The sequence below is a fragment of the Rhizobium sp. FG96 genome, from assembly GCF_057808655.1.
Genome location: NZ_JBMDIL010000018.1, coordinates 55,082 through 109,550, shown reverse-complemented (window position 1 = coordinate 109,550; position 54,469 = coordinate 55,082). Strand labels below are relative to the sequence as shown.

At 61.8% G+C, this 54,469-nt stretch carries 60 protein-coding genes, 1 tRNA gene, 1 pseudogene and 1 riboswitch (1 of these 63 only partly in view); of the genes and pseudogenes, 36 read left to right on the top strand and 26 right to left on the bottom strand.

Annotated features, from left to right (window positions below; genetic code table 11):
- Both parE and ACODR6_RS28655 read left to right on the top strand, forming a co-directional pair.
- On the top strand, nt 1–1,167 hold the 3' portion of the coding sequence (parE, locus tag ACODR6_RS28660; protein WP_199629622.1) for a DNA topoisomerase IV subunit B. It extends 891 nt beyond the left edge of the window; 1,167 of the gene's 2,058 nt are visible here — the last part of the coding sequence; its start codon lies off the left edge, out of view; the stop codon is at nt 1,165–1,167.
- A 293-nt stretch (nt 1,168–1,460) separates the two neighbouring features.
- Entirely contained in the window at nt 1,461–2,654 is a 1,194-nt protein-coding gene (locus ACODR6_RS28655) for an AI-2E family transporter (RefSeq protein ID WP_489025788.1), read from the top strand.
- On the opposite strand, the gene ACODR6_RS28650 is transcribed toward ACODR6_RS28655, so the two are convergent.
- Nucleotides 2,655–3,113 (bottom strand): GNAT family N-acetyltransferase, encoded by a 459-nt coding sequence (locus ACODR6_RS28650; RefSeq protein WP_489025786.1) that lies wholly within the window; start codon nt 3,111–3,113, stop codon nt 2,655–2,657.
- A 114-nt stretch (nt 3,114–3,227) separates the two neighbouring features.
- On the opposite strand from ACODR6_RS28650, the gene ACODR6_RS28645 reads away from it, so the two are divergent.
- Complete coding sequence (locus ACODR6_RS28645; RefSeq protein WP_489025784.1) at nt 3,228–3,641, top strand: hypothetical protein; 414 nt, start codon at nt 3,228–3,230, stop codon at nt 3,639–3,641.
- Here ACODR6_RS28645 and ACODR6_RS28640 read toward each other — a convergent pair.
- From ACODR6_RS28640 to ACODR6_RS28630, 3 genes are all read right to left on the bottom strand, one after another.
- Nucleotides 3,638–4,777 carry a DUF2336 domain-containing protein gene (locus ACODR6_RS28640; protein WP_489025782.1) on the bottom strand — a complete coding sequence of 380 codons (1,140 nt, stop codon included), beginning with the start codon at nt 4,775–4,777 and terminating at the stop codon, nt 3,638–3,640. The two genes, ACODR6_RS28645 and ACODR6_RS28640, sit on opposite strands and share 4 nt — an antisense overlap.
- Before the next feature lie 113 nt (nt 4,778–4,890).
- Nucleotides 4,891–5,496 carry a flavin reductase family protein gene (locus ACODR6_RS28635; protein WP_489025780.1) on the bottom strand — a complete coding sequence of 202 codons (606 nt, stop codon included), beginning with the start codon at nt 5,494–5,496 and terminating at the stop codon, nt 4,891–4,893.
- Nucleotides 5,496–6,080 carry a nitroreductase family protein gene (locus ACODR6_RS28630; protein ID WP_199629617.1) on the bottom strand — a complete coding sequence of 195 codons (585 nt, stop codon included), beginning with the start codon at nt 6,078–6,080 and terminating at the stop codon, nt 5,496–5,498. Before ACODR6_RS28630 ends, ACODR6_RS28635 begins: the two co-directional genes overlap by 1 nt.
- A gap of 113 nt (nt 6,081–6,193) precedes the next feature.
- Here ACODR6_RS28630 and ACODR6_RS28625 point away from each other — a divergent pair, with 113 nt between their 5' ends.
- Together ACODR6_RS28625 and ACODR6_RS28620 are read left to right on the top strand one after the other, a co-directional pair.
- Entirely contained in the window at nt 6,194–7,294 is a 1,101-nt protein-coding gene (locus tag ACODR6_RS28625; protein WP_489025778.1) for a hypothetical protein, read from the top strand.
- A 181-nt stretch (nt 7,295–7,475) separates the two neighbouring features.
- Nucleotides 7,476–7,688, top strand: coding sequence for a hypothetical protein (locus ACODR6_RS28620; RefSeq protein WP_130278289.1), 213 nt, complete (start codon nt 7,476–7,478; stop codon nt 7,686–7,688).
- Between the two features lie 67 nt (nt 7,689–7,755).
- Here ACODR6_RS28620 and thrS read toward each other — a convergent pair whose 3' ends face one another.
- From thrS to ACODR6_RS28600, 4 genes are all read right to left on the bottom strand, one after another.
- Nucleotides 7,756–9,762 carry a threonine--tRNA ligase gene (gene thrS / locus ACODR6_RS28615; protein WP_489025776.1) on the bottom strand — a complete coding sequence of 669 codons (2,007 nt, stop codon included), beginning with the start codon at nt 9,760–9,762 and terminating at the stop codon, nt 7,756–7,758.
- Between the two features lie 127 nt (nt 9,763–9,889).
- Nucleotides 9,890–10,414, bottom strand: coding sequence for a DUF1697 domain-containing protein (locus ACODR6_RS28610; RefSeq protein WP_489025774.1), 525 nt, complete (start codon nt 10,412–10,414; stop codon nt 9,890–9,892).
- Entirely contained in the window at nt 10,411–10,806 is a 396-nt protein-coding gene (gene yidD / locus ACODR6_RS28605; protein WP_489025772.1) for a membrane protein insertion efficiency factor YidD, read from the bottom strand. The genes ACODR6_RS28610 and yidD overlap by 4 nt, the downstream gene beginning before the upstream one ends.
- Nucleotides 10,807–10,810: 4 nt before the next feature.
- Nucleotides 10,811–11,257 carry an iron-sulfur cluster assembly scaffold protein gene (locus ACODR6_RS28600; RefSeq protein WP_489025770.1) on the bottom strand — a complete coding sequence of 149 codons (447 nt, stop codon included), beginning with the start codon at nt 11,255–11,257 and terminating at the stop codon, nt 10,811–10,813.
- Between the two features lie 301 nt (nt 11,258–11,558).
- Here ACODR6_RS28600 and folE point away from each other — a divergent pair, with 301 nt between their 5' ends.
- The 3 genes from folE (at nt 11,559) to ACODR6_RS28585 (ending at nt 13,744) form a co-directional block, all read left to right on the top strand.
- Nucleotides 11,559–12,173, top strand: a complete 615-nt coding sequence (folE, locus tag ACODR6_RS28595; RefSeq protein WP_489025768.1) for a GTP cyclohydrolase I FolE — start codon at nt 11,559–11,561, stop codon at nt 12,171–12,173.
- A gap of 26 nt (nt 12,174–12,199) precedes the next feature.
- Nucleotides 12,200–12,652, top strand: coding sequence for a phosphoribosyl-AMP cyclohydrolase (gene hisI / locus ACODR6_RS28590; RefSeq protein WP_130278283.1), 453 nt, complete (start codon nt 12,200–12,202; stop codon nt 12,650–12,652).
- Between the two features lie 117 nt (nt 12,653–12,769).
- Entirely contained in the window at nt 12,770–13,744 is a 975-nt protein-coding gene (locus ACODR6_RS28585; RefSeq protein WP_112716305.1) for a patatin-like phospholipase family protein, read from the top strand.
- Nucleotides 13,745–13,762: 18 nt separating this feature from the next.
- Here the strand turns inward: ACODR6_RS28585 and ACODR6_RS28580 are convergent, their stop codons facing one another.
- Entirely contained in the window at nt 13,763–14,197 is a 435-nt protein-coding gene (locus tag ACODR6_RS28580; RefSeq protein ID WP_112716307.1) for a CBS domain-containing protein, read from the bottom strand.
- 103 nt (nt 14,198–14,300) lie between these two features.
- Nucleotides 14,301–15,068: a rhomboid family intramembrane serine protease gene (locus ACODR6_RS28575; RefSeq protein WP_489025766.1), complete on the bottom strand. Its 768-nt coding sequence runs from the start codon at nt 15,066–15,068 to the stop codon at nt 14,301–14,303.
- 297 nt (nt 15,069–15,365) lie between these two features.
- Between ACODR6_RS28575 and ACODR6_RS28570 the strand changes: the two genes are divergently transcribed.
- From ACODR6_RS28570 to ACODR6_RS28540, 7 genes and pseudogenes are all read left to right on the top strand, one after another.
- A complete protein-coding gene (locus ACODR6_RS28570; protein ID WP_246777483.1) occupies nt 15,366–15,974 on the top strand; it encodes a PAS domain-containing protein in 609 nt (202 codons plus the stop codon).
- 123 nt (nt 15,975–16,097) lie between these two features.
- The gene (locus ACODR6_RS28565; protein ID WP_112716313.1) at nt 16,098–16,706 is read left to right on the top strand and encodes a PilZ domain-containing protein; all 609 of its coding nucleotides are present in this window, start codon (nt 16,098–16,100) and stop codon (nt 16,704–16,706) included.
- Nucleotides 16,707–16,769: 63 nt separating this feature from the next.
- On the top strand, nt 16,770–17,729 hold the full coding sequence (pip, locus tag ACODR6_RS28560; protein ID WP_489025764.1) for a prolyl aminopeptidase: 960 nt from the start codon (nt 16,770–16,772) through the stop codon (nt 17,727–17,729).
- A gap of 381 nt (nt 17,730–18,110) precedes the next feature.
- Nucleotides 18,111–18,710, top strand: a complete 600-nt coding sequence (locus ACODR6_RS28555) for a transglutaminase-like cysteine peptidase (protein WP_489025762.1) — start codon at nt 18,111–18,113, stop codon at nt 18,708–18,710.
- Between the two features lie 222 nt (nt 18,711–18,932).
- Nucleotides 18,933–19,711, top strand: a pseudogene (locus tag ACODR6_RS28550) (hypothetical protein).
- A 121-nt stretch (nt 19,712–19,832) separates the two neighbouring features.
- A complete protein-coding gene (locus tag ACODR6_RS28545; protein ID WP_112716321.1) occupies nt 19,833–21,344 on the top strand; it encodes a D-alanyl-D-alanine carboxypeptidase in 1,512 nt (503 codons plus the stop codon).
- A 112-nt stretch (nt 21,345–21,456) separates the two neighbouring features.
- Nucleotides 21,457–21,735 carry a hypothetical protein gene (locus tag ACODR6_RS28540; RefSeq protein ID WP_112716323.1) on the top strand — a complete coding sequence of 93 codons (279 nt, stop codon included), beginning with the start codon at nt 21,457–21,459 and terminating at the stop codon, nt 21,733–21,735.
- 4 nt (nt 21,736–21,739) lie between these two features.
- On the opposite strand, the gene ACODR6_RS28535 is transcribed toward ACODR6_RS28540, so the two are convergent.
- A complete protein-coding gene (locus ACODR6_RS28535) occupies nt 21,740–22,177 on the bottom strand; it encodes a DUF1489 family protein (RefSeq protein ID WP_489025759.1) in 438 nt (145 codons plus the stop codon).
- 61 nt (nt 22,178–22,238) lie between these two features.
- A complete protein-coding gene (locus ACODR6_RS28530) occupies nt 22,239–23,645 on the bottom strand; it encodes an L-serine ammonia-lyase (protein WP_130278277.1) in 1,407 nt (468 codons plus the stop codon).
- 234 nt (nt 23,646–23,879) lie between these two features.
- Here ACODR6_RS28530 and ACODR6_RS28525 point away from each other — a divergent pair, with 234 nt between their 5' ends.
- Together ACODR6_RS28525 and ACODR6_RS28520 are read left to right on the top strand one after the other, a co-directional pair.
- Complete coding sequence (locus ACODR6_RS28525; RefSeq protein ID WP_112716327.1) at nt 23,880–24,647, top strand: DUF599 domain-containing protein; 768 nt, start codon at nt 23,880–23,882, stop codon at nt 24,645–24,647.
- Nucleotides 24,648–25,649 carry a heparan-alpha-glucosaminide N-acetyltransferase gene (locus tag ACODR6_RS28520; RefSeq protein ID WP_489025757.1) on the top strand — a complete coding sequence of 334 codons (1,002 nt, stop codon included), beginning with the start codon at nt 24,648–24,650 and terminating at the stop codon, nt 25,647–25,649.
- Nucleotides 25,650–25,653: 4 nt separating this feature from the next.
- Here ACODR6_RS28520 and ACODR6_RS28515 read toward each other — a convergent pair whose 3' ends face one another.
- Entirely contained in the window at nt 25,654–26,046 is a 393-nt protein-coding gene (locus ACODR6_RS28515; protein ID WP_162708679.1) for a MerR family transcriptional regulator, read from the bottom strand.
- Nucleotides 26,047–26,116: 70 nt separating this feature from the next.
- A complete protein-coding gene (gene mgtE / locus ACODR6_RS28510; protein ID WP_199629604.1) occupies nt 26,117–27,532 on the bottom strand; it encodes a magnesium transporter in 1,416 nt (471 codons plus the stop codon).
- A gap of 242 nt (nt 27,533–27,774) precedes the next feature.
- Here mgtE and ACODR6_RS28505 point away from each other — a divergent pair, with 242 nt between their 5' ends.
- From ACODR6_RS28505 to ACODR6_RS28495, 3 genes are all read left to right on the top strand, one after another.
- Nucleotides 27,775–28,269, top strand: a complete 495-nt coding sequence (locus tag ACODR6_RS28505; protein ID WP_489025755.1) for a peptide deformylase — start codon at nt 27,775–27,777, stop codon at nt 28,267–28,269.
- 71 nt (nt 28,270–28,340) lie between these two features.
- Nucleotides 28,341–28,838, top strand: a complete 498-nt coding sequence (locus ACODR6_RS28500; protein WP_203428844.1) for a BON domain-containing protein — start codon at nt 28,341–28,343, stop codon at nt 28,836–28,838.
- 276 nt (nt 28,839–29,114) lie between these two features.
- Nucleotides 29,115–29,480, top strand: a complete 366-nt coding sequence (locus ACODR6_RS28495; RefSeq protein WP_489025753.1) for a hypothetical protein — start codon at nt 29,115–29,117, stop codon at nt 29,478–29,480.
- Between the two features lie 44 nt (nt 29,481–29,524).
- On the opposite strand, the gene ACODR6_RS28490 is transcribed toward ACODR6_RS28495, so the two are convergent.
- Nucleotides 29,525–30,169 carry a metallophosphoesterase family protein gene (locus ACODR6_RS28490; protein WP_489025751.1) on the bottom strand — a complete coding sequence of 215 codons (645 nt, stop codon included), beginning with the start codon at nt 30,167–30,169 and terminating at the stop codon, nt 29,525–29,527.
- A gap of 146 nt (nt 30,170–30,315) precedes the next feature.
- Nucleotides 30,316–30,400: transfer RNA gene (locus ACODR6_RS28485), tRNA-Leu, on the bottom strand.
- A 170-nt stretch (nt 30,401–30,570) separates the two neighbouring features.
- Here ACODR6_RS28485 and lipB point away from each other — a divergent pair.
- From lipB to sugE, 10 genes are all read left to right on the top strand, one after another.
- Complete coding sequence (gene lipB / locus ACODR6_RS28480; RefSeq protein WP_489025749.1) at nt 30,571–31,284, top strand: lipoyl(octanoyl) transferase LipB; 714 nt, start codon at nt 30,571–30,573, stop codon at nt 31,282–31,284.
- Nucleotides 31,285–31,343: 59 nt separating this feature from the next.
- Complete coding sequence (locus ACODR6_RS28475; RefSeq protein ID WP_489025747.1) at nt 31,344–32,270, top strand: DMT family transporter; 927 nt, start codon at nt 31,344–31,346, stop codon at nt 32,268–32,270.
- 98 nt (nt 32,271–32,368) lie between these two features.
- A complete protein-coding gene (locus tag ACODR6_RS28470; RefSeq protein WP_199629599.1) occupies nt 32,369–33,061 on the top strand; it encodes a hypothetical protein in 693 nt (230 codons plus the stop codon).
- Nucleotides 33,062–33,163: 102 nt separating this feature from the next.
- The gene (locus ACODR6_RS28465; RefSeq protein WP_489025745.1) at nt 33,164–35,173 is read left to right on the top strand and encodes an acetyl-CoA carboxylase biotin carboxylase subunit; all 2,010 of its coding nucleotides are present in this window, start codon (nt 33,164–33,166) and stop codon (nt 35,171–35,173) included.
- A gap of 111 nt (nt 35,174–35,284) precedes the next feature.
- Nucleotides 35,285–36,547, top strand: a complete 1,263-nt coding sequence (locus ACODR6_RS28460; RefSeq protein ID WP_489025743.1) for a zinc metalloprotease — start codon at nt 35,285–35,287, stop codon at nt 36,545–36,547.
- Between the two features lie 122 nt (nt 36,548–36,669).
- On the top strand, nt 36,670–37,797 hold the full coding sequence (locus ACODR6_RS28455) for an S-(hydroxymethyl)glutathione dehydrogenase/class III alcohol dehydrogenase (RefSeq protein WP_112716349.1): 1,128 nt from the start codon (nt 36,670–36,672) through the stop codon (nt 37,795–37,797).
- A 102-nt stretch (nt 37,798–37,899) separates the two neighbouring features.
- Nucleotides 37,900–38,478 carry an S-(hydroxymethyl)glutathione synthase gene (gene gfa / locus ACODR6_RS28450; RefSeq protein ID WP_489025741.1) on the top strand — a complete coding sequence of 193 codons (579 nt, stop codon included), beginning with the start codon at nt 37,900–37,902 and terminating at the stop codon, nt 38,476–38,478.
- Nucleotides 38,479–38,574: 96 nt separating this feature from the next.
- A complete protein-coding gene (locus tag ACODR6_RS28445; RefSeq protein WP_489025838.1) occupies nt 38,575–39,036 on the top strand; it encodes a YaiI/YqxD family protein in 462 nt (153 codons plus the stop codon).
- A gap of 1 nt (nt 39,037) precedes the next feature.
- Nucleotides 39,038–39,871 carry an S-formylglutathione hydrolase gene (fghA, locus tag ACODR6_RS28440; RefSeq protein WP_489025740.1) on the top strand — a complete coding sequence of 278 codons (834 nt, stop codon included), beginning with the start codon at nt 39,038–39,040 and terminating at the stop codon, nt 39,869–39,871.
- Nucleotides 39,872–40,026: 155 nt separating this feature from the next.
- Nucleotides 40,027–40,341, top strand: a complete 315-nt coding sequence (gene sugE / locus ACODR6_RS28435) for a quaternary ammonium compound efflux SMR transporter SugE (protein WP_112716355.1) — start codon at nt 40,027–40,029, stop codon at nt 40,339–40,341.
- Nucleotides 40,342–40,382: 41 nt separating this feature from the next.
- Here the strand turns inward: sugE and ACODR6_RS28430 are convergent, their stop codons facing one another.
- The 7 genes from ACODR6_RS28430 to crcB all read right to left on the bottom strand — a co-directional run bounded on the left by ACODR6_RS28430 (nt 40,383) and on the right by crcB (nt 45,903).
- Nucleotides 40,383–40,778: a DoxX family protein gene (locus tag ACODR6_RS28430; protein ID WP_112716357.1), complete on the bottom strand. Its 396-nt coding sequence runs from the start codon at nt 40,776–40,778 to the stop codon at nt 40,383–40,385.
- Nucleotides 40,779–40,905: 127 nt separating this feature from the next.
- Nucleotides 40,906–42,438 carry an acyl-CoA carboxylase subunit beta gene (locus ACODR6_RS28425; protein ID WP_130278263.1) on the bottom strand — a complete coding sequence of 511 codons (1,533 nt, stop codon included), beginning with the start codon at nt 42,436–42,438 and terminating at the stop codon, nt 40,906–40,908.
- Between the two features lie 33 nt (nt 42,439–42,471).
- Nucleotides 42,472–42,927 (bottom strand): hypothetical protein, encoded by a 456-nt coding sequence (locus ACODR6_RS28420; RefSeq protein WP_130278262.1) that lies wholly within the window; start codon nt 42,925–42,927, stop codon nt 42,472–42,474.
- Between the two features lie 70 nt (nt 42,928–42,997).
- Nucleotides 42,998–43,786 (bottom strand): ATP12 family chaperone protein, encoded by a 789-nt coding sequence (locus tag ACODR6_RS28415; RefSeq protein ID WP_489025737.1) that lies wholly within the window; start codon nt 43,784–43,786, stop codon nt 42,998–43,000.
- Between the two features lie 9 nt (nt 43,787–43,795).
- Complete coding sequence (locus tag ACODR6_RS28410; RefSeq protein ID WP_489025735.1) at nt 43,796–44,446, bottom strand: HAD-IA family hydrolase; 651 nt, start codon at nt 44,444–44,446, stop codon at nt 43,796–43,798.
- Nucleotides 44,443–45,435: an RluA family pseudouridine synthase gene (locus tag ACODR6_RS28405; RefSeq protein WP_112716367.1), complete on the bottom strand. Its 993-nt coding sequence runs from the start codon at nt 45,433–45,435 to the stop codon at nt 44,443–44,445. The genes ACODR6_RS28410 and ACODR6_RS28405 overlap by 4 nt, the downstream gene beginning before the upstream one ends.
- Before the next feature lie 90 nt (nt 45,436–45,525).
- Nucleotides 45,526–45,903, bottom strand: a complete 378-nt coding sequence (gene crcB / locus ACODR6_RS28400; protein ID WP_489025836.1) for a fluoride efflux transporter CrcB — start codon at nt 45,901–45,903, stop codon at nt 45,526–45,528.
- Between the two features lie 111 nt (nt 45,904–46,014).
- Here crcB and ACODR6_RS28395 point away from each other — a divergent pair, with 111 nt between their 5' ends.
- Nucleotides 46,015–46,284 carry a hypothetical protein gene (locus ACODR6_RS28395; RefSeq protein WP_112716371.1) on the top strand — a complete coding sequence of 90 codons (270 nt, stop codon included), beginning with the start codon at nt 46,015–46,017 and terminating at the stop codon, nt 46,282–46,284.
- 56 nt (nt 46,285–46,340) lie between these two features.
- Here the strand turns inward: ACODR6_RS28395 and ACODR6_RS28390 are convergent, their stop codons facing one another.
- Together ACODR6_RS28390 and ACODR6_RS28385 are read right to left on the bottom strand one after the other, a co-directional pair.
- Nucleotides 46,341–47,327 (bottom strand): copper chaperone PCu(A)C domain-containing protein, encoded by a 987-nt coding sequence (locus tag ACODR6_RS28390; protein ID WP_489025733.1) that lies wholly within the window; start codon nt 47,325–47,327, stop codon nt 46,341–46,343.
- Between the two features lie 76 nt (nt 47,328–47,403).
- Nucleotides 47,404–47,784, bottom strand: a complete 381-nt coding sequence (locus ACODR6_RS28385; RefSeq protein ID WP_489025732.1) for a hypothetical protein — start codon at nt 47,782–47,784, stop codon at nt 47,404–47,406.
- 158 nt (nt 47,785–47,942) lie between these two features.
- A riboswitch (glycine riboswitch) is annotated at nt 47,943–48,034 on the top strand.
- Nucleotides 48,035–48,184: 150 nt separating this feature from the next.
- On the opposite strand from ACODR6_RS28385, the gene gcvT reads away from it, so the two are divergent.
- The 5 genes from gcvT (at nt 48,185) to ACODR6_RS28360 (ending at nt 53,592) form a co-directional block, all read left to right on the top strand.
- A complete protein-coding gene (gene gcvT, locus ACODR6_RS28380; RefSeq protein WP_449097068.1) occupies nt 48,185–49,321 on the top strand; it encodes a glycine cleavage system aminomethyltransferase GcvT in 1,137 nt (378 codons plus the stop codon).
- 25 nt (nt 49,322–49,346) lie between these two features.
- Nucleotides 49,347–49,709 carry a glycine cleavage system protein GcvH gene (gene gcvH / locus ACODR6_RS28375; protein WP_112716379.1) on the top strand — a complete coding sequence of 121 codons (363 nt, stop codon included), beginning with the start codon at nt 49,347–49,349 and terminating at the stop codon, nt 49,707–49,709.
- Nucleotides 49,709–52,573, top strand: coding sequence for an aminomethyl-transferring glycine dehydrogenase (gcvP, locus tag ACODR6_RS28370; protein ID WP_489025730.1), 2,865 nt, complete (start codon nt 49,709–49,711; stop codon nt 52,571–52,573). Before gcvH ends, gcvP begins: the two co-directional genes overlap by 1 nt.
- Nucleotides 52,574–52,723: 150 nt before the next feature.
- On the top strand, nt 52,724–53,287 hold the full coding sequence (locus ACODR6_RS28365) for an alpha/beta hydrolase (RefSeq protein ID WP_489025728.1): 564 nt from the start codon (nt 52,724–52,726) through the stop codon (nt 53,285–53,287).
- Between the two features lie 35 nt (nt 53,288–53,322).
- Nucleotides 53,323–53,592, top strand: a complete 270-nt coding sequence (locus tag ACODR6_RS28360; RefSeq protein WP_112716383.1) for a DUF982 domain-containing protein — start codon at nt 53,323–53,325, stop codon at nt 53,590–53,592.
- A gap of 6 nt (nt 53,593–53,598) precedes the next feature.
- Here ACODR6_RS28360 and ACODR6_RS28355 read toward each other — a convergent pair whose 3' ends face one another.
- The gene (locus tag ACODR6_RS28355; RefSeq protein ID WP_489025726.1) at nt 53,599–54,399 is read right to left on the bottom strand and encodes a class I SAM-dependent methyltransferase; all 801 of its coding nucleotides are present in this window, start codon (nt 54,397–54,399) and stop codon (nt 53,599–53,601) included.
- Between the last annotated feature and the right edge of the window lie 70 nt (nt 54,400–54,469).

Here is a 54,469-nt window from a genome sequence, read left to right as displayed (position 1 = left end):
AAGGCAAGCGGCCATGGTTCGCTCGAATGGGCGATCACCTGGTACGGCGGCGACCCGCAGGTCCATTCCTACTGTAACACCATCCCGACGCCCGAAGGCGGCACGCATGAGGCGGGTCTCCGTATCGCGCTCACCAAGGGCCTCAAGGCCTATGCCGACCTGACGCAGAACAAGCGCGCCGCGCAGATCACCACCGATGACGTGATGATCTCGGCCGTCGGCATGCTCTCGGTCTTCATCCGCGAGCCGGAATTCGTCGGCCAGACGAAGGACAAGCTGGCGACCGTCGAGGCCCAGCGCATCGTCGAAAATGCGCTTCGCGACCCCTTCGACCACTATCTCGCCGATAACCCGAACGAGGCGGCCAAGCTGCTCGACTGGGTCATCGAGCGCGCCGAAGAGCGCCTTCGCCGCCGCAAGGAAAAGGAAGTCAACCGCAAGACCGCCGTGCGCAAGCTCCGCCTGCCCGGCAAGCTTGCCGATTGCTCGCAGAACACCGCCCAGGGCGCGGAACTCTTCATCGTCGAGGGTGACTCGGCAGGTGGCTCCGCCAAGCAGGCGCGCAACCGCGCCAATCAGGCGATCCTGCCGTTGCGAGGCAAGATCCTCAACGTCGCCAGCGCCGGCCGCGAAAAGCTCGGTGCCAACCAGCAGCTTTCGGACCTCGTCCAGGCGCTCGGCTGCGGCACGCGATCGAAGTATCGCGAAGAAGATCTCCGCTACGAGCGCGTCATCGTCATGACCGACGCCGACGTCGACGGCGCGCATATCGCTTCGCTGCTGATCACCTTTTTCTACCAGGAAATGCCGGAGCTCGTGCGCGGCGGTCACCTGTTCCTCGCCGTTCCGCCACTCTACAAGATCAGCCAGGGCGCCAAGTCGGCCTATGCTCGCGACGACGCCCATCGCGCCGAACTGATCGCCACAGAGTTCAAGGGCAAGAAGGTCGAGATCAGCCGCTTCAAAGGTCTCGGCGAAATGCTGCCGGCACAGCTCAAGGAAACGACGATGGATCCGAGCAAGCGCACGATGCTGCGCGTGCTGATCGACGAAGTCGATTTCGAGGGTACACGCACGGCCGTCGACGATCTCATGGGCACGAAGCCGGAAGCCCGCTTCCGCTTCATCCAGGATCGCGCCGCCTTCGCCGATAATCTCGATATCTGAGACACAGTCTTCAGGGCTCTCGAAACAGCGCGACGGTTCTGTCCGTCGCGCTGTTTTCGTTTGGCGTTTCCATGCCGTTGCGATTTCTCGTTGCATAGCCTGCATGATCTTTTGTCCGGCGATCAACACTCTGGCAGGAAATTGCCGTCACACTGCCTTCAGCACGAAGCGCTATGCCAACCGCGGCATGGTCCTTGGCGCGACCGGACCAACGGGTATTTCCTGGCCGAAATGCTTGCGTCCGGTGGCACGATGGCCCATATCCGTGGTTGAGAAGAAAAGCAGGGAACGACGTGAGCCTCTCGAATAAAAACAAACTGCCAGGCGAGCCGCGGTGGCTTGGTCCGTCCGCGCCTGCCCGCACGCCTCTCATTCCCTCGATTTCGGCTGCCCGCTGGCTTCTGATTCTGATCGTCGCGGCCGGCGTCTATTTCTTTTACGGCTTCGTCGTCCCGGTTCTCGCCGCGCTGGTCATCGGCTTTGCCAGCTGGCCGCTCTATCGCAAGCTGCTGGCCCGCGTCGGCGGCAATACCACCGTTGCGGCGACGGTGGCGATCATCCTGATCGTCACGTTCCTGGTCATCCCGATCGTCTTTGCCGTCACCTATACGACCGGAGAAGTCCGCGAATGGGTCGCCTGGGCGATCCGCGCCAACCGCATGGGCGCCCCGACCCCGCAATGGATCCTCGCCCTGCCCTTCGCCGGTCCCTACATCGACGAGCTCTGGACGAAATATATCGGCAGCCCGGGCTCGATGGGTGAAGTCATCCAGGCCGTCAGCGGCGCCAATATCGGCAATATCTACCGCGCGGTCCTTGCCGCCGGCGGCGCCTCGTTCCACTTGCTGCTGACGCTGCTCTTCATGCTGATCGCGCTGTTCTTCGTCTATCGCGATGGCGCGTCCTTCTCGAAACAGATCGACATGCTCGGCGAGCGCATTCTGCCGAACCGCTGGGAGCGCATTTCCCGCGTCGTGCCGGCGACGATCAGCTCGACCGTCATGGGCATGACGCTGATCGCCATCGGCGAAGGCATCGTGCTTGGCATCGCCTATTGGATCGCCGGCGTCCCCTCGCCCGTCACGCTCGGCGTTCTCACCGGCATCATGGCGCTGATCCCGGGCGGCGCGCCGCTCTCCTTCACGCTGGTCTCGGTCTATCTCGTCGCCAGCGGCTCGCATTTTGCCGGCGCCGGCCTCTTCATCTGGGGCAGCGTCGAGCTCTTCATCGTCGACAAGACGCTCCGCCCCAAGCTCGTCGGCGGCCCGATCAAGCTGCCGTTCCTGCCGACCTTCTTCGGTCTCGTCGGTGGCGTGAAAACTATGGGCTTCCTCGGGCTCTTCATCGGCCCGGTGCTGATGGCGCTGCTCGTCGCGATCTGGCGTGAATGGATGCACGAGGTCCGCACCTCGGATCAGAGCGGCAGCGGCCCCGAAATCATCATCGACGAACAGGCGCCGCCTTCGCAGCGCGCGGCCGACGGCTGATCAGTCGAGCCGCTTTTCCATGAACAGGCTGAGTGGGTCCGGCTGGTAGGACCCGAACGGTTCAATCTCGACATAGCCATACTTGCGATAAAGACCGATCGCCTCGGGCTGGCGGATCCCGGTCTCGAGCCGGATTGCGCCGAGACCGCGCCTGCTCGCCTGTGTCTCGAGTTCATCCATCAGCCGGCTCGCCACTCGCAGCCCGCGCGCTTGCGGATCGACGAACATTCGCTTGATCTCGGCGGTGCCGTCACCCGCCTCGACGAGCGCCACGCAGCCGACGACAGCGCCGTCATGGCGCGCCACGAAGAAGCTCACCGAAGGATTCTCCAGCGTCGAGAGATCGACGAGATGGTTGCTCTCTGCCGGATAGAGCGAGGCCGCATAGGCATCTGACAGGTCGAGCAGGCGCACGACCTCAGGCTGGCGCGGCGATTCGAGGGCGATGGTAACGGTCATGCGGCTCCTGCTTTCGCGGCTGGCTTGCATGACGAAATGGTAATGCAGCCGCCTTTATTCCGTTGGAATTGGAACGTCTAAGATCATCAGTTTCAATAGCCAGGGATCCCGGATATGCAAGCCGTCCTCATCGCCATGACCATCTTCGGGTGCAACGATTCCGTCACCCAGTGCAATTACGTGGCGACGGTCGACAAGCATTGGCAGACGGTGGCGATGTGCGATGCCGAGTCGGAACGGCAGCTGAAGGGCTTCACCAACGCCAAGTATCCGACGGTTATCGCCGTCTGCGAGGAACCCAAGCCCGTAACCGCTCCCGAGACGGCAAAGCTTGAAGCGCAGGCAACGGCCGCGGCTCCAGCCGCCGAACAGCCGCAGCCAACCGGCCTTCGCGCCTACGCTATAAGGGTTGCCGAGCGCGTCCGCGCTGGCCTGCCGACAGGAGAAGGCATCAAGGCGACACTCGCCAAGCCCGTTCATTTCGTTTCGAATGGATATTCCTGGGTCGCCCAGCGGCTGACCGACTAGGCGGCGACAAGCGCTGCCTGAGAGGCATAGGCGCGCGCCGACTGACGCTGCTCGGCGATGTGCAGTTTCTCGACCATGTCGAGTAGCTCCTTGACGGCGTCATGGGCGCCGTGATGGCGGAAGCGTTCGAGCAGCCGTCCGCAGATCGTAGAGAGCATCGTGCCCGAAGCCTTGCGCGACGCCTCGCGCCAGAGCAGCGTCGCCTCGACGAAAATGGTGCTGATCTCGCGGGTTAGCCCCGCAGTCTCGTAAAGAGCCCGGACCGCATGCATACGGCCGGTCGCCAGGATCGAGCGGACCCGCTTTTCACTGCAGCCCGTCAGGTTGACGACGGCGCCCGCGAAGAAATCGACCTTCCCAGAGCATAGCGCATGCATCAGGAAGGACGGTGTCAGATGGCCGTGGGCGCGCAGATGCTCGACGAGATCGTCGATCTCACGCGGCTGGATCTCTCCGGCGATCGACACGACGGCAGACTGCGTCGCCTCGCGGCTGATACGCTGCAGGCGGTTGATGCCGATGGCGGCCTGCGCGAGCGGCAGCGCCACAAGCGCATCGCTGACATGCTGCGTCAGAAGCTGGCGGGCATCGGCCGGCAGGCTGTCGCGATCGAGAAGCAGGTTGCGGATATCGCAGCAGTCGCCGAGCCGTTCGGCAATACGCTTCAGGGAAAGCGGCGCGATCGCTGCGCCCTCGTTTTCCAGAAGGCACAGAACGTCCTCTTCCCCGCCGACTTCGGCAAGGGCGGCGCAGACGGCCCGCGACACCGCGCTGCGTGCAGCGATCAGCATGCGCGTCACGTCGCTGCCACGACCGGCCAGATCGACAAGATCGGAATCGGTCAGCAGCGGCGAGCAGGTAACGGCATGGCAGGCAATTTCAGGCTGGTCTTCGGCAAGCGCCAGGATCAGCGACCGCGGCGCCTCGCCGGACCAGGCGATGGCTTCGGCAAGGGCAAGGCGGACTTTCGGCGAGGGATCGTCGAGCAGGAAGGTCATCGCCATCTCGGCGGCCTTGCGCTCTTCAGGCTGCATCTCGGACTGGAGATAGGCCCGGCCAAGGGCGCTGGCCGCTCGTGCCCGGTCACCGGACTTGGCGGTTTCGACCCAGCGAAGGAATGCCTCTACAATCACCATTACGCCCCAGTCTGCGGAACGTGATTCCTTCACGTCCCTCTTGTTCTGAGAACGCTACCGGCAAATGGTTTATGATTGGTTCACCATATTCATTAACCCTTGCGCGGGCCGCGTCAGGGCGTCTTGGGGCGGATGAGTTCGAAGACGTCGCTGCCTTCTGCGTAGTCCATATAGCCCATGCGCGCCACCGGCCGGGCGATCGCCATGTCGAGACGGCCCTCGCGGATGATCGTCTCATCGATGTGGATGCCGACGACTTCGCCGATCACCATGACATTCTCGGAGGGCTCACCGGACAGGCCCCTCGGCTCGATGATCTCGGTCACCTTGCACTCCAGGACGGCAAATGCCTCGGCGACATAGGGCGCGTCGACGATCTCCCCCTGCTTGGCCGTCAGCCCGGAGAATTCGAACTCGTTGACACCATAAGGTACGGTCGCGGACGACTGGTTCATCTGGTCGACGAGATTGCGGCTGACGAAGCTGCAGGTGAAGACACCGGTCTCGCGGGCATTCTGCTGGCTGTGCTTGCGCCCGCTGGAGGAAAACATCACCAGCTTCGGGCGGTCTGAAATCGCGTTGAAGAAGGAATACGGGCCGAGGTTCAGCGAACCATCCGTGCCCTTTGTGCCGATCCAGCCGATCGGCCGCGGCGCGACGATCGCCTTGAAGGGATCGTGCGCCAGCCCATGCTTGTTGGTATCGGTCGGGTAGAACATCACGTGTCTCCGCCGACCCAGGTAACGGTCTCGGTCAGTTCCGGACGCGGCCGCTCGACCGGCGGAAACTCGGACGAGCCCATATGAATGAAGCCGGCGATCTTCTCGCCCGGCTGGACGCCGAGCAGCGGATAGGCGCGCTCGTCGAAGGCAAACCATTCCGTCAGCCAGTTCGCCACCCAGCCATGCGCATTGGCGGCGAAGATGACGTTGAGGCAAAGTGCGCCCGCCGACATCACCTGTTCCCATTCAGGGATCTTGAAATGCGGGCCTGCCTTGCTGACGATCGCGACGACAACAGGAGCGCGCGTGAAGCGCGTCCGCTCGACCTGGATCATTTCGTCGGAGAGATCAGGCTTGGCTTCGAGCGCGAGCTTCAGAAGCTCCTCGCCGATCCGCACGCGCTCTTCGCCGCGATAGACGATGAAGCGCCAGGGGGCGAGCTTGCCGTGATCGGGAACGCGCGACGACAGGCGGAGGATTTCCTCGATCTCGGCCTTCTCCGGACCCGGCTCGCACATCTGGAACGCAGGGATGGAGCGGCGCACGTTGAGGTAATCGATCAGCTTGATATCGGATTTCATGCGGGAGAAACTTTCAATTTCGGGACAGCGAGGGGGATGGGTCTTGAATTTGCCATCGGGTTGGTCTTGAAGTGGCCCCTGTGATTTCTAAAGTCAATCTGTCCAGGAAACACATGACCGGCATTTTGCCCTTCGCGCGGCTCGCCCTTGCGCTTGCACTGGTGATCGCCTTGCCGTTTTCGGCAGGCGCGCAGGAAGCGTTCAAGGACTTCAAGCAGCTCGACACGACGTCCAAGATGCCGAAGCTCAACGCCTTCATCGCGCCGGGCACAACGCCTCCGGGCGCCCTGCTGCATGAAGTGCCCATGGAAGCCAAACTGACCGCCGACGGCCAGCCGGTCGAGGACGGCCTTTCCTGGTATGTCTTCAGTCCGATTGCCGGTGCCGACGGCAAGCTGCCGCTGATCGCCAGCGCCAAGGGCGGTTCCGCCGCCTTCCAGCTCGCCCCCGGCGACTATTTCGTCAACGTCTCCTTCGGCCGCGCCGGCGTCACCAAGAAGGTCAACGTTCCCGATAGCGGCGCCGTCGACAAGCAGGTCATGGTGCTCGATGCCGGTGGTCTGCTGCTCAACGCCGTCTCCGGTTCCGATGTTCGCATCCGCCCGGAGCAATTGAGCTTCTCGATCTATTCCTCGGAAGTGCGCGACGACGGTGAGCGCGGCCTCGTCATGGCCGACGTTTCGCCGAACACCGTCGTGCGCCTCAATGCCGGCACCTATCACGTCGTCTCCGAATATGGCGACGTCAACGCCGTCATCCGCGCCGACATCCAGGTCGAAGCCGGCAAACTGACGGAAGCGACGATCCAGCACCGCGCGGCGCAGATCACCTTCAAGCTCGTCTCTGAAGCCGGTGGCGAAGCGATCGCCGATACGGCCTGGTCGATCCTGACGGCGGCCGGCGACAGCGTCGGCGAAAGCGTCAGCGCCTTCCCAACGATGGTTCTGGCCGAAGGCGAATATTCCGCCGTCGCCCGTAACAAGGACAAGATCTACCAGCGCGACTTCAAGGTCGCAGCCGGCAAGAATACCGATGTCGAAGTTCTCATGAAGGACGTTCAGCCGCAGGAGCCGGATAGCGCTGCGACCACCGTCCAGCCCGAGCCGCAGCCGGCGGCTGCGGGCGAGCCACCGCAGAACTCCGCCCAGGCACCGCTCCCGTCCTACGACCAGCTCGTTCCGAGCAGCGGATCGGACGGCGCAGACGCCGATTGACCGGCCGTTCGCTCGTCTGAACGGAGCATTCCCCTCGCCCATCCCGATGATCAGCGCATAGCCCGCGCCCCGCGTCGCCGCATCCGATTAGGCGAATGGAAGCCTGTATCCGGACATGCGATGGTTGCGCGTACGGAGGGGTTCCGTATCGAGAAGTCATGCCGAACGAAGGAGGTGTCCCATGCGGACCATCTGCGCGGCATTGACGATGTGTATCGCGCTCGCGCTCTGTGCGCCGAGTGTCAAGTACGTCAGTTTGCCCGGATATGCCTTCAAGACCGACCCGAAATGCATGCGGACGGTATCGAAGGCCAAGTTTGACCGCAAATGCGATTGGCCGAAGTTGGGGATCAAGGATTTCACGCCGCCAAGCGTCACCGTTCTCGGAATATGAAAATCAAAGGGGCGGCCCTCTCGCGAGTGCCGCCCCTTTTTCATCTGTTTGCTTCAACCGGAAGCGATCAGGCAGCCTTGGCCTTCTTCGCTTCGATCTTGCGGCGCACATCCGGCGGCGTCGCTTCCCAGGTCAGGCTTTCGATCGCCGCATCGAGCGTCATGGAGGTCTGTTCCTGGCTGCCGAGACGGCGGATGTTGACGGTGCGCTCTTCCGCTTCCTTCTTGCCGCAGACGATGATCACAGGAACTTTCGTTACAGAATGTTCGCGGACCTTGTAGTTGATCTTCTCGTTACGGAAGTCGGTCGTCACGTTCAGACCGGCGTCACGCAGCGCATCGGCAACTTCCTGGCCGTAGCCATCGGCTTCCGAGGTGATCGTCGCCACGACGATCTGCTGCGGCGCGATCCAGAGCGGCATGTGACCGGCGAAGTTCTCGATCAGAATGCCGAGGAAGCGCTCCATCGAGCCGCAGATGGCGCGATGGATCATCACCGGCTGGGTCTTCTCCGAATTGCTGTCGATGTAGAAGGCACCGAAGCGTTCCGGCAGGTTGAAGTCGACCTGCGTCGTGCCGCACTGCCATTCACGGCCGATGGCGTCCTTCAGGGTATATTCGAACTTCGGACCGTAGAAGGCGCCCTCGCCCGGCAGGATGCCGGTCTTGATGCGTCCCTCGGACTGCGCCTCGATCGTCTTCAGCACGTCCATCATCACGCTTTCGGCGCGATCCCAGAGGGCATCGGTGCCGACGCGCTTTTCCGGACGGGTGGAGAGCTTGACGACAATCTCCTTGAAGCCGAAGTCCTCGTAGACCGAGAGGATCAGGTCGTTGATGCGCAGGCATTCCGCCGCCATCTGCTCGTCGGTGCAGAACACATGCGCGTCGTCCTGCGTGAAGCCGCGCACGCGCATCAGGCCATGCAGAGCGCCCGAGGCCTCGTAACGGTGCACGTTGCCGAACTCGGCAAGGCGGATCGGCAGTTCGCGGTAGGACTTCAGGCCGTGCTTGAAGATCTGCACGTGACCCGGGCAGTTCATCGGCTTCAGCGCGAAGATGCGGTTATCCGCTTCCTTGTCCTCCGGATGCGTGAAGGCATAGGCCGACTTCACCGCAAACATGTTCTCCTGGTACCAACCCCAGTGACCGGAGGTCTCCCAGAGCGAGGCGTCGAGAACCTGCGGCGCGTTGACCTCTTCATAGGTGCCGGCCAGGCGGCGGCGCATATAGGCGGTCAGCGACTGGAACATCCGCCAGCCCTTGCCATGCCAGAAAACCACGCCTGGACCCTCTTCCTGGAAATGGAACAGGTCCATTTCGCGGCCGAGCTTGCGGTGGTCGCGCTTCTCGGCTTCGGCGAGGATATGCAGGTAGTTGTCGAGTTCCGACTGCTCGGCGAAAGCCGTGCCGTAGATGCGCGACAGCATGGCGTTGTTGCTGTCACCACGCCAGTATGCACCGGCAACCTTCATCAGCTTGAAGGCCGTGCCGATCTGACCGGTCGACGCCATATGCGGGCCGCGGCAGAGGTCGAACCAGTCGCCCTGATAGTAGATCTTCAGATCCTGTCCTTCGGGGATCGCATCGACGAGTTCGACCTTGTACTGCTCGCCCTTGGCGGCAAATACTTCCTTCGCCTTTTCACGCGACCAGACCTGCTTGGTGAAGGGCGCGTTCCGGGCGATGATCTCCTTCATCTTCTTTTCGATCTTCGGCAGATCGTCAGGCGTGAAGGGCTCGTTCTTGGCGAAGTCGTAATAGAAGCCGTTCTCGATCACCGGACCGATGGTGACCTGCGTGCCGGGCCAGAGTTCCTGCACGGCTTCGGCCATGACGTGGGCGGCATCGTGGCGGATCAGCTCCAGCGCGCGCTCATCGCTGCGCGTGATGATCTCGATCTTGCCGTCGACAACGGGATCGGACAGGTCGCGCACAACGCCGTCGATCGCGATCGCGACGGACTTCTTGGCCAGCGACTTGGAAATGGATTCGGCAACGTCCTTGCCGGTCGTACCGGCCGCGAACTCGCGCACATTGCCATCAGGGAAAGTCAGGGAAACGGATTGGGACATATCGATATTCTCCTTGTCCAGTCCCGCCAACGAATGCGGGTGGTTGCAAATGAAGCGAAAGCGTCCGTACGCAAGCGCTGCCGCGTGATAGTCGGATTTGGTCTTTTAGTAAAGGATGAGCGGGCTGCTAGATGAGATCGGCAATGCCCCGAACGGTGTTCCAGTTGCGCAGCGTGCCCGCTCCCATCCGCTTGGTCGTCAGCGCCGACAGGAGCTTCCATTCGCTCGGCTTTCCGGCAAAATCGATCCAGAGATCGCCATCGACAAGCGCCAGCCGCTGGCTCGGATCGGCATAGGGTTTCAGCTTTTCGAATGCCGGCCGCTCAAGCGCCGCGCGCATCACCCGGATGATCACCTGGCTGCCCTCGCCATCAGGAAACGGGTTCGATCGCGCCAGCCGCTGCCAGCTTGTACCGGTCCGTGCTATGATATCGACCGGTTTGCCGTACCTTTCGCGAAATGCGGCCTCGAGCTTGGTTTCAATTTCACCGATCGGTGACTCCGGCGTTTCGAAGATAATATTGCCGGTCGAAACCAGCGTGCGTGGATTGCGGTAGCCGAGCGAGGATGCCATGTCGCGCAAATCCGCCATCACCACCCGCTTGCCGGGCGCAATAACGATGCTGTGCAGCAGCGCAACATAAGTCGTCATGCCGCCTTCCGACCAAATGCCAGATAGCGCCACGGCGTCCACCAATGGAACCGCGTCTCAAGCGCCTCGGGCACCGGGTCCAGCCCGCTCGTGCCGCCTGGACCACAACGCCCGACACGAAACAGCGTCATCCAGCCCCCGGCCCACAGGCCATGCCGGGCGATCGCCTCGTAGCCGTACTCTGAGCAGGTCGGAATATGCCGGCAGGAATTGCCGATGAAGCCTGAAAGCGCCAGCTGGTAGAGGCGGATGAAGCCCATGCCGAACAGCCGGCCGGGCGTCTTCGAAAAGCGGCCCGAATAGTTTCGCGAAAAGCGCTTGGCCTTCGGCGGGGGAGCCGCGGCACCCCCTTCGTCTTCATCATCATGCTGAAGGGCGCAGAATTCGCACATCGGCTCAGGCGTCCGCCATCTCGGCACGCTTCGCCTCGATCTGGCCGATCGCATCGACGACGGCATCGAAGGTGAGCATGGTGGAGGCGTGGCGGGCCTTGTAATCCTTGACCGGACGCAGATAGCGCATCTCCTCGAAACGGCCCTCCGGCCCCTCGCCGTCAGCCTTCAACATGGCGAGCATGTCCTCGCGCGCCTTGCGCAACTCGACGGCAGTGGCGCCGACGACATGGCGCGCCATCACCGATGAGGATGCCTGGCCAAGGGCGCAGGCTTTGACGTCATGGGCGAAGTCGCTGACGGTATCGCCATCCATCTTCAGCCAGATCTTCACCTTGGAACCACAGAGCTTCGAATGCGCCTGAGCGCTGGCATCGGCATCATCGAGACTGCCGATGCGCGGAATATTGCCTGCGAATTCGAGGATTTTGCTGTTGTAGATCTCGTCCATGATCAATTCCGCTCCAGAGTTCCGCGGACCGGCTCGCTTAGTGGCCATTGTATCTTAAACAAAAAACACACCGTGTCGTGTTAGGATACTTACATGAAGACGCTGTCTTCCTATATGTATGTCGTTCGAGGGCCACGAAAATGCAATGGCCCCCGGTAAGTTTGATTGGGAAACCGTGCCGGAAGGGCCATCGCCCCGAAAGCCCCGGAGCCTGCCAAAGGTGCAAAAATTCCTGAAGGGAATACCAGTGGCGAGTCCGAAGACGGGTCCGCATGACAGCGGATCAGGAGACTTGAACAGTATGGACGCCATCGTAAAGAATTTTCCGAACAACAGCCGCGATTCCAACCGCCCCACCCAAAAGGAAGCCGAAGAGGCCGTCCGCACCCTGCTCCGCTGGGCGGGCGACGATCCGGCGCGCGAAGGCCTGCTCGACACCCCCTCGCGTGTTGCAAAGGCCTATGGTGAACTCTTCGCCGGCTACGACATGGACGCCGAAGACGTCCTCGGCCGCACCTTCGAGGAGGTTGCCGGCTATGACGACATGGTGCTGGTGAAGGACATTCCGTTCTTCTCGCATTGCGAACATCACATGGTGCCGATCATCGGCAAGGCGCATGTGGCCTATCTGCCCGACGGCAAGGTGCTCGGTCTCTCGAAGATCGCCCGCACCGTCGAGATCTTCGGCCGCCGCCTGCAGACACAGGAAACCATGACGGCGCAGATATCGAAAGCGATCGACGAAACGCTCCGTCCGCGCGGTGTCGCGGTCATGATCGAAGCCGAACATATGTGCATGGCGATGCGCGGTGTGCAGAAGCAGGGTTCGACCACATTGACGACAACCTTTACTGGGACCTTCAAGTCCGAGCCCGCCGAACAGGCGCGATTCATGTCCATGGTACGGGGCCGCTGATCCGGCTCCATAGAGAGAGCCGATCGATGACGCCCTTCGCCTTCAACGCGCCTTCAGACGACAAATCCGAACTTGAGGACGCGGGGGACTTCACCCCCCGCTTCGACGATCGCGGCCTGATCACCGCCATCGTCACGGATATCAACGACGGCGAGCTGCTGATGGTGGCGCATATGAACGCCCAGGCGCTGGCGCTCACCATCCAGACCGGCAAGGCCCACTATTTCAGCCGCTCGCGCGGCAAGCTCTGGCTGAAGGGTGAAACGTCGGGCAATGTCCAGACGGTCAGGGAGATCCGTACCGATTGCGATCAGGATGCCATCTGGCTGAAAGTAGAGGTCGCCGGTCACGACGCGACATGCCATACTGGCCGCCGTTCCTGTTTTTACCGCACCGTATCGCTGCAGGATGGAAAGCCGATGCTCGACATCGTCGATGACGAGCGCCATTTCGACCCGGCTGACGTCTACAAGAAATAGCGCAAAACTGGGGCATTTTGCCTCTTATTGGGTCAGTTTCGCCCGCTATATACGATTTGGAAAGGGAAGAGGGACACAGTTAGAAGACCACAGTGTTCTGCCGGGAGGAGGCACGCCATGCTGAACTGGAGTTTGCACCGTCAAGGCTCTGAGGCTGGCACATCCGATTCCGGTGCATCTTCCACATTGCCCGACATGACCGTTCCGCCTATCTCGCCCCTGCCCCAGAAGAAAGCCAAGATCGCTCTCGCGCTCGGCGGCGGTGCTGCGCGCGGCTGGGCCCATATCGGCGTGCTGCGCGCGCTCGATGAAGCCGGTATCGAGATCGGCATGATCGCGGGCACCTCGATCGGCGCCCTTGTCGGCGGCTGCTATCTCGCCGGAAAGCTCGACGAGCTCGAGGAGTTCGCCCGCTCGCTCACCATGCGCCGTATCGCCAGCCTGCTCGATCTGACGATCGGTGGCAGCGGTCTCTTCGGCGGCATGCGGCTGACGAAGCGCATGGCCGAGCATCTGGAGGGGCTGAATATCGAGGATCTCGACCGTCCCTTCGTCGCCGTCGCGGCAGAGGTCAATACCGGCCACGAGGTCTGGATTTCGAACGGTTCGCTGATCACGGCGCTGCGCGCTTCCTACGCCCTGCCTGGCATCTTCGAGCCGATCCGCAGCAACAACCGAACGCTGGTCGACGGCGCGCTCGTCAATCCTGTCCCGGTCTCCGTCTGCCGCAGCTATGAGCAGCCGTTGGTCTGCGCCGTCAACCTGAATTACGACCTCTTCGGCCGCTCGGCGGTCGTCAAGCACAATGCCGGGCTGACGGCACAGGAAGTGCAGAAGCGCGAGGAAACGCCCTATACGCGCCTCGGCATGACCGGCGTCATGGTCCAGGCATTCAACATCATCCAGGACAGGATTTCACGCGCCCGCCTCGCCGGCGATCCGCCGGACATTTCGCTCCATCCGCGGCTCAGCGATATCGGGCTGTCCGAGTTCCATCGCGCCGGCGAAGCAATCGAGCGCGGCTACGAGGAAGCCTCCATCAGGCTTCCAGAACTCAAGAGAATGCAGGAAGTGTTCGCCGGCCACGGCTGATGGCGGCCGGCAACCTCTTTACCCTGCAATATAGGCTTTGATCTCCTCGGCCTCGCGCTCGACTTCCGCAATGCGGGTCTTCACCACGTCACCGATCGAAATGATCCCGGCAAGCTTGCCGTTGGTTTCGACGGGAACATGGCGGAAGCGCTTGCTGGTCATCAGCTCCATCAGTTCGTTGACCGTCGATTCTTCATGGCAGCGGAAGACCTTCGATGTCATCAGCGAAGCCACCGGCTGATCGAGACAGTCCTTGCCGGACTTGGCAATCGCATTGACGACGTCACGTTCGGTGAAGATGCCGGAAATCTTTCCCTGCACCCCGACCACGACGATCGCGCCGATTTTCTTCTGGCTGAGCACCTTGGCAGCCTCCGCGACGGTCGTGTTCGGACCGGCCGTGACGACGTCGCGGCCCTTCAGATCGAGGATGGCCTTTACGGTATTGGACATTCACAACCTCCTATGTCGTAAGTGGAAACACTATACTGTTCACAGGCATCCGCGGCGGTCTCTCCTCCCAGCGCGGATCAGTTGGAATGGTGCACTTCAACGCTCAAGATTGCAATACGGCCGGTTCCTCGGGCTCCTCGTCCGAAGGCGGTAGAGCCCGGTCGAAAAGCGGAAACAGGAAGAATCCGAAGACGAAGCCGCCGATATGCGCATCCCAGGCGATCGCCTGGCTGCCGTCACCGATCAGCGGCACGCCGACGGCGATCAGCGCATTGCCGAGCAGCCAGAACAGCGTGAAGACGATGACGGTGCGGCTGCGGAAAGTCTCGGCGATCGACAGCCGCGGATTGAGATGCGCCGGCACGCCGGCGCGCGCCTGAGCCGGGAAGGCAAAGCGGCAGGCCGCGCCCATCAGGCCGGAAATCACCCCCGAAGCGCCGATCAGCAAGGTCGGATCGCCCCAGTTCAAGGCGGCATGAAGTGCTGCCGAGGCGATGGATGAAAGAATCCAGAAGGCCAGATAGCGGGCGACACCGATTCGCCGGATCACCGGCGCACCGAAGGCCATCAGCCACAGGCCGTTGAAGAGGATATGTTCGATGCTGCCGTGGAGCAGCGAATAGGTCACAGGGCTCCAGAGCCACTCCAGCCCCTGCTCCGTAAGCGGCATGACATAGCGGGCGGGGATGAAGCCGAAGGTGACGAGCAGCCACTCGACAGCCTGATCGGAAAGAACCAGCGTCTGGACGGCATAGATGATGGCGAGCAGCGCGAGCGTCGCGACGAGAATGCCCGGCAGATTGAAGATCGGCTCTCGCTTTGGAATCCGTTCTTCCTCGTTGACCTGCCGTCCCGCCGATTGATCGTCCATCTTTGCCCTCGCCTTTGAAGGCCAAAGCCTTACAGGAGCGCCGGGCAAAAAAAAAGCCGTCCGGAAGAACCGGACGGCGGCCGAGCGTCCCCCGGGGATGACCCCGTGCCCGATGAGTTTGTGTGCTGAACTTCGTTGCCGAAGTGATGAGCGACAGTCCCATGAAGCCTGCACCAGCACAATCGAAACCCTTCTTTAACCTTAACGGCTCCGAACTGGCATGAAACCCGCAGGGTAAACCTCAGATGGGCCATGAAGGCCCGTTTCTGGACTGTAATGAAACAGATTGGGTGTCCCGTGCGTCATCAGACCGTCATCGATGTTTACGACTACTGGAACCGCTTGCGCGGCGCCGGCGAAGCGCCGTTGAAGTCGCAGATCGAGCCGTCCAGTTTGGGTCACTTCCTGCCAAGCCTTTTCATCCTCGAAAAGAGCGGCGACGACATCATCACTTTCCGCCTCGCGGGAGCCAAGATTTCGGACCTGTTCGGCCGCGATCTGCGCGACGAAAGCTTCTCGGATCTCTTCGGCGATGGATATAGCGCGACGATCGAAGCCACCATTGCCGGCGCCATGCGCCACACGATGCCTGCCCTGATCAATGCCACCGGTTATAGCACCGCCGGCCATCGCGCCGCTTTCGAGATCGCGCTCATGCCGCTGCGCTCGGAAGATGGTAACTGCGAGCGGATGCTTGGCGTCATTGCCGCGATGACCGTTGCAACCTGGCTCGAAGTCGTGCCGCTCGACTTCCTGGTTCTCGATCGCTGCCGGGCGTTGCGCAGCTTCCAGGGGGCACCCGACGGCGTCTGGCCCGCCGCTCCGCGCACGCCGCGCCAGCAGGGTTTGGCCGGAATTCTCGGCCGCGTCGTCTCTTCGTTCCGTCCTGGTTCAGGCGCCCGCTGACTGTCCCGGAACGATACAACCGGAACCCATTCCGGAAGCTGTAATCAGGGGCAGTCAGACAACCTTCTGTTAATGTGTTGCGGGTAATGATCCCAGCATATCATTTTATAAAGAAGCGCTTTCATGCACTCGTTCCAGCAAGCCCAGACGCAGAGAGCGCCGCGCCCTGAACAGGGTGTTTTTCAGCGCGTGCCCATCAATATGCAGGGCCGCCTGATGCTTGCGAATTACGAAGAGTACGAATGCATGGTTATCGACATGTCGCCGGGCGATATGTACGTCACCTGCATCGGCCGCCCTCGCTCCAATGAACGCGTTGTCGCCTATATCGATCATCTCGGCCGTGTCGAAGGTCATGTCCAGACCGTCGATGCCCGCGGCTTCACGATGTCGATCAATGCGACCGAGCGTAAGCGCGAAAAGCTTGCCGCGCAGCTGACCTGGCTTGCCAACAAGCACGAGCTCGGCCTTCCCGAAGATCGCCGCCACGACCGTCTGACGCCGCGCGAGACGAAGAGCGAACTGACGCTCGAAGACGGCACGCGTTATGTCTGCCGCATAATGGACCTTTCGCTGTCCGGCGCTGCCGTCGATGTCGAAGCCCGTCCGCCGCTCGGCTCTGCCGTCCGCCTCGGCAATATGCGCGGCCGCGTGGTTCGCCACTTCTCCGAAGGCGTGGCGCTGGAGTTCCTGTCGCTCCAGTCCCGAGAGACGCTGCGCGAATTTCTCTGAGACGTCATCGTCCTGTCACCGTCATCGACGAATACAGCCGCCTCGCAAAAGGCGGCTTTTTTGATGGCTGAGCTATTTCCCGACATCGAGCCCTATGATCACGGCATGCTGGATACCGGCGACGGCAACCGGCTCTATTGGGAATGCTGCGGCAATCCGGACGGCATTCCTGCTCTGGTTCTCCACGGCGGACCCGGATCCGGCTGCTCGACCGGAGCGCGCCGCTATTTCGATCCGTCGGTCTACCGCATCATCCTCTTGGATCAGCGCAACTGCGGCCGCAGCCTGCCGAATGCGGCTGATCAGGATTGCGACCTCTCCGGCAACACGACCTGGCATCTGGTCGCCGACATCGAGCGGCTGCGTGCCTATCTCGGCGTCAAACGATTCGTGCTGTTCGGAAATTCCTGGGGCACGACGCTCGCGCTCGCCTATGCAGAGTCGCATCCCCGCCACGTCGCCGCCATGGTGCTTGCCGGTATCACGACCACCCGCCGCTCCGAGATCGACTGGCTCTGCACCGGGATGGCGCGGTTCTTCCCATGCGAATACGCCGATTTCACGCAGTCGATCCCGGACGATCTCGACCCTCTCGCCTATTATCACGGCCTGCTCAATAGCACCAATCCGGCCGAACGGCAGGCTGCCGCCGTCGCGTGGCATCGTTGGGAGGCGGCCTCGATCCTGCTTGCCGACCCGAACGGCTTGCCGCGCCGCTGGGCGGATGCCCGCTACCTGCTGACCCGTGCGCGGATCGTCACACATTATTTCCACCACGATGCATGGCTGTCCGAGCAGCAGCTGCTGCAGGGTGCCGCAGCGCTTGCCGGCATACCGGGAATCCTGATCCAGGGGCGCTTCGATCTCGAGGCACCACTGGTTACGGCTTGGGAATTGCACCAATCCTGGCCAGGCAGCGAGCTTGTCATCGTCGAAAATGCCGCCCATTCGACTGACGACGCTGGCATTTCCGCCGAAATCGTCGCGGCCACCGCAAAAATTCTGCATTTTCTCAAAAAATAATTTTGGCGCTGCAACGTCTGAAATCGCTGTTTTCAGCCGTTTTCACCGCTCTATCTGAGCGATTCCGCATCTTCGGACACCTCAGCAGGCACCTCCCGAAACAACTCAATTCGTAACGAAATCGTAAATCCGGCCTGCGTCGCGTTAAGACTTTCGCCGGAATAGCGCCATTTCGGCACAGAAGACCTATCCCGGAATGGAACAATTTTACTCAAATTCGCCTCGAATTTTCTGCGTCTTTTATGCGCATTCGAGTCAAATATTCTTCAAGTTTTCCGCGCTTTTGAATCAACTAAGCACTTAATTTTACGGCGTAATTTTGCGTGAGATAAAATCGTGCGTGTCATTGTCCTCCCAACAAACGGGGAGACTACAACGACAATGCTCAACGCAATCAAGGGCGCCTTTATCGCCACTGTAATGATGATCACGATGACGGGCCTAGGACAGGCGGCGCCCGGCAGCATGACACTCGCAGGCAATGCCAGCCCGCCGATCGGCGCCTACCAGTTCTGCAAGGAAAACCCGGCAGACTGCAGCAATCCCGCCGGCGACGCCGGTCCGCTGCTTCTGACCGAAGATCGCTGGAAGCAGGTCCTCAAGATCAACTACCAGGTCAATTCCTCGATCCAGCCGATGACCGACATGGAAATCTACGGGGTCGAAGAGCGCTGGGCCTATCCGCGCACCGTCGGCGACTGTGAAGACTATGCGCTGCTGAAGCGCAAGCTGCTGATCGATGCCGGCGTATCGCCCTCCGACCTGCTGATGACCGTCGTGCTGCAACCGAATGGTGAAGGCCACGCCGTGCTCACCGTCCGCACCGATCATGGCGACTTCATTCTCGATAACATGCGCAACAAGGTCATGCTCTGGGCCGATACCGAATACACCTACCTCAAGCGTCAGTCTTCGGATGATCCGAATCGCTGGATGAAGCTTCAGGATGGCCGTGCGGTCGCCGTCGGTAGCGTTCGCTAACACCTGAAATACTCCGCCGGCCAGTCCGGCGGGCCAAGGCTAGGCTCCGGTCAGTCCCCCGCATCCCCGTCCCCGACCGGCGCCCCAGAGCCGCTCCCGCTGTCCCGGGAGCGGCTCGCCTCTTTTGTAGGGCAGAGCCGTCCTTTGGTTAGTGCGATATTAACCACCCTCGCCCGATCATGCCGGTAGATTCATCACTGACACCGGCGGCTCACGTTTCTCTTGCGGCGGTCAACGACTGAAGATCCGCCATGAGCCATCCCGCTTCCGATGTTACCGCGGAAGAGACGCCGCTTCTCTCCAATGGTTTCCTGATCAAGCTAACAGCTGTCGTCGCCGTCCTGGCGCTGCTGACGGTGGCGATCAGCGTCGGTGGACGCTGGTTCGGCCGCCACATCACGCTTGCCGGCAATAGCGACAGCACCGCAGCTGTCAGCATCACCATCGGCCGCGACACCCTGAACCTTTCGGAAAACACTCTGCGATTCCCGAGCCAGCGTCACGGCGGCGTCGCCGAGCGCGCCGATCTCTATCTCACCTGGCCGGAAATGCAGGGCTACACCAAGGAACAGCGCGCCCGCTTCGATGACGTCGCGCAGTCCTCTGGCCTGATCTTCCTGCAGATCACCCAGAGCACCATGTCGCGCGACATGTCGGGGCGCATCGAGCCGATCTATACGCATCTGATGGATGGCGCGGCCGCTCCCTATGCCGACGGCCTGACTTTGCACCGTCTGCGCGCCGATGCCGGCTATAGCGGCGAGGTGCTGCTGACGGCAGCGCGCGAGAACGCCCCCGATTACGCTGTCCGCTGCGTCCTGCCCGACTCACCCGAGGCCGCCACCAGCGGCGACTGCCAGCGCGATATCAAGGTCGGCAAGGATCTGAGCGTGCTCTACCGATTCTCCAGCCGTCATTTGAACGACTGGGACCATATTGATGCCGCTATTCGCACCTTTGTGGAGGCGCGCCTTGCGACCCGTTCTGCAACAAGCCGCTAAAATGCAGCTTGGTGGCGAAAGAAACGATTAATCATAAACGGATTGGTAACTCAGCCCCGGTAACTTCCGAAGACAACGGTCGGCGCGGAGGGGCGCGCGATCCGGTTCAAAACTGTCAGAAATGCAAGCGAAGAGTGAAATAGTGTCAAGGTCAGCCTCCTCCGTTGTTCCGTCCCGGTCCGGCCATTTTCTGGTGAAGATGATTACGGCGCTCGCAATCGCCACTGCGGCCTTCCTGGCCGAGTCGGTCACTGCCGAAGCCGAGGCTGCCAATCCGAAATATGCCGGCATCGTCGTCGACGCCAAGACCGGCAACGTCCTCTACAGCGAGAACGCCGATCGCCTTCAGTATCCGGCATCGCTGACGAAGATGATGACGCTGTACATGACCTTCGAGGCGCTCGAACAGGGCCGCATCGCACTCGATACCCGCGTCCCCTTCTCCCCGCATGCATCGGCCCAGGCGCCGACCAAGCTCGGTGTTCGCGCTGGCGGTTCGATCACCGTTGAACAGGGCATTCTCGGCCTCGTGACGCTCTCTGCCAATGACGCGGCAACCGCGCTCGGCGAGCTTCTTGGCGGCGGCAGCGAAGACCGCTTCGCGCAGATGATGACGGCAAAGGCTCATGCGCTCGGCATGACGCGCACCACCTATCGCAACGCCAACGGCCTGCCGAATACCGCGCAGATGACGACGGCTCGCGATCAGGCTCGCCTCGGCATCGCGCTTCGCCAGCACTTCCCGCAATATTACGGCTATTTCGCCACGCAGAGCTTCAAGTTCGGCACACGCACCATCCGCAGCCACAACCGCCTCGTCGGCTCTGTCCGCGGCGTCGATGGCATCAAGACCGGCTATACCCGCGCTGCAGGCTTCAATCTCGTCAGCTCCGTGCAGGACGAAGGCCGCTCGATCGTCGGCGTCGTCATGGGTGGTGCTTCGACCCCTGCCCGCGACAACCAGATGCGCAAGCTGATCGCCGCTTACCTGCCGAAGGCTTCCACCCGCGGCGGTTCCAAGCTGATCGCCGAGCCGGCCCCGACCCGCGCTCCCGAGATCCCGGTCGCAGCAGCTTCCGAAATCGATCTGCCGCATACCGCTCCGGCACCGGCCGCCCGTTACGAAGTCGCCGCCGCGCAGACCGCTTACACTGATACACCTGCCGTCAAGTCCGAGAACCCGCTGGTCGCAGCACAGCCGGCAGAGATGCCGCAGCCGACCAAGGTCAAGACCGTCGCGATCAAGGGCAATGTCGCGGTTCCCACGCCTGCTCCCGCCTATATGCCGGAACAGCCTGAAGAGAATTCCGTTGATCAGCTGACGACCGCTTCGGTTCCCGCTGCCAAGGTCGCTGCAACGCCTGCTGCCGTCACCGAGAAGGGTCCGGCTGGCTGGGTTGTCCAGATCGGCGTTTCCTCCAGCAAGGATGCTGCGATGGACCTCCTGGAAAATGCCAAGACCAAGGGCGGCAAGGCTCTGCGTTCGGCCAAGCCCTTCGCCGTCGCCTATGCCAATGACGGCGAACAGATTTACCGCGCTCGCTTCGGTGGTTTCGACGACCAGCGCGATGCGGTCAATGCCTGCAAGGCGCTGAAGCGCGCAGGCGTCAAGTGCTGGGCAGCTGCCCAATGATCTCTCCGGTGCCGGCAGTTCTGTTTCTGACGGCACCGTTCACGGCAGGGCCGGTGTATGCGGCTCCCGCCGAAATTCGTGACCTCGATTGTTAGTGCGTACGGGGAATATTATGGCGATCAATGGAAATGTACCGGGCTTTCCGCCCGAAGCACGCGCAGCAGGAAAGCCTGCCCGCATCGGCCTGCATCCGCTTCATGAGGCGGCTCTGCGCCTCGCCGAAATCGGCCTGCAGAAGCCGCGCGCTAAGTCCGCCAAGACCAAGGATCTGATCAATCTGCTGCTCTGCCATGGCGCGCGCGCCTGGCGCTATTCGCAGCCGGAAGCCCGCATCCATTTGCATGTGACATGCCCGGGCGGCAAATCGCCTGTGATGCTGCGCCTGCGCTGACCGCTTAAAGCAGTCCAAGCTCCGAAAGCTCGCGGCGCAAGTCCGCGGGCATTTCTGCGACACCGGCCCCGAGGCTCATCATGTCGCGCGGAATATCTTCTTCCGGATAGTAACGCCATCCCTGGAAGGCCCGCTTCGGCTGAACGGCGGTTTCGATCACCTCCGGGCCGAGAACGAGATGGCAGCGGCCGATCCCCTCGCCATCCGTGAATGTCTCGATCCCCAGCAGCTTCTGCCGCGCCTGAACCTGACCCTTGATCACCCAATAGAGCGATCCGCCGTCGAGCAGTTCATCGACGCGCTTGGGGACCATGCGGGTGGTGTGGACGGAATGCGGTTCTAGGCCGACGGCGATCGCCCGGAGCGAACGCTCGGCGACCCATTCGCGCAGATCCTCGATCGAGTCTGCGCCGACGCATAATTTGATGAGATGCAATGCCATGCTGGTGTTGAAATCCTTTTGACCGGCAGCGTCAAGCGCTACCGGCCGCAAGTCCACAAACTCAGCATTCCACGACGTTGACGGCCAAACCTCCGGTGGAGGTTTCCTTGTACTTCTCGCTCATGTCGTATCCGGTCTGGCGCATAGTCTCGATGCAGGCATCGAGCGGCACGAAATGCTGGCCGTCACCCTTGATCGCCAGCGACGCCGCCGTGACCGCCTTGACGGCGCCGAGCGCGTTGCGCTCGATGCAGGGAACCTGCACGAGACCGGCGACTGGATCGCAGGTCATGCCGAGATGATGCTCGAGCGCGATCTCGGCGGCATTCTCGATCTGGGCGGGCGTCGCCCCCATGACCGCGGCGAGCCCCGCAGCCGCCATCGCAGCCGCCGAACCCACCTCGCCCTGACAGCCGACTTCGGCGCCGGAGATCGAGGCATTGTGCTTGATGATGCCGCCGACGGCGGCAGCCGTCAGCAGATAGTCGCGAATGCCGTTCTGGTCCCAGTCGTCATGGAAATGCTCGTAGTAGCGGATCGTCGCCGGAATGACGCCGGCCGCACCATTGGTCGGCGCGGTCACGACGCGGCCACCGGCGGCATTCTCTTCGTTGACGGCCATCGCATAGACGCTCAGCCAGTCGTTGGCGAGCAGCGGATTGATACGGTTGCTGCGCCACTCCTCCTGCAGCTTGTCATGGATCTGCCGCGCACGGCGGCGCACCTTGAGGCCACCCGGCATGATGCCGTCGACCTTCAGCCCACGCTCGATGCAGGAGCGCATCGCATCCCAGATCCGGTCGAGGCCGGCATCGAGCTCTTCGCGGCTGCGCTGGCTCTCTTCGTTGGCACGCTTCATCTGCGCGATGGTGAGACCGGAGCGATCCGCCATCTCGAGCATCTGCGCTGCCGTCGCGAAGGGATAGGGAACCTTGGTGGCACCGGCGACCGCCTTCTTCTTCGCGCGCATCTGCTCGAGCTCGGTATCGGTGACGACGAAGCCGCCGCCGACCGAATAGTAGATCCGCTTCAGCAGCAGGCGCTCGTCCTTGTCGAAAGCCGAGAAGATCATGCCGTTGGCGTGACCCGGCAGCGTCTGCTTCTTGTCGAAGATCAGGTCGTTCTTCGGCAGGAAGAAATAGGCGGGATGGCCGGGCGGTGTGATCCGGCCGGAGCGCTCCACCTGGTCGATGATGCCATCCATCTTGTCAGGATCGACGCTATCGGGCGCTTCGCCCATCAGGCCGAGGATAACCGCCCTGCCCGTTCCGTGGCCGATACCGGTATAGGCGAGCGAGCCGTGCAGGCTGGCCTTGATCGAAGCAACCTGCGCGCCCGACGACGGCCGCGGCCATTCGTTCGACAGGATGAGATCGAGGAAGCGGTTGGCCGCCGACATCGGCCCCATCGTGTGCGAGCTCGAAGGCCCGACGCCGATCTTGAATACATCGAATACCGAAAGGAACATGCCTGCTTCCCAATAATGAAATTCTGCCGAGACTAACCCCGGTCACGATCTGCCGCATGCGGCGGACCGACATCGCGTTTGACCGGCGCGACCACCGATCACATGGATTTAATGCCTGCGGCCCGCTTGCGAAAGCCCGTCCATGCGGAAATCGCCGCCAAGCAGCCCTGGTGGCGATTGCAGCACCCTGAAGCATCTGTAGAGTGGCGCCGCAGATCAGGGACTGAATCACCGATGCTCACCACCGCCGACTACATCTCGCTCGCCTTCTTCGCCGTCTCCTGGCTCGGCTATTCCTGGCTGTTGCGCGGCCGCACCTTCTTCGGCCGTACCAGCCTGACCCATGCGATGGGTGAGCGCCGCCGCGAATGGATCTACAATTCGCTGCGCCGTGACCTCAAGATGATCGACACCCAGATCATGGCCGGTCTGCAGAACGGTACCGCCTTCTTCGCCTCTACCTCTATCTTCGCGATCGGCAGCTGCTTCGCGCTTCTCGGAGCGACGGACAAGGTCAGCGCCATCTTCGCCGATCTGCCCTATGTCTTCGGCGGCAGCCATGCGAGCTTCGAGATCAAGGTCGGTGGCCTCGCCGCGCTCTTTGCCTATTCTTTCTTCAAGTTCGGCTGGTCCTACCGGCTCTTCAATTACTGCACCATCCTGTTCGGCTCGATCCCGATGATGCGCGATACCGAGGCCGACATCTATGCCGCGGAGCGCGCCGCCGAACGCGTCATCCGCATGAACATCATCGCCGGCAGCCACTTCAACGAAGGCCTGAGGGCAATCTTCCTGTCGATTGGCTATCTCGGCTGGTTCGTGAACCCTTACGTGTTCATGGCAACGACGGCGACCGTCGTCTTCGTCCTCACCCGTCGACAGTTCTTCTCCGAGGCACGCCTGGCGATCCTTGATGGCGGCCCGCCATCAAATCTCCACCTTTCTCCTATTCCCCGCGATCCCAAGCCTGATGGCGATGGTGATTTGTCCGGGGGACTGTGAATGACTGTTTTGGCGACTGATAGCGGCGTGGTCGCGCGTGTTCCGCGTATTGGCCTGCTGGACACGGTGCGTGGCGCCGCGCTCATTGCCATGGCCACCTACCATTTCAGTTGGGACCTGGAGTTCATGGGCTATCTGACGCCCGGCACGGCGGAAACCGGCTGGCTGAAGCTCTACGCCCGCGCCATCGCCACAACCTTCTTGTTCATCGCCGGCATCAGCATGGCGCTGTCGAGCCAGGGCGGCATTCGCTGGCGTCCGTTCTGGAAGCGCTTCGCGATGATCGCTGGTGCTGCGCTGCTGATCTCGGTCGCAACACGCATCGCCATGCCCGGCGAATGGATCTTTTTCGGCATTCTCCACTGCATGGCGGCGATGACGCTGATCGGCGTCGCCTTCGTCCGCCTGCCGCTTCCGGTGACACTCGTTGTCACGGTCGCACTGGTCGGCGCCTGGATCGCCGACACTTTCGTCGCGCCAGGCATCCTCAGGTCCGCGACCTTCAATCATCCGCTACTCTGGTGGATCGGCCTGACCGACATGCCGCCGCGCTCCAACGACTATGTGCCGCTATTCCCCTGGGCCGCCGCCTATATGTCCGGCCTGTCGCTGTCGCTGATCGCACTGCGCACCAGCCTGCCGCAGAAGCTTGCAGCCATCGGCACCGGCAGCTCGCTGCTTGCCCGCGCCGGCAAGCACAGCCTTGCCTTCTATCTGATCCATCAACCGGTGCTGATTGCCATCGCTTATGGGCTAACCTTCGTCATGCCGCCAGCGAAGCCCGATCTCGCAGAGATCCACATGCGCCAGTGCAATCCCGGCTGGTGCCAGGGCATGGATCCCAAGTCATGCCAGATTTATTGCGAATGCACGCTGACCGAAATGCAGGACCAGATGCTGCTCGAGCCCTTCCACACGGGTGTCGTCAAGGCTGATGACGACCGCGTGCAGGCGATCGCCAATCAGTGCAGCATCAAGGCGCTTCCGCCAGAGCAGCAGTGATCCCTCAGGTGCCGACGCCGATTTCGGCCAGGCGGCCGAGGCAGGCTTCCTCGATATTGTCGAGTTCCGTCAGCGTGTCGTCGATATCCTTGCGCTTCTGGCGCAGGTCCTCGCGCTTCTCGTCGACGCGCTTCATCAACAGCTTCAGCTGCCCGAGCTCGCCCGGCGGCTCCTTGTAGACGGTGATGATTTCGCGAATCTCGGCGATCGTGAAACCGATACGCCTGCCGCGCAGGATTTCCTGGATGAGCCTGCGGTCTGCCGGGCGGAACAGCCGCGTGCGGCCACGGCGTTCTGGATGGATCAAACCTTCGTCTTCGTAGAAGCGAAGCGTTCGCGTCGAAACACCAAATTCGCGCGTCAGCTCCGTTATGCTATAGTATTTGTTCACAGGCATCGGATTCCCACTCTCTCCCGGCAATAATATTGACTTTTACGTAATAGTCAATTTGAGCGGGTTGGCGTGGTTAAATCCCGAACCACCAGGTGGCAATCCCCAGAAACGCGAAGAAGCCCGTACAGTCAGTTACGGTCGTCACGAATACCGACGATGCGATGGCTGGATCGGCCCCGACCTTGTCCAGGAGCAGCGGCAGCAGGATGCCGGCAAGCGCTGCCGCGATCAGGTTGATGATCATCGCCGCGCCGATCACCATGCCGAGCTGGTAGTCGTGAAACCAGGTTCCGGCAATCGCCCCCATGATCATGGCGAAGATGACACCGTTCATGATGCCGACGCTCGCCTCCCTGCGGATGATGCGCCCGGCATTGTAGATATCGAGATCGCGGGTCGCGAGCGCCCGCACGGTGACCGTCATCGTCTGAGTCCCGGCATTGCCGCCCATAGAGGCGACGATTGGCATCAGCACCGCGAGCGCAATCATCTTCTCGATCGATCCGTCAAACAGCCCGATGACGCTCGCCGACAGCATCGCCGTGCCGAGATTGATGAGCAGCCACAAAAAGCGCGAACGCACAGTCGAGATGACATTGTCCGACAGTTCTTCGTCACCGACACCGCCGAGGCGCTTGATGTCCTCATCGGCTTCTTCGTGAATGACGTCGACGACGTCATCGATGGTCAGCACGCCGACCAGACGTTCGTTCTCGTCGACGACCGCGGCCGAGAGAAGGTCGTACTGCTCGAAAAGCTGCGCCGCCTCTTCCTGGTCCATCTCCGCGGGGATCGGATGATTCATCTCCCGCATGATCTGTTCGATCTTCGTCTGCCGCTTGGTGCGCAGGATCTTGTCGAGATCGACGGCGCCCAAGAGCTTGAAGGTCGGATCGATGACGAAGATCTGCGTGAAGGAGTAAGGTAGATCCTCCTCCTCGCGCATGTAGTCGATCGTCTGCCCGACGGTCCAGAACGGCGGCACGGCGACGAATTCCGTCTGCATGCGGCGGCCGGCCGAGCTTTCGGGATAGTCGAGCGCCCGTCGCAGGCGAACCCGCTCGGTAAACGGCAGCTGCGCCAGGATCTCTTCGCGGTCTTCCTGGTCGAGGTCTTCCAGAATGTAGACGGCATCGTCCGAATCGAGGTCGCCGATCGCTGCTGCGATCTGCTCGTTCGGCATCTGGTCGACGATCTCGCGGCGGATCGCCTCGTCGACCTCCGTCAGCGCCGTCATGTCGAAGTCGTCACCGAGCAGGCGCACCAGCGCCAGACGCTGTTCCGGCTGGATCGCCTCCAAGAGGTCGCCGATTTCCGATTCGTGCAGGCGCGCCACGTTCTGGCGCAGGAAGATCGTATCACGATCGGCAATCGCGGCGCCGACGAGCGTCAGGAAATCGCTGCGGACGTTGCCATCCTCGTCATAGATATCGGCGTCTTCGTCATCTGGACGCTTGCGGATGCGTTCGTCTTCTTCGCTTGCCGTCATCTGCGCCCTCGCATCCAATTTCATAACAGTTACGGCTTTCCTGCCGCGTTCGAGAATGGCGGCGGAAAAGGTATTGTCAACAAGCGGATAAACGAATCCCGCCCGCCCGGGCAGCGGCAGGAACTCAAGCCCCTGCTAACTGAAACGCCCTCTCCCGTCTAGCGTCAAAAACCCTCTCTGGAGATGACAATGCGCGGGCCGGAGGATAGTTTCCCGGCAATTGATCAGGAGCCTAAGCCCGCATGACGATCCGCCCCATCCTCCGCTATCCGCATCCCGGCCTGAAAACAGTCTGCACTCCCGTGACCGCCTTCGACGACGATCTGAAAACGCTCGCCGGCGACCTGCTTGAAACGATGTGGGCAGCCCCCGGCGTCGGCATCACGGCGGCTCATATCGGCGTCTTCAAGCGCCTGTTCGTTCTCGAACTCAGCAAGGCTGATGGCGTCAGAAACTACGTCAACGCCGAGATCATCTCCTCGTCGCCCACGCTGGTGCGCCAGACGGAAGGAAGCGTCTCGATGCCGGGCGCGACCGAGGACGTGGAGCGGCCGGCCTCCATCAGGCTCCGCTATCAGACCTTGTCTGGCGAGATGAAGGAAGAGGATGCGGACGGTTTCCTCGCGATCTGCATCCAGCACGAGATCGACCAGCTCGATGGCATCTTCTGGCTCCAGCGCCTGTCGAAGCTGAAGCGCGACCGGCTGATCCGCAAATGGGAGAAGGCAGGCCGGTAATTTCATAATCCGGCGCCGAACCATTCCGGTCTGCAGGCGTTGTTCGAGCATGAGCCTTCAAGGAGGAAGACATGCCGAAGACCGACGACAAGAAGACGCTTTCGCGCGAAGACGACTACCGCGACTACGAGGAACGTAACCTCGACGATGGCTGGCCCTATGCCGACGCCTCCGGCGCATCGGATGGAAAGCCCGGAAATGGCGCCTATGGAGAGACCGCAGCCAATTTCGACCGCGACCGCAACAGCGGCTTCCGCATCGACGGGACCGACGAGGACGGCAACGAGAACCGGCTCAGGGACACGCTACGGGCCGACAGCATCAATCGTGACGACAGCGACGACCTTGAGGTGCGCGTCTTCGAAAATCTTGAAAACATCGAAGGCCTCGACCCCGACAGCATCGATATCCATGTCGACGGCCACACGGTGACGCTTGAAGGCTCGGTCGAGACGATCGGCATGGCGCGCAAGGTCGAACTCGGCGCCCTCTCTGTCGATGGCGTGCGCCACATCCGCAATCGCCTGGAAACGACAGGCGTCGACTCCCATATCCCGAATGAAGATTAGGTGGCTAAAATTGTAGCGCTTATTAATAATTCCAAGGGTTGTATTTATACTGGCGCCCGGCTTTGCGAAAGGCCGGGTAAAACGCTTTTGATAGCGCACTAACGTTCGTCACGGATTGGTGAGAAAAGCCCACGGTTTCGTGAATTACATGGACAATTCGTAACCCAATCCGCCTGCAACCTCCCACAATTTCGCCCCAATTGGGGAGCGAACTCGTAGTTGCCGAGGGTTATCGTTTCGTTGTTGATTGCAACAACTGATTGAGGAGATATAACCATGAGCATCAAGCTCGCCGCAGCTGCCTCCCTCTTCGCCATCAGCATGGCGTCGTCCGTTTTCGCCGCTCCGATGTATGATGACAGCTATGTCCGGCCGATCCGCATCAGCCCGCCGAAGCCGGTCCACTATACGCAGCACACAGCGCCCGCCTATAGCGACGACTACACCAATGACAGCGACGGCTGGTACCAGACCAAGATGCCGGCCCCCAGCAAGATCAACTACAACAAGCTTGAAGCCAAGCTTCGCGCTGAGCATCTTCCCAACTGCCAGACGCCCGACGAACTCAGCGGACCGCAGACCCGGGCCGGAAATGGTGGTGCCTCAAACACCGATGCCTGCCGCGACGTCGGTTCGAACTGATCCCAAAAAAGGGCCGCATCTGCGGCCCTTCTCTTTTGTGGCTCTCATGGACGCACCGTCAGGAACTCCAGCGGCCCGCCCGGAATATCATCATCGAAAACCGCGCAAGCAAGCCTGCCGCCGAACACACAGGCGCCGTCGAGATTGGTCCGGTTGCCGGAGGTTTTCGGATTGGCATCAGACGGCGTATGGCCGTGCACCAGGTGCTTGCCCCAATATTCCCCCGAGACGCCATCCGCAAAGCGGATCCACATCAGGTCGTGCGGCGTCTGCTCCTCCAGGTAGCACCCTTCCCTCACCCCAGCGTGAACGAAAATGCGGTGCTGATCGGTATGAATGAAGGGCAGCGATTCCATCCAGCGCAGATGTTCGGGCGGCAGAGCGCCGCCATAGGACGCCAGTGTCTCGATCCCGCCATTCTCCAGCCACCACGATTCGGCATGCCGGCCGTCATGGGCGCCGGTCAGCATGTCCTCGTGATTGCCCTTCAGCGTGATCCACTGCCAGTCCGGTGAACTCGGTCCGGCAATCAGCCTCTCGATCACGGAGCGGCTATCCGGACCGCGATCGACATAGTCTCCGAGAAACACGATCTTGCCTGCCGGCGCGTAAGCTTCCACCCGCCCGATCATCCGCATCATCGGATCGATGCAGCCATGTATGTCGCCGATTGCGAAGGTCAGGCTCAATGCTGCGGCTCCTTATCTGCCTTGAAAGCTAGAGCACAAAGCGGCCGTATCGATAGCCGGCCGCCGGAACGGCCTTGAGATACGAGGTAAAGAAAACAACGTAATGAACTGTAGAAAAACAAAAAACCCGGCCTAAGCCGGGTTCTTGGTGCGGTCGAGAAGACTCGAACTTCCACGGGTTGCCCCACAGCGACCTCAACGCTGCGCGTCTACCAATTCCGCCACGACCGCATCGTGGTAGGGCCGATTTGCGTCGGCGAGGCAGCATGTAGCAAAAGCATTTTGGGCGCACAAGAGCGATATGACAGTTTTTTTCAAAACAAATCACAGCATTTGAATTGGGCATCAAACGGGGCCATATAGCGCTCTGCCGCTTCCCCTGTGCGGCAAGGGAAAAGTCCATGCTGCGCACCGATTTGCAATTCTCCATGTTTCCTCGCGAGGGCAATAATCCTGTCCGCTGGCGGATCGCCGATGGCCTGGTGCCCTATGAGCAGGCTGTGGAAACAATGGAACGCGAGGTCGCGGCGATTGCCGATGGCGGCGACGAACTCGTCTGGCTGGTCGAACATCCACCACTTTATACGGCCGGTACCAGCGCCGATGCCAAGGATCTGGTGCAGCCGGACCGGTTCCCTGTCTTCGCCACCGGCCGCGGCGGCGAATATACCTATCACGGACCCGGCCAGCGCGTTGCCTATGTGATGCTCGACCTCAAGCGGCGCCGCCAGGACGTCCGCGCTTTCGTTGCCGCCCTCGAAGACGTCGTTATCCGCACGCTCGATTCGATGAATGTTCGCGGTGAGCGGCGTGAGGACCGGGTCGGCGTCTGGGTGCGCCGTCCCGAAAAGCCGCTGCTGCCGGATGGTTCGGTCAGCGAAGACAAGATCGCAGCTCTCGGCATCCGCCTGCGCCGCTGGGTCACCTTCCATGGGTTCTCTCTGAACGTCGAGCCGGATCTCGATCATTTCACCGGCATCGTCCCCTGCGGCATCTCTGCCTATGGCGTCACCAGCCTCGTCGATCTCGGCCTGCCGGTGATGATGGCGGATGTCGACATGCGCCTGCGCGAATCCTTCGAGGCAGTCTTCGGCGAGACCGTCAACGCGGCTTGAGCCGCGCCTTGCCAGCGGGCCGGTCCTGTGGTTGATGGTCATGTTTCCGGAAGCCGAGCATGTCCCAGCCACAATCCCAGCAGAATCCCCTCCAGGGCATGGCCATCATGGCCGGTGCCATGATCGTCCTTCCCGCCATGGATGCGATCGCCAAATATATGGCGACCTTCGAATCGATGTCGCCGGGCCAGGTGACCTTCTATCGATTCTTCTTTCAGCTGGTTTGCACGCTGCCGCTGCTGTTCGTGCTCTTCCGCTGGAAGGCGCTGCACGCCAAGCGTCCCTGGATGAACCTCCTGCGCGGTGTCCTCCATGGCGCGGCAAGCCTGCTGTTCTTCGTCGCCGTCAAATACATTCCGCTCGCCGATGTCTTCGCCATCTACTTCGTCGAGCCCTTCATGCTGACGGCGATGTCGGCGCTCTTTCTCGGAGACAAGGTCGGCTGGCGGCGCTGGACGGCGATCGTCGTCGGCTTCGGCGGCGCCATGATCGTCATCCAGCCGAGCTACGAAATCTTCGGCCTCAAGGCGCTGCTGCCGGTCTTCTGCGCTTTCCTCTATTCGCTCTACCTGTTCCTCAACCGCGCGATCGGCGAGGCCGATTCGCCGCTGACCATGCAGACCATGGCCGGAATCGGTGGAACGCTGTTCATGGCCGTCGCGCTCTTCGGCGGAAATGCCGCCGGTATAGCGGATTTCGAGATCTCCCTGCCCTCGTCTCTCCTCGGTCTGGTGTTGCTGCTGATTCTCGGTTCGCTCTCCGGCTATGCGCATTTGCTCGTCGTTCGGGCTTTTCGCCTGGCGCCGCTCTCGCTGCTTGCTCCATTTCAGTACTTCGAGATTATCTCGGCCACGGTTCTCGGCTACGCGCTGTTCAATGATTTCCCCACTGTTTCCAAGTGGATAGGCATCGCCATCATCGTCGCGTCCGGGCTTTTCATCATCTGGCGCGAACGGCTGCAGTCGAAGTCCGTCAATTCGGCCTGAATGAAACGGCAATTCGTTAACTGTCGTTGTTGAGGGATCCTCAATCCGCGCGCGATAGAAGCGTCTCCGGCCTCATGATGAGGTTCTGGAGATAAAAAATGAGCGAATTCCGACTCGCTTTCCCGGCATGCGTCATCGCCGGAAAGCACCGGTTGGCCGCCGACGACATCGGCCTTCTGCGTAAGCATAGCTTCCCGGACGGCGTCCGGACCGCCGACGACGTGGTCGTCATGCTCGCACTCAACAATTCCTGCCCCGAAAAATGCCCGGAATGGAACGCTTTCTTCGTCGAAAGCCTCGCCGGCTTCATCGTCAATTACAGCTATCCGCAGGGATCGCTCGACGAGATCAACGCCGCCTGGATCATGCGCATGTTCGCGACCGATGGCGTCGTGAACTCGGCGCTCGAGCTGGAGCTGGTGCTGCACATCATGGAAATTTCGTCCTATGTGCCGGATGAGCTGCGCGCCTTCGCCCTCGACCAGCTCCGCCTGGCGATCACCGACAATGTCGGCGGCTACAAGCTGACGCGCGCCGTCGAGCGCAAGGGAATCACCCGCCAGGACGTCGATTACGTCATGCGCGTGCTGCGCAATGTCTGCGAAGGCGGCGTCATCCCCGTTTCGCCGGTCACCCACGGCGTCCTTCGCCGCATCGAGACGGAAACGCTTCCCGCCGCCAACCATCCCCGCTGGACCGAAATCATGCGGGCGCTGGAGCTACGCGATTATCACCAGCCGCGCACCAGCCGCTGGCTGCGGATCGTCGACGACGAGCAGGCCGTCGCTTGATCCCTGCGCCGTAAAGCTGAATAGCTGCAAGGCTTTCGTACGATTGTGCGTCCTGAAGTTTCTGCGTAGAACTTCAGGACGCATTTCTCGGGTGGAGTCTTCATGTTCAAGAAAATCCTGATCGCGAATCGCGGCGAAATCGCTTGCCGCGTGATCAAGACTGCGCGGCGCATGGGTATTTTGACCGTCGCGGTCTATTCCGACGCGGATCGGGACGCGCTGCATGTCGAAATGGCCGATGAGGCCGTTCATATCGGCGCAGCGCCTGCTGCGGAAAGCTATCTCGTCGCCGAAAAGATCATCGCCGCCTGCAAGGAAACAGGCGCCGAGGCCGTCCACCCCGGCTACGGCTTCCTCTCCGAACGCGCCTCCTTCTGCGAGGCGCTGGAGAAGGAAGGTATCGTCTTTATCGGACCGAAGCCCAAGGCGATCCTTGCCATGGGCGACAAGATCGAATCGAAGAAATTCGCCAACGCCGCCAAGGTCTCGACCGTGCCGGGCTATCTCGGCGTCATCGAGGACGCTGTACAGGCGGAAAAGATCGCCGGCGAGATCGGCTATCCGGTCATGATCAAGGCCTCGGCCGGCGGTGGCGGCAAGGGCATGCGCATCGCCTGGAACGAAGCGGAAGTGCGCGACGGCTTCGATCGCGCCCGTTCTGAAGCCAAGAGCTCCTTCGGCGACGACCGCGTCTTCATCGAGAAATATGTCGTCGATCCCCGTCATATCGAAATCCAGGTGCTTGCTGACGGGCATGGCAATGCGGTCTATCTCGGCGAGCGCGAATGCTCGATCCAGCGCCGCAACCAGAAGGTCGCCGAAGAGGCGCCCTCGCCCTTTCTCGACGAGAAGACCCGCAAGGCGATGGGCGAGCAGTCCATCGCGCTCGCCAAGGCCGTCGACTATCAAAGCGCCGGCACGGTCGAGTTCATCGTCGATCGCGACCGCAACTTCTATTTCCTGGAAATGAACACCCGCCTGCAGGTCGAGCATCCGGTGACCGAACTCGTCACCGGCATCGATCTCGTCGAGCAGATGATCCGCGTTGCGGCCGGAGAGAAGCTGCCCTTCGCGCAGAAGGACATCAAGCTGAATGGCTGGGCGATCGAAAGCCGCCTCTATGCCGAGGACCCCTACCGCAATTTCCTGCCGTCGATCGGCCGCCTCACCCGTTACCGGCCGCCCGCTGAAGGTAAGCATGGCGATATCATCGTCCGCAACGACACCGGCGTTTATGAAGGCGCCGAAATCTCCATGTATTACGATCCGATGATCGCCAAGCTCTGCACCTGGGCGCCGGACCGGCTGACCGCAGTAGATGCGATGGCCGAGGCGCTCGATGCCTTCGTGGTCGACGGGATCGAACACAATGTTCCGTTCCTCTCGGCCCTGATGAAACATCCCCGTTGGCGCGAAGGCCGGCTTTCGACGGGTTTCATCGCCGAGGAATATCCCGATGGTTTCGCACCGGTAGAGCCCGATGCGTCGCAGAAGGCCGCGCTGGCCGCAATCGCCCTCTCGGCGTCGCTGATCGAGACCAACCGCCGCGAACGTCACGGCGACCGCCTCCGTGCAGCGACGGGCGATCTGCGCAGCGACTGGGTGGTGAAGGTCGGCGGCGATTACGTCGCTGCGAGCCTCCTTGAAGGCCATGTCACCATCCCCTTCGAGATGGGAATGAAGGCCGATGGCCGCGAGCTGCACGTTGTCACCAATTGGAGACCCGGCGAGCCCGTCTGGTCCGGCACCATCGATGGCGTCAAGGCCATCGCCCAGATCCGACCTGTTCTGAACGGTCTGCGCATCGACTGGCAAGGTCTCTCCGTTCGCGCCAAGGTCTTCACGCCGCGCCATGCCGAGCTCAACCGCCTGATGCCGGTCAAGCTCCCGCCGGATACGTCGAAACTTCTGCTCTGCCCAATGCCCGGTCTCGTCGTGTCGATTGCGGTTGCCGAGGGCCAGGAGGTCAAGGCCGGCGAGACGCTTGCCGTCGTCGAGGCCATGAAGATGGAAAACGTGCTGCGCGCCGAGCGCGACCTCGTTGTCGGAAAAGTGAAGGCAAAGCCCGGCGAAAGCCTCGCCGTCGACGCCGTCATCATGGAGTTCGCCTGACCCTTTCCGGCACAGCGGCGAGGTACTCACCCATCGGTGACAAAGGCATTTGTTAAGCGGCTCGCGCTATGATGAGCCGTTTTCGCCCTGTGGCTGGGGCCGGAGTCCTCTATGTCGGCGCTTCAATCAGCGGCCATCCTGCTGTTCATCAATCTCGGTCTGCTCTGGCTTCTGATGCGCATTCCGCTCGGCCTGCGAACGATCAGCGTGACCAGAGCCTTCCGCTGTCCGCCCGAAACCCTCTGGAAGGCGATCAATCCAGTAGGCGAATCTGCCGATTGGCATCATGCCGTCATCAGTAGCAGGGCCATCGCCCACCGGCCGGGTTTCGTCGAGCAGGTCTACAGCCATCTCGACCGCAATGGTGAGCCGCTGCGCCGTGTCCTGGCGCTCGATCCGCTTCCCGCCGGCGGCGCGCATGCCTTCCGGTCGCGGATCGCGGACGACAGCACGCTCGATCCGGCCTTCTGGCAGCATTACAGCGAAAGCCGCATCATCAGGTCCACGCCGCAAGGCTCTGCGCTGGAGATCAGTCAGACCGACCACTATCGCGGCCTCGCCTTCCTCATCTTCCGCTATTTCGTGCTCCAGCGCGAAATCCGCTCGCTGCAGGGATGGCTGGAAACCGGCATCTCCAGGCCACAGGGCCATTTCGAAAGGCCTCTGGTTCAAACCTTCTTGGCCGCGCTTTCCACTCTGCTGCTCTGGCCGTTCTTCGGGCTCACTGCCAGCGGCCTGATGATCTCGACCTTTCTGACCATGGTCATCGCCCTTCATGAGCTCGGCCACATGGCGGCCTACCGCGCTTTCGGACACAGGTCGGTGCGAATGATTTTCATTCCGCTGCTCGGCGGCATCGCGATCGGCGGCCGCCCCTACAAGAACCTTTTCGAGGTTGCCGCCTGTGCGCTGATGGGCGCCGGAATGTCGGCATTCGTCGTGCCGATCATCATCGCTGCCGTCCAGGGCATCGGCCACGGCGTCGTGCCGGCGAGTGTCGGCCGGCCGCTGCTCGTCCTGCTGCTGATCCTCGGCGCCTTCAATCTCCTCAACCTGCTGCCGATGCACCGCTTCGACGGCGGTCAGGTGCTACGCCAGATCTTCCGCACCCGGCACTCGCTGATCGTCGCCAGCTTCACCGTCACCGCCTGCATTATCGGCGTTGGTTGGGCGATCGGCCTGTCGAACAATCTGCTGATCGCCGGGCTGGCCGTCTTCATCCTGATGAGCATGATCGGCTCGGGCTCGGTCAAGCCGCGCCAGAAGCTTGATGAGATGAATGATGGTGAAAGGATGCTCGTTGCATTCGGCTTCTACGCGGCGATCGCCATGCACGGCTATGCCATTATTTTCGCGAGCGAAAAGCTTTTCTGACGTTAGCGGCAAACTGGCTGCCGCATCCCGCACAAAGTGTCTTTTGATCAAGCTTTTCGCTTGAGCGCCCCTCTGCCGCCGTGCGATTGTCCGCCCAGCAAATCAGATAGGGAGATCAGACGATGGACGTTCGCGCCGCAGTCGCCGTTCAGGCAGGCAAGCCTTTGGAAGTCATGACAGTTCAGCTCGACGGACCGAAGGCCGGCGAAGTGCTGATCGAGGTGAAGGCAACGGGTATCTGCCACACCGACGACTTCACCCTCTCGGGTGCCGATCCGGAAGGCCTGTTTCCGGCCATTCTCGGCCATGAAGGTGCAGGTATCGTCGTCGATGTCGGCCCGGGCGTCACCTCGGTGAAGAAGGGCGACCACGTCATTCCGCTTTACACGCCGGAATGCCGCGAGTGCTATTCCTGCCTGTCGCGCAAGACAAATCTCTGCACGGCGATCCGCTCGACGCAGGGCCAGGGCCTGATGCCCGACGGTACCTCGCGTTTCTCGATCGGCAAGGACAAGATCCACCATTACATGGGCTGCTCGACCTTCGCCAATTTCACGGTTCTGCCGGAGATTGCCGTTGCCAAGGTCAACCCGGACGCACCCTTCGACAAGATCTGCTACATCGGCTGCGGCGTGACGACCGGTATCGGCGCCGTCATCAACACCGCCAAGGTCGAGATCGGCTCGACGGCGATCGTCTTCGGTCTCGGCGGCATCGGCCTCAACGTTCTCCAGGGCCTGCGCCTTGCCGGCGCTGACATGATCATCGGCGTCGACATCAACAATGACCGCAAGGAGTGGGGCGAGAAATTCGGCATGACGCATTTCGTCAATCCGAAGGATGTCGGCGACGATATCGTGCCCTACCTCGTCAACCTGACCAAGCGCAACGGCGACCTGATCGGCGGCGCCGATTATACGTTCGACTGCACCGGCAATACCAAGGTGATGCGCCAGGCGCTCGAATCCTCGCACCGCGGCTGGGGCAAGTCCGTCATCATCGGCGTTGCCGGCGCCGGCCAGGAAATTTCCACCCGCCCGTTCCAGCTGGTCACCGGCCGCAACTGGATGGGCACGGCCTTCGGCGGCGCCCGCGGCCGCACCGACGTCCCGAAAATCGTCGACTGGTACATGCAGGGCAAGATCCAGATCGACCCGATGATCACCCACACCATGCCGCTCGAAGACATCAACAAGGGCTTCGACATGATGCACAAGGGCGAAAGCATCCGCGGCGTGGTGGTATACTGAGGAGAGTGACGAGGAATGCGGTTCGACGTTGAAATCGCCTGCGGCTTTGTCGCAAATCAATCCTGATTTGGGAGCCGCGGGCAGCTGAGGAGGAAGCTGAACATGGCAAACCAGGTATCGATACACCCTCTGCTCGATGGCGGGGTCAAGAAGGGACAGGCGAATTTCAACGGCGGCACACTTGTCTGCTTATGCACGGACAAGCCCGTGAAGGTGGCGGTCAAGGGCACGGTGCTGCACAACCACGCCTGCGGCTGCAGCAAGTGCTGGAAGCCCAAGGGTGCTGCATTCTCTATCGTTGCAGTCGCGGCGCACGAGAACGTCTCGGTGCTGGAGAATGGCGACAAGCTTCACGTGGTCGATCCCGAGGCATTGATACAGCGCCATGCCTGCAAACAATGCGGCGTTCACATGTACGGACCGGTCGAGCGCGATCATGCGTTCAAGGGTTTGGACTTCGTCCATCCGGAACGCTTCCAGGAAAGCGGCTGGCCTGAACCCGGCTTTGCAGCCTTCGTCTCCTCGATCATCGAAACCGGCACGCCGCCCTCGGCGATGGCGGGGGTGCGGAGTAAGTTTAGGGAGATCGGTCTGGATACATACGACTGCCTCAATCCGACGTTGATGGATGTAATCGCCACATGGGTCGCGAAGAAGGCCGGCACGCTGAGAGAAGCCTGACATCTTGAACTGATAGCAGCCCACGGACTATGAAAGCCGAAAGATAGAACGCTACGTGGCAACGCGTGGCGTTTCAGCAAGAACAGATTGAACTTCATGATCTACGTCGATGCAGACGCCTGCCCGGTCAAGCCGGAAATTCTGAAGGTAGCCGAGCGGCTCGCAATGGAGGTGACCTTCGTCGCCAATTCCGGGCTGCGGCCGTCGCGCGATCCGATGGTGCGCAACGTCATCGTCTCGAACGCCTTCGATGCGGCCGACAACTGGATAGCCGAGCACGCCGGTCCGGGCGACGTCGCGGTGACGGCCGACGTGCCGCTCGCCGTGCGTTGTGTTGCGGCCGGTGCGCTCGTCTGCGGCCCAGCAGGCCGGGTCTTCGACGACACCAATATCGGCATGGCAAGCGCGATGCGCGATCTGGGCGCGCATCTGCGCGAGACCGGCGAGAGCAAGGGCTACAACGCCGCTTTCGGCCCCAAGGATCGCTCGCGCTTCCTCGAAACCTTCGACCGGCTCTGCCGCCGTGCCAAGAACATTTCCGAACAGACTGGAGACTGACATGAAGATCATTTCGCAGGCGACCGCATTTGGCGGCATGCAGGGCGTATTCAGCCACGAATCCGAGGCCTGCAAATGCGAGATGACCTTTGCCGTCTTCGTGCCGCCGAAGGCGATCAAGGAACCCTGCCCGGTACTCTGGTATCTCTCCGGCCTGACCTGCACCCATGCCAACGTCATGGAAAAGGGCGAATACCGCCGCCTCGCCGCCGAGCTCGGCATGATCGTCGTCTGCCCGGACACCAGCCCGCGCGGCAACGACGTCGCCGATGAGCTGACCAACTGGCAGATGGGCAAGGGCGCCGGCTTTTATCTCGACGCGACCGAAGCGCCTTGGGCCGAGCACTTCCAGATGTACACCTACATCACCGAAGAGCTCCCTGCCCTGATCGCCGAACAGTTTCGTGCCGACATCAGCCGCCAGGGCATCTTCGGCCATTCGATGGGCGGTCATGGTGCCATGACGATAGCGCTGAAGAACCCCGGCCGTTTCAAGAGCTGCTCGGCGTTCGCCCCGATCGTCGAGCCCTCGACCGCGGACTGGTCGGCCCCAGCGCTCGAAAAATATCTCGGCGCCGACCGCAAGGCCTGGCGGCAATATGATGCCTGCGCCCTGGTAAGCGACGGCGCACGCTTCCCGGAATTCCTGATCGACCAGGGCAAGGCCGATGGCTTCCTCGAAAACGGCCTGCGCCCCTGGCTCTTCGAGGATGCGATCAAGGGCACGGACATCGCGCTGACGCTGCGCATGCACGAGCGCTACGACCACTCCTACTACTTCATCTCCACCTTCATGGACGATCATCTGCGCTGGCACGCAGAACGCCTCGGCTGAACGCGGAAAACGGGTGGCATGGCAGCTATGCCAAATCCTAGCTTGAACTTTGCCGCCCCGCATCGCATATGACTGACAACGCAGACGACTGCGGCGCCCGAGCCTTCGGGCGCAAAAGTCGCGGGGACGGCCTCGCTCTTAACAAGGAGAGTAAGATGGCCTGGTTCCTGCTGTTTCTCGCAGGTCTTTTCGAATGTGGTTGGGCGATCGGTCTGAAATATACCGATGGCTTCACACGCCCCATGCCGACCGTTCTGACGGTCGTCTCGATGGTGATCAGCGTGGTTCTCTTGGGGCTGGCGGTAAAGACGCTGCCGATTGGCACGGCTTACGCGATATGGACCGGTATCGGCACCGTCGGCACGGTGCTGCTCGGTATCTGGCTGCTCGGTGACCCCGCAAACGCTGCGCGTCTTGCCTGTATCGGCCTGATCGTTGCCGGCATCGCCGGACTGAAACTCACCGCATAAAAGTGGAAATGCCGCGGATCAAACCGCGGCATTTCTCGTTTTCAGACCGTCTTGCGGCTATCGACCGAAAGCGCGCCGGCGCCGGCAAAGACCAGGAACAGGAAGATGAAGCAGAATAGGATTGCTTCACCGCCGCCATTGACCGCCGGATAGAAGCCGCGCGGGAAATGCGCCATGAAATAGGCGATCGCCATTTCACCGGACAGCAGGAAGGCAACCGGACGCGTCAGGAAACCGACGAGAACAAGCAGGCCGCCAATAACTTCCAGCAGTGCTGCGACGAGGAACAGCGGCGGCAGTGAGCCACCGTCACCCTGCGGGATCGGGAAGGCGAAAAGTTTCATCGTGCCGTGTTCGATGAACAGCAGAGCGGCAAAAATTCTGAGCGCAGCCAGTGCATAGGGCTGATAGGCGCTCAAACGATCAAAAGCAGACATAAAGACTCTCCTTCTAGGGGCAGGAAGAGCGTTAGCCTGTCCGCGATGCCGAGAAAAATCACGGAATCACGGATGGCGTTCACATCTTCGACAGTGCCTAAACACCGGAAAGCACAGTTTTATTCGGTCAGAGCGGAATGTTGTCATGCTTCTTCCAGGGATTGGAGAGATCCTTGTTGCGCAGCATCTTCAATCCCCGCGCCAGACGGCGGCGCGTCGAATGCGGCATGATCACCTCGTCGATATAGCCACGCTCGGCGGCGACGAAGGGTGACAGGAACCGGTCCTCGTACATTTTCGTATGCGCGGCGATCTTTTCGGGATCGGCGATATCCTTGCGGAAGATGATCTCGACGGCGCCCTTGGCGCCCATCACGGCGATCTGGGCCGTTGGCCAGGCATAGTTCAGGTCGCCGCGCAGATGCTTGGATGCCATAACGTCGTAGGCGCCACCGAACGCCTTGCGGGTAATGACCGTCAGCTTCGGCACCGTCGCTTCCGCATAGGCAAACAGCAGCTTGGCGCCATGTTTGATCAGCCCGCCATATTCCTGCGCCGTCCCCGGAAGGAACCCCGGCACGTCGACGAAGGTGACGAGCGGAATATTGAAGCAGTCGCAGAAGCGCACGAAACGCGCCGCCTTGCGCGAGGCGTCACTGTCGAGCACGCCGGCAAGCACCATCGGCTGGTTGGCGACGAATCCCACCGTCGAGCCCTCGATGCGCCCGAAGCCGCAGACGATGTTCTTGGCAAAACTCGCCTGGATCTCGAAGAAATCGCCTTCGTCGGCGACTTTCAGGATCAGTTCTTTGATGTCGTAGGGCTTGTTCGCGTTGGCCGGAACCAGCGTATCCAGCGACTCGTCGGACTCTGTCACCGGCTGGTAACATTCGATTTCGGGGATCGGCGAGGTATTGGACTGCGGCAGAAAATCGATCAGGCGGCGCACCTGCAGCAGTGTATCGACATCGTTGTCATAGGCGCCATCGGCAATCGACGACCGCGTCGTATGCACCGAGGCGCCGCCGAGCTCTTCCGCCGTCACGGTCTCGTTGGTCACGGTCTTCACGACATCGGGGCCGGTTACGAACATGTAGGATGTGTCGCGGACCATGAAGATGAAATCGGTCATTGCAGGCGAATAGACGTCACCGCCGGCGCAAGGACCCATGATCACCGAAATCTGCGGAATGACGCCCGAGGCGAGCACGTTGCGCTGGAACACCTCGGCATAGCCGCCGAGTGCAGCAACGCCTTCCTGGATGCGGGCGCCGCCGGCGTCATAGATGCCGATGATTGGCGCGCGGTTCTTCAGCGCCATATCCTGCACCTTCATGATCTTCTCGGCATGCGCTTCCGAAAGCGAGCCGCCGAAGACGGTAAAGTCCTTGGCAAAGACGAAGACGGTACGGCCATTGACCGTTCCCCAGCCGGTGACAACGCCGTCGCCGGCGATACGGCTCTTCTCCATGCCGAAATCTGTCGAACGATGCTCGACGAACATGTCGAATTCTTCGAAGGAATCCTCATCGAGGATGAGGTCGATGCGCTCGCGCGCCGTCAGCTTGCCGCGCTTGTGTTGCGCTTCGATGCGCGCCTCGCCGCCGCCGAGACGGGCCGCATCGCGCCGGCGCTCGAGCTCCTCGAGAATTTCCTTCATGAAATCTCCTCCCGCCGCGCGAGCGGCTCGTCGTCAGCCGCGCCCGGCCGTCAGCTGGAACGCCGAGCGGATGCGCGCTGCAATATCCTCTGCAAGAATCTGGTCGGCCATTGTCGGATCGTTGGCGAAGCTCGAAACGTCGAAGGCCGAGACACCGATGACCGAGCCGTCATCGACCGAGGCCGCGTCGGCCGTGATTTTGGCCACGTTGCGGTTCTTGTCGAACCCCTGCCCCTTGGTGACGGAAACGATGCGGATCGTCAGAACGACGCGCGGATAGACATCGGTGCGGACCGTGGCGTTGATCGCCGCATTGACGCGGTCGCTGATCCCCGACAATACCGCCGGCGGAACGCCGACACCGCCGAGAACGACCGCGCTGCGGACGTCATAGATCGGCGCAGGCGGCTCCTTCGAGCCCATGCTGCAGGCGCTCAAGGCCACGCAAATCACCGCCAATTGGCAAAAACATAACCGCAGCCACTTCATTGCAAAACCTGCACCTATCCCCCGTCAGGAGTCGCAGATTTCGCCATTCTGGCTGTCAAAGCAATATGTTTCAGGCCCTTAGCGCCAAAAAAACATCCGCGGCGGCCTTGAAGTCTTCGAAGCGCTTGGCGCGGCGCACCTCGGCTTCCTCGTCGCTGCCCCAATGCTCGATCGTCCAGTCTTCATCGAGATGCGCGAGCGACCAAACCTCGTCCATAGTCAGGTGCCGCTCGGCAAAAGCGAGCGCCAGGATCGCCGAACCTGTCAGCGTCGTGATCGTATGCAAGGCGGCGAGCGTCAGCGCATCGTCGTGGCGGCGCAGCGTGACACCGAAGGCGGCGATCGCGTCGCGCGGCTGCTCGTGGTGCATGACACCCTCGATCAGGATGAAGCGCGCGCCGAGATCGTCGGCCGCCCAGTCGAGCACCGGATCCCAGCGATCGGCCTGCCGCTTGACCAGCATTTCCGGGCCGTCGGCGCGGTAGCAGAGAAGATCGCTGGACGAAAAGCGCAAGAGATCCTCGATGACCGCCTGCGTATCGGTGGCAACGCCATCGAGTGCCGTATTGACCAGACGGGTCACCGGCATGGTCGACGGATCGATCATCTCGGCCTGCGCATCCCATTCGGCGGCAAGCAGATCGCCAAGCGCCTTGGCGGGAACGGCCAGAATCTGTTTGGCAGGCGTGCGAACCGCCTTGCCGTCGAGCAGAATGGCGAAGCCGCCGTCTTCCTGTTCGGCAACGGTCACATCCTTGTAGAATCGCTTCGGCAGCGGCTTCTTCATCTGGATCTGCGCGCGGCGGATCGGATCGGGATGGCTGAGACCTTCGGAAAGGTCGTTCAACAGGTCGCGCATGGCGTCACCTCAAAAATGCTCGAGCAGGTCTTTCGGATGGCGGACGATGGCGTCGGCTCCGGCGGCAACAAGGTCTTCAACACTTGCATAGCCCCAGGATACGCCGATCGCCTTGGCGCCGGCCGCCTTTGCCATCTGCATATCGTAAATCGCATCGCCGATGACAATGGCGTCGGCCGGATTCATGCCGGTTTCGTCACAGCATTCGGTAACCATCGCCGGATGCGGCTTCGACGGGCAGTCGTCGGCGGTGCGCGAGACGATGAAATCCGGCGCAAAGCCATGCGTTTCGAGAACGTTCACAAGGCCGCGCCGCGACTTGCCGGTGACGGCGCCGATCAGGATGTCGTCACGCGCGGCAAGCGCTGCAATCACCGGCCTGATGCCGTCGAACAGCGGCACGTCCATGCCCGGCTCGCTGCGCACGTCGATATAGATCTTCTTGTAATGCGCGGTCATCGCCACCGCCTCGTCATCGACATGCGGCTTGCCCTGCATCCGGGCAATGGCGATATCGAGCGTCAGGCCGATGATCGACTTGGTTGCCGAGAAATCCGGCCGCGGATAGCCGAAATCCACGAAGGTGCGCGCCATGACCTCGTGGATCAGCGCAGCGCTGTCGACGATCGTGCCGTCGCAATCGAAAAGCGCCAGTTTCATTCCTCGTCGTCCCTTTCGGCACCGGCGAGATCGAGACCGAGCAGGTTCCAGGTCTGAACCATGTGCGGCGGCAGCGGCGCGGTCACCTTCAGGCGGCCGCCGTCCGGATGCGGAATATCGATCTTGCGGGCATGCAGATGCAGCCGCTTCTGGATGCCGCCCGGGAATGCCCAGTTCGGATCCTCGATGAAATACTTGGGATCGCCGATGATCGGATGGCCGATATGGAGCGCATGAACGCGCAGCTGGTGCGTACGGCCCGTATAGGGCTCCATCTCGAGCCAGGCGAGGTTCTGAGCGGCGGTCTCAAGGACGCGGTAGTAGGAGATGGCGTGGTCGGCGCCGTCCTCGCCATGCTTGGCGATCCGCATGCGGTCCCCGTCCTCGGTCGCTTCCTTCACGAGCCAGGTCGAAATCTTGTCTTCGTGCTTGCGCGGCACACCGCGTACCAGAGACCAGTAGGTCTTCTTCGTATCGCGCTCGCGGAAGGCGGCCGTCAGCTTCTGCGCCGCGCCGCGGGTCCGGGCGATGACCAGAACACCCGACGTGTCGCGGTCGAGGCGATGGACGAGCCGCGGCTTCTCGCCCTTCTTGTTGGTCCAGGCTTCCAGCATCTTGTCGATGTTGCGGGTGACGCCCGATCCGCCCTGCACGGCAAGACCGGCAGGCTTGTTGAGCACGATCACCTTGTCGTCTTCGTGCAGCACCATGCGCTGCAGGAGATCGTAATCGTCACCGTGCTTCAGATCATGAGAGGCTATCGGCCCGGTCTTCTTGGCATCGACGTCAAGCGGCGGCACGCGGACGACCTGTCCCGGCTGGATGCGCGCATCGGTCTTGACCCGGCCGCCATCGACACGGACCTGGCCGGAGCGCAGCAGTTTCTGCAAGGGGCCGAAACCGAGCCCCGGATAATGGATCTTGAACCAGCGATCGAGGCGCATGCCCGCTTCGTCGGCTTCAACAGTGATATGTTCGATACCGGCCATTGTTCTTGTCTTTCCGGAAATGATTGCCTGCGCCAGGCGCGGCGGTTGCCGCTGGCTTTAGAGCATTTTTGCCCGCGCGGGAACCGCCTTTCAGAGCAAAGCGCGCATCAGGGCGAGACCAGCGATGACGGCGGCCATCGAGAGACCGACGCTGGCAGCGATATAGACGCCGCCCATTAACGCCTCGCCGCGCTCGAAGAGCGAGATGGCATCGAGCGAAAAGGCCGAAAACGTCGTGAAGCCGCCGAGAAAGCCGGTGATCAGCAGCAGCCGGAGATCGGCAGATGCATTGAAACGGCGCGTGATCATCTCGGCAAACACGCCGATGATGAAGCAGCCGACGATATTGACGATCAGCGTGCCCCACGGGAAGTTCGGCCCCCATAATCTGAGGGACCACTGACCGACGAAATAGCGCAGCAGAGACCCGGCAGCACCGCCGCCGGCAACGAGAAGAGCTTGAAACATGGGCGTTGTGTAGCGCAGCATCGGTCCGATTCCAACAGTTTCCGGCCCATCGCTAAAATGCGAGCGATTTCCTTAGCGGCGCAAGAACACGGACTGTCTATTCTGAAGAGGATGACACAGGTCGTAACCATATCCGCGAGCACCGCGGCCGCCGCTTTTGAGTCGCTGAGGATCGCTCAGCGCGTGCCGCCAAACATGGCGGCCAAAGAAACGCGCCGGATGGCCGAGCGCCAGCTGCGCGGCGTTGCAGCCGCCGACGAGCTCGAAGATTCGCCCAACATCATTCAATCGACCGAAGTGGCCCTCGACCTGATGACCAAGGGCAATAAGCAGCCGCAGGCCGGCCTGCAGCAGGCGCTCAGATCTTACGAGGAAGTCTGATTTTATCCCCCAGGAAGCGAAAAGGCCCACGGTGAAAGCCGCGGGCCTTTTGCTGTTTACTTGCCCTGCGCGGACAGGACCTTCAGCGTCACATCCACCTTGCCGGCCTTCTCGAAGGTCAGCGTTACCGGAACGCTGTCGCCCTGCTTGAACGGCGCCGTCACCTTCTGGAACATCAGATGCAGGGCACCCGGCTCCAGCTTGACGGTCTCGCCGGCCGGAACCTTGATGCCGCCCTTGAGCTCGCGCATCTTCATCACGTTGTTCTCGGTCTTCATCTCGTGCATCTGCACTTCACCGGCATTCGGCGAGGAAACGGCGATCAGCGTGTCGTCGCTCTTGCCACCGTTCTTGATGGTGAAGAAGCCGCCGCCGACCGGCTGGCCCGGCAGCATCGCCTTGGCAAAGGCGCCGGAGATTTCGAGATCGCCGAGCTTGGCTTCATCGCCAGCCGGTGCCGCCATCGCCATTCTGGCCATGCCGCCCATGTCCATGCCTGCCATATCGTCGTGACCATGGCCGTGATCGCTACCGGCGACAACGGTCAGCACCGGCGCCGGGCTCTTCAGCTTGTGCGGATCGCTGCCGTCGGCGGCAACCTGGTCCCAGGCCTCGACGGTATCGCCGCAGAGCTGCGTGACCGGGAAAGCCAGCGACGTCCCGGCATCGACGCCGGAGACCTTACCCTGGATGACGAAGGTGTCGTAGAAATCGTCGGAGAGATTGCCGCCCTTCCAGCGGATCTCGATCGCGCCCGACTTCACCGGCGTGCCGTGATTGTCGTAGCTCTTCTTGTAGTCGCCCTTGATGACCTCGAGTTCCCAGCCGGCCTTCGGCTGCGGCTTGGCGAAGACGAAGCCTTCCGGCAGCTTCACCTGCACTTCATTGGTCGGCTTTCCATCGCAGCCATGCGGCACCTGCAGCGTCGCGAGAATCGTCGCTTCCTGCGGCGCCTCGGCGTCGAGGAAGGTCACATGGGCGCTGGCGGCCGTTGCGGCAAAGGAAAGAGCGGCGGAAAGGCCAAGGGTCTGAACGGTCTTCATCTGGTGTCTCCTCGCCGGCATCCGCATCGTCTTGGCGGGCTCCGGCATCATGTTGCATTTCGGTTCGGGCTGGAGATCAGGCCAGAACCGGCGGCCCCCGCGATTTCGGCTGCGCGACCGCCCGCACCGGCAGGGCGGCAATATTGCTGGTCAGCGCATTCTCGAAAGAGGCAAAGTCGAGCTTCAGCCATGCGGCCGCATCCGGCGCAGGCAGGATGATCGAGGCAGCTAGACGGCAGACCTCGCAATTCGGCCCCATCGGCAGGTGCTTGCCATCGTCGTCCTTGACGGTGACGCAAAGCGAGGCGAAGGAGCCGTCAGGCAGGGTATATTCGGCGCTGCTATAGAGCGGGCCGGCGGCAAGCTGCGGCGCCTGATGCGCAAGGCCGAGGACAAGCAGGCCCAGCGCGCAGATCATGCGCGTCAGCATCCCAGCTTTCCGGCCCGTGTTTGCCATCAAATCCCCTTCCGCGGCTGTCGCGATTAATCACTTTATTGACGAAAAGCAAAAGCCGATTTGACGCAGATCACAATTTGCGCCGTGATGCCGCGACAAAAATTTGTTCGGCGGCGACATTCCCCCTTGCCAACAACCCGTTCCGCCCGATAATTGCCGCGACCTTGTTGGGAGAAGCCGGTTCGCGAGTGCCGGTGCCGAAGGAGCAACCGCCCCGGAAACTCTCAGGCAAAAGGACCACAAGGGGCAGACGGAACTCTGGAGAGAGGCGTTCTCGAAACGCTCGCCGAAGGGATAACAATCTCAGGCGCAAGGACAGAGGGGGCTCGATAACGAGGCGCAGCCGCGCCTTCATTTGAGCCCGCGCATGGACTTCCACGCGCAACGACCGGAGGCGTCATTGGACGATACTGCTGCCCTCAAGAAAACCCCGCTTCATGCGCTGCATCTGTCGCTCGGCGCCCGCATGGTTCCCTTCGCCGGATACGACATGCCGGTGCAATATCCGGCCGGCGTCATGAAGGAGCACCTGCAGACCCGCCAGGCCGCCGGCGTCTTCGACGTGTCCCACATGGGCCAGGTCATCGTGAAGGCGAAGACCGGGAAGTATGAGGATGCAGCGCTTGCGCTCGAAAGCCTCGTGCCCGTCGATATCCTCGGCCTCGCCGAAGGACGCCAGCGCTACGGTTTCTTCACCGATGACAACGGCGGCATCCTCGACGACCTGATGATCACCCATCTCGACGATCACCTCTTCGTCGTCGTCAACGCCGCCTGCAAGGAAGAAGACGTCGCGCATATGCAGAAGCATATCGGCGACCGCTGCGACATCACCGTGCTCGACCGCGCGCTCATCGCCCTGCAGGGACCGCGCGCCGTCGATGTGCTCGCCGAACTCTGGGCCGACGTCGCCGCCATGAAGTTCATGGATGTGCGCCACTGCCGCCTGCATGACGTTTCCTGTCTGGTTTCCCGCTCCGGCTATTCCGGCGAAGACGGCTTCGAAATCTCCATTCCCGCCGACAAGGCCGAGGATGTCACCAAGCGGTTGCTTGAGCATCCGGACGTCGAGGCGATCGGCCTCGGTGCCCGCGATTCGCTGCGCCTCGAAGCCGGCCTCTGCCTCTATGGCAACGATATCGACACGACGACGACGCCGGTCGAAGCTGCCCTTGAATGGGGCATGCAGAAGGCCCGCAAGACGGGCGGCGTCCGCGCCGGCGGTTTCCCGGGTGCCGAGCGCATCCTCGCCGAACTGGACAATGGCGCCACGCGCCGCCGCGTCGGCCTGAAGCCGGATGGCAAGGCGCCGGTGCGCGGCCATGCCAAGCTCTATGCCGATGCCGAAGGCAAGACCGAGCTCGGCGAGGTCACGTCCGGCGGCTTCGGCCCGAGCGTCGAAGGCCCTGTCGCCATGGGTTACGTGCCGCTGTCGCATGCGGCTGCCGGAACGGTCATTTTCGCTGAAGTGCGCGGCAAGTACCTGCCGGTCACCGTCAGCGCCCTGCCCTTTATTACGCCGACCTACAAACGCTGAAACTTTTCCCCAGAAAGGACAAACAATGCTCAAGTTTACCGAAGAACATGAATGGCTGAAGATCGAAGGCGGCGTTGCAACGGTCGGAATCACCAATTACGCCGTCGATCAGCTCGGCGACCTCGTATTCGTCGAACTGCCGGAAATCGGCGCGACCTTCGCTAAGAACGACAATGCGTCCACCGTCGAATCCGTCAAGGCGGCCTCAGACGTCTATTGTCCGCTGGATGGCGAGATCACCGAAGTCAACGAAGCCATCGTTGCCGACCCGTCGCTGGTCAATTCCGATCCGCAGGGCGCCGGCTGGTTCTTCAAGCTGAAGCTTGCAAATGCGGCTGATGCCGATGGCCTGCTCGATGAAGCGGCCTACAAGGAGCTCACCGCGTAATGACGACGCCGACCGAATTCCAGTTCACCGACTACCAGCCCTACGACTTTGCCAATCGCCGCCATATCGGTCCGTCTCCGGCCGAAATGACCGATATGCTCAAGGTCATTGGCTATAACAGCCTCGACGGGCTGATCGACGCGACCGTCCCGCCCTCCATCCGCCAGAAGGCGCCGCTCCTCTGGGGCGCGCCGATGACGGAACGTGAAGCGCTCGACAAGCTGCGCGAGACCGCCAACAAGAACAAGGTTCTGACCTCGCTGATCGGCCAGGGCTACTACGGCACGATCACGCCGCCGGTCATCCAGCGCAACATCCTCGAAAACCCCGCCTGGTACACGGCCTATACGCCCTATCAGCCGGAAATTTCGCAGGGCCGCCTCGAAGCGCTCCTGAACTACCAGACGATGATCTGCGACCTCACCGGTCTCGACGTCGCCAACGCTTCGCTTCTCGACGAAGCAACGGCTGCCGCCGAAGGCATGGCGATGGCGGAGCGCGTCTCGAAGTCGAAGGCCAAGGCCTTCTTCGTCGACGCCGCCTGCCACCCGCAGACGATCGAACTGATCAAGACCCGCGCCGAGCCGCTCGGCTGGAGCGTCATCGTCGGCAACCCGTTCACGGATCTCGATCCGGTCGACGTCTTCGGCGCGATCTTCCAGTATCCGGGCACGCATGGCCACATTCACGACTTCACCGGCCTGATCTCCCGCCTGCACCAGACGGGCGCGATCGCCATCGTCGCTGCCGACATCCTGGCGCTGACGCTGCTGAAGTCGCCTGGCGAAATGGGTGCCGATATCGCTATCGGTTCGTCGCAGCGTTTCGGCGTTCCGGTCGGCTACGGCGGTCCGCATGCGGCCTACATGTCCGTCAAGGACGCGCATAAGCGCTCGATGCCGGGCCGTCTTGTCGGCGTCTCCGTCGATGCCCGCGGCAACCGCGCCTACCGCCTGTCGCTGCAGACCCGCGAACAGCATATCCGCCGCGAAAAGGCGACGTCGAACATCTGCACCGCGCAGGTCCTGCTCGCCGTCATGGCCTCCATGTACACCGTCTTCCACGGTCCGAAGGGCATCAAGGCGATCGCCCAGCAGGTCCACCAGAAGGCCGTGCTGATGGCCAAGGGCCTCGAAAAGCTCGGCTACAAGGTCGAGCCGGAAACCTTCTTCGATACGCTCACCGTCGATGTCGGCCACATGCAGGGCCTGATCCTGCGCGCAGCCGTCGCCGAAGGCGTCAATCTGCGCAAGGTCGGCACCACCAAGATCGGCATGAGCCTTGACGAGCGCACCCGCCCGGCGACGCTGGAAGCCGTCTGGCGCGCATTCGGCGGCAACTTCGCCGTCGGCGATTTCGAGCCTTCCTATCGCTTGCCGAAGGATCTGCTGCGTACCAGCGAATACCTGACGCATCCGATCTTCCACATGAACCGCGCCGAAAGCGAAATGACCCGCTACATCCGCCGGCTCTCCGACCGCGATCTGGCGCTCGACCGCTCGATGATCCCGCTCGGCTCCTGCACGATGAAGCTGAACGCCACGGCCGAAATGCTGCCGATCACCTGGCCCGAATTCTCGGATATCCATCCGTTCGTTCCGGCCGACCAGGCGCTTGGTTATCGCGAGATGATCGACGACCTGACGGAAAAGCTCTGCGCCGTCACCGGCTACGATGCATTCTCCATGCAGCCGAACTCCGGTGCACAGGGCGAATATGCGGGCCTCCTGACGATCCGCAACTACCATATTGCCAATGGCAATGGTCACCGCGACGTCTGCCTGATCCCGACCTCCGCGCACGGCACCAACCCGGCCTCTGCCCAGATGGTCGGCATGAAGGTCGTGGTCGTCAAGGTTCGCGAGAACGGCGACATCGACCTCGACGATTTCCGCGCCAAGGCCGAGCAGTATTCGGAGAACCTCTCCTGCTGCATGATCACCTACCCCTCGACGCATGGCGTGTTCGAGGAAACGGTGAAGGAAATCTGCGAACTCGTGCACAAGCACGGCGGCCAGGTCTATCTCGACGGTGCCAACATGAACGCCATGGTCGGCCTGTCCCGCCCCGGCGACATCGGTTCCGACGTCTCGCACCTCAATCTTCACAAGACCTTTTGCATCCCGCATGGCGGCGGCGGTCCCGGCATGGGCCCGATCGGCGTCAAGTCGCATCTGGCACCGCACCTGCCCGGTCACTCGGAAACCGACGGCCGCCCTGGCGCCGTTTCGGCTGCAGCCTTCGGTTCGGCCTCGATCCTGCCGATCTCCTGGAGCTACTGCCTGATGATGGGCGGCGAAGGCCTGACGCAGGCTACCAAGGTGGCGATCCTCAACGCCAACTATATCGCTGCCCGCCTCAAGGGTGCCTATGACGTGCTCTACAAGTCCGAAGCTGGCCGCGTGGCGCATGAATGCATCATCGACACCCGTCCGCTGGTCGACAGCTGCGGTGTGACGGTCGATGACGTCGCCAAGCGCCTGATCGACTGCGGCTTCCACGCGCCGACCATGAGCTGGCCGGTTGCCGGCACGCTGATGATCGAGCCGACGGAATCCGAAACTAAGGCCGAACTCGACCGCTTCTGCGAAGCCATGCTGGCGATCCGTCAGGAAGCCCGCGACATCGAGGAAGGCCGTTCGGACAAGCAGAACAACCCGCTGAAGAACGCCCCGCACACGGTCGAAGACCTGGTCGGCGAATGGGATCGCCCCTATTCGCGTGAGCAGGCCTGCTTCCCGCCCGGCGCCTTCCGTGTCGACAAGTACTGGTCGCCGGTCAACCGCGTCGACAACGTCTATGGCGACCGCAACCTGATCTGCACCTGCCCGCCGCTGGAAGACTATGCCGAAGCGGCCGAGTAAGCTTTGAACAACGAAACGCCCGGCTTTGCCCGGGCGTTTTCATTTCTCGAAGATCGTGACCCGACAATGCCTGACCTGCAGGGCTTCCACTACATTGCGATAGCAGGCGATCCCCGCCGTCCGCCACTGCTGCTGATGCATGGCAGCAGCATGGACGAGACGGAACTGCTGCCGCTCGCCGCGGGGGCCGCACCCAGTCACCCGGTCATATCACTACGCGGTGGCATCGCCTGGGAAGGCGGCTATGCCTTCTTCCGGCGCAATAGCGACCGGACGCTGGATGTTGCAGATCTTGCTGTTCAGACCGGACGAATTCATTCGTTCCTCAGCGTTGCCATCAAAACCCAGCTCATATCCGGGCCGCCCATCCTGCTTGGCTTCTCGAACGGCGCGATCATGGCCGCATCGCTGCTCATGCACGATCCAGCCTGCGCGCTCGGCGCCGTCCTGATCCGTCCGCTATCTCCCGCACCTGACGCAACCCTGCCACCGATGGCGGCAAAGCCGATCCTGATCCTCGCCGGTGAATACGATGATCGCCGCCAGCCCGAGGATGCCGCAAAATCCGTGCAGCAATTCCAGGCCGCCGGCGCGAAAGTCGAATTTCAGATTTCGCCAACGGGCCATGGCCTCCAAGAGAGCGAAGCTGGCATCATCAAGCGATGGCTGGAGACCGAGACCTTTTCCCTTGTCGCAGAAGACCTGCACCGCTAAGGACATCGGACTTTGATAAAGGCAGGTTTGAACCCATGGCAAAATCCGACAACGATCTCACTCAGGTGCCCTGGGCAAACCCCGTGCTGCTGGCGCTCGAAGAGCCCGGCCAATATGTGACGATCGGCACCACGCAGGCCGCCTCCTGGGCTATGATCGAGGACTGGCCGACCGAGGATGGCCCGGCGCTCGACAAGGCGCTGCTGATCTGCGCCGACGTCATCAAGGGCAAGGCTAGCAACGAACAGGCCCGTAACGCCTTCATCGCTGCGGCTGTCGAAGCGGGCATCGACATCAAGAAGTAAGCCGCCTCAGGGCACCCGGCCCCGGCAGGCACATGCGACATTGGCAAAGGATCGCGGACCGTCGGGCCGCCCGGCTTCGTAGGCATCGCGTACCGCAGCATCGACCTGCGCCCTCTCCGCGCCGTCGAGCTTGCCCACAAATGCGCCGAGCGGCCCTTCCCCCGCTGCAATCGGCCCCCAGTAGTCGTCGAAATTTTCGTAATTCATGCGGATCATGAGCTGCGTCTCCTCGACATCGAGAAGCCCGCCTTCGATGAAAGCCCGCTTCATCTCACCCGGCTGCATCATCGGCTGGAAGCAATAGCGGCTGCGAAGCTGGCGTCCGGCGTCGCTGAGCGCCGCGACCGTATCGATCATCATCCGCATGCCCGCCATGCCGCCGAGATGATCCCAGACGACGGCCGCAACGGTGCCGCCGGGCCGCGTGACACGGCGCATCTCGCCGATCGCCTTCTTTGCCTCGGGAATGAAATGCAGGACGAGCAATGCCAGCGCGCGATCGAAGCTCGCGGCCTCAAAAGGCAATGCGCAGGCATCGGCCTGCCGTATGGTGATCCGCGGATCATTGTTCCGCCGCAGCGCCTCCTCGACGAAGACGGATGAGAAATCGATCGCCTCGATCGCCTGGATACGCCGGGAATGGGCAAGCGCGAAGGTCAAACTGCCGGTGCCGCAGCCGACATCGACAATGCGATCACCATGCTCAACACCGGCAAAATCGATGAATGGCAGCGCGAGCTTCTGGCTCCAGCGTCCCATCAGCTGTTCGTATCCGGATGCCTTGTGGACATTGAAACTCGAGGACATCGGCGCCTCCGTCAACTGCCAGCATCCTAGTCCCCGACCCCGCCGTTGCCAAGCACGGACCACGCCGTCC

Bases quoted from the DNA above. Each gene is read 5' to 3' on its own strand.
- ACODR6_RS28365 (WP_489025728.1), top strand. From the start codon at position 52,724: ATGGACGAGACGGAACTGCTGCCGCTCGCCGCGGGGGCCGCACCCAGT.
- ACODR6_RS28540 (WP_112716323.1), top strand. From the start codon at position 21,457: ATGGCGATCAATGGAAATGTACCGGGCTTTCCGCCCGAAGCACGCGCA.
- ACODR6_RS28530 (WP_130278277.1), bottom strand. From the start codon at position 23,645: ATGTTCCTTTCGGTATTCGATGTATTCAAGATCGGCGTCGGGCCTTCG.
- fghA (WP_489025740.1), top strand. From the start codon at position 39,038: ATGAAGATCATTTCGCAGGCGACCGCATTTGGCGGCATGCAGGGCGTA.
- pip (WP_489025764.1), top strand. From the start codon at position 16,770: ATGGCTGAGCTATTTCCCGACATCGAGCCCTATGATCACGGCATGCTG.
- ACODR6_RS28520 (WP_489025757.1), top strand. From the start codon at position 24,648: ATGACTGTTTTGGCGACTGATAGCGGCGTGGTCGCGCGTGTTCCGCGT.
- sugE (WP_112716355.1), top strand. From the start codon at position 40,027: ATGGCCTGGTTCCTGCTGTTTCTCGCAGGTCTTTTCGAATGTGGTTGG.
- ACODR6_RS28455 (WP_112716349.1), top strand. From the start codon at position 36,670: ATGGACGTTCGCGCCGCAGTCGCCGTTCAGGCAGGCAAGCCTTTGGAA.
- ACODR6_RS28580 (WP_112716307.1), bottom strand. From the start codon at position 14,197: ATGTCCAATACCGTAAAGGCCATCCTCGATCTGAAGGGCCGCGACGTC.
- folE (WP_489025768.1), top strand. From the start codon at position 11,559: ATGGACGCCATCGTAAAGAATTTTCCGAACAACAGCCGCGATTCCAAC.
- crcB (WP_489025836.1), bottom strand. From the start codon at position 45,903: ATGTTTCAAGCTCTTCTCGTTGCCGGCGGCGGTGCTGCCGGGTCTCTG.
- ACODR6_RS28565 (WP_112716313.1), top strand. From the start codon at position 16,098: ATGCACTCGTTCCAGCAAGCCCAGACGCAGAGAGCGCCGCGCCCTGAA.
- ACODR6_RS28390 (WP_489025733.1), bottom strand. From the start codon at position 47,327: ATGAAGACCGTTCAGACCCTTGGCCTTTCCGCCGCTCTTTCCTTTGCC.
- ACODR6_RS28460 (WP_489025743.1), top strand. From the start codon at position 35,285: ATGTCGGCGCTTCAATCAGCGGCCATCCTGCTGTTCATCAATCTCGGT.
- ACODR6_RS28405 (WP_112716367.1), bottom strand. From the start codon at position 45,435: ATGGCCGGTATCGAACATATCACTGTTGAAGCCGACGAAGCGGGCATG.
- gfa (WP_489025741.1), top strand. From the start codon at position 37,900: ATGGCAAACCAGGTATCGATACACCCTCTGCTCGATGGCGGGGTCAAG.
- mgtE (WP_199629604.1), bottom strand. From the start codon at position 27,532: ATGACGGCAAGCGAAGAAGACGAACGCATCCGCAAGCGTCCAGATGAC.
- ACODR6_RS28465 (WP_489025745.1), top strand. From the start codon at position 33,164: ATGTTCAAGAAAATCCTGATCGCGAATCGCGGCGAAATCGCTTGCCGC.
- ACODR6_RS28505 (WP_489025755.1), top strand. From the start codon at position 27,775: ATGACGATCCGCCCCATCCTCCGCTATCCGCATCCCGGCCTGAAAACA.
- ACODR6_RS28585 (WP_112716305.1), top strand. From the start codon at position 12,770: ATGCTGAACTGGAGTTTGCACCGTCAAGGCTCTGAGGCTGGCACATCC.
- ACODR6_RS28475 (WP_489025747.1), top strand. From the start codon at position 31,344: ATGTCCCAGCCACAATCCCAGCAGAATCCCCTCCAGGGCATGGCCATC.
- ACODR6_RS28360 (WP_112716383.1), top strand. From the start codon at position 53,323: ATGGCAAAATCCGACAACGATCTCACTCAGGTGCCCTGGGCAAACCCC.
- hisI (WP_130278283.1), top strand. From the start codon at position 12,200: ATGACGCCCTTCGCCTTCAACGCGCCTTCAGACGACAAATCCGAACTT.
- ACODR6_RS28600 (WP_489025770.1), bottom strand. From the start codon at position 11,257: ATGGACGAGATCTACAACAGCAAAATCCTCGAATTCGCAGGCAATATT.
- ACODR6_RS28610 (WP_489025774.1), bottom strand. From the start codon at position 10,414: ATGACGACTTATGTTGCGCTGCTGCACAGCATCGTTATTGCGCCCGGC.
- ACODR6_RS28470 (WP_199629599.1), top strand. From the start codon at position 32,369: ATGAGCGAATTCCGACTCGCTTTCCCGGCATGCGTCATCGCCGGAAAG.
- lipB (WP_489025749.1), top strand. From the start codon at position 30,571: ATGCTGCGCACCGATTTGCAATTCTCCATGTTTCCTCGCGAGGGCAAT.
- ACODR6_RS28500 (WP_203428844.1), top strand. From the start codon at position 28,341: ATGCCGAAGACCGACGACAAGAAGACGCTTTCGCGCGAAGACGACTAC.
- ACODR6_RS28410 (WP_489025735.1), bottom strand. From the start codon at position 44,446: ATGAAACTGGCGCTTTTCGATTGCGACGGCACGATCGTCGACAGCGCT.
- ACODR6_RS28495 (WP_489025753.1), top strand. From the start codon at position 29,115: ATGAGCATCAAGCTCGCCGCAGCTGCCTCCCTCTTCGCCATCAGCATG.
- ACODR6_RS28395 (WP_112716371.1), top strand. From the start codon at position 46,015: ATGACACAGGTCGTAACCATATCCGCGAGCACCGCGGCCGCCGCTTTT.
- ACODR6_RS28525 (WP_112716327.1), top strand. From the start codon at position 23,880: ATGCTCACCACCGCCGACTACATCTCGCTCGCCTTCTTCGCCGTCTCC.
- ACODR6_RS28385 (WP_489025732.1), bottom strand. From the start codon at position 47,784: ATGGCAAACACGGGCCGGAAAGCTGGGATGCTGACGCGCATGATCTGC.
- ACODR6_RS28545 (WP_112716321.1), top strand. From the start codon at position 19,833: ATGCAAGCGAAGAGTGAAATAGTGTCAAGGTCAGCCTCCTCCGTTGTT.
- ACODR6_RS28635 (WP_489025780.1), bottom strand. From the start codon at position 5,496: ATGTTCTACCCGACCGATACCAACAAGCATGGGCTGGCGCACGATCCC.
- ACODR6_RS28555 (WP_489025762.1), top strand. From the start codon at position 18,111: ATGCTCAACGCAATCAAGGGCGCCTTTATCGCCACTGTAATGATGATC.
- ACODR6_RS28645 (WP_489025784.1), top strand. From the start codon at position 3,228: ATGCAAGCCGTCCTCATCGCCATGACCATCTTCGGGTGCAACGATTCC.
- ACODR6_RS28650 (WP_489025786.1), bottom strand. From the start codon at position 3,113: ATGACCGTTACCATCGCCCTCGAATCGCCGCGCCAGCCTGAGGTCGTG.
- ACODR6_RS28630 (WP_199629617.1), bottom strand. From the start codon at position 6,080: ATGAAATCCGATATCAAGCTGATCGATTACCTCAACGTGCGCCGCTCC.
- yidD (WP_489025772.1), bottom strand. From the start codon at position 10,806: ATGTGCGAATTCTGCGCCCTTCAGCATGATGATGAAGACGAAGGGGGT.
- ACODR6_RS28430 (WP_112716357.1), bottom strand. From the start codon at position 40,778: ATGTCTGCTTTTGATCGTTTGAGCGCCTATCAGCCCTATGCACTGGCT.
- ACODR6_RS28575 (WP_489025766.1), bottom strand. From the start codon at position 15,068: ATGGACGATCAATCGGCGGGACGGCAGGTCAACGAGGAAGAACGGATT.
- gcvH (WP_112716379.1), top strand. From the start codon at position 49,347: ATGCTCAAGTTTACCGAAGAACATGAATGGCTGAAGATCGAAGGCGGC.
- ACODR6_RS28425 (WP_130278263.1), bottom strand. From the start codon at position 42,438: ATGAAGGAAATTCTCGAGGAGCTCGAGCGCCGGCGCGATGCGGCCCGT.
- ACODR6_RS28640 (WP_489025782.1), bottom strand. From the start codon at position 4,777: ATGGTGATTGTAGAGGCATTCCTTCGCTGGGTCGAAACCGCCAAGTCC.
- ACODR6_RS28620 (WP_130278289.1), top strand. From the start codon at position 7,476: ATGCGGACCATCTGCGCGGCATTGACGATGTGTATCGCGCTCGCGCTC.
- ACODR6_RS28445 (WP_489025838.1), top strand. From the start codon at position 38,575: ATGATCTACGTCGATGCAGACGCCTGCCCGGTCAAGCCGGAAATTCTG.
- ACODR6_RS28355 (WP_489025726.1), bottom strand. From the start codon at position 54,399: ATGTCCTCGAGTTTCAATGTCCACAAGGCATCCGGATACGAACAGCTG.
- gcvP (WP_489025730.1), top strand. From the start codon at position 49,709: ATGACGACGCCGACCGAATTCCAGTTCACCGACTACCAGCCCTACGAC.
- ACODR6_RS28415 (WP_489025737.1), bottom strand. From the start codon at position 43,786: ATGCGCGACCTGTTGAACGACCTTTCCGAAGGTCTCAGCCATCCCGAT.
- ACODR6_RS28515 (WP_162708679.1), bottom strand. From the start codon at position 26,046: ATGCCTGTGAACAAATACTATAGCATAACGGAGCTGACGCGCGAATTT.
- ACODR6_RS28420 (WP_130278262.1), bottom strand. From the start codon at position 42,927: ATGAAGTGGCTGCGGTTATGTTTTTGCCAATTGGCGGTGATTTGCGTG.
- thrS (WP_489025776.1), bottom strand. From the start codon at position 9,762: ATGTCCCAATCCGTTTCCCTGACTTTCCCTGATGGCAATGTGCGCGAG.
- ACODR6_RS28625 (WP_489025778.1), top strand. From the start codon at position 6,194: ATGACCGGCATTTTGCCCTTCGCGCGGCTCGCCCTTGCGCTTGCACTG.
- ACODR6_RS28535 (WP_489025759.1), bottom strand. From the start codon at position 22,177: ATGGCATTGCATCTCATCAAATTATGCGTCGGCGCAGACTCGATCGAG.